This window comes from Planococcus sp. VCh962 (assembly GCF_057748275.1).
In genome coordinates, this window is sequence record NZ_JBYLHS010000003.1 from 1 (window position 1) to 57,671 (window position 57,671).

Consider the following 57,671-nt stretch of genomic DNA (forward strand, 5'->3'; position numbering starts at 1 on the left):
ACGTTGCTTCGGCCGTTTTGCGCGGCCGTCGCTAATTTGTTGACGTTTTGCTGTTCAGTTTTCAAGGTTCATGTTTTCTTTTTGTAACGCCGCACTCATTGGCGACTTGATTAATATACCATGCTGAATTATTTCCGTCAACTGTTTTACGAAAAAAACTTCTTCTTAAGCTAAATTCTTTTTCTTTCAGGAAACTTTATTGATTTTATAGACACTTCTGTTTACCCAACTTGATAAATTCTCTAGCAAATTTGCGCAAGCCGAATGGTTGAGCTGCACTAAAACTTTTCCATGGCTCTTTATAGAAGAAAGAGCCAAGAATAATAAATGCGCCGCACATTTTCTAGCTCAGAAACGATCGCATTGCCTCAGACATTTTATTGCATCTTGATCACCATTAACATAAAGACACCACAAATTAAAATAAGGCCTTGTTATAGAGGAGAATTCATTTCTTCCCAATAAAAAAACCCGCTGACAAAATCAGCGGGCCAAAATTATTCTGCGTCTTCTTCAATTTCTTCTTCTACATCATCAATCTCTTCAGTAGCAACAACTTCGTCTTCAGTATAGACATCTGCTCCAGCACTTTCTTCAATCAATGCTGCATCGACATCTCCTTCAACTTCTTCTGCCTCTTCAGGAATTTCAATATCTTTTTTCACACGTGCTACAGTCGCAACTGTTTCTTCTTCGGCCAACTTAATCAACCGAACACCTTGTGTGCTTCTGCCAGTCTGTGAAATGTGGTTAACGTCCATACGGATCAAAATACCGTTGACTGTAATCAACATGATGTCTTCTGTTCCATTGACCGTCCGCACAGCTACAAGTGGTCCGTTTTTGTCTGTAATCTGGCAAGTTTTGATTCCCATACCGCCTCTGGATTGAACGCGGTACTCGGATTCTTTCGTCTGTTTGCCATAACCTTTTTCCGTAATGACAAGAATGTTGTCTCCAGGATTCAAAACTTCCATTCCTACAACATTGTCGCCTTCACGCAATCGGATACCGCGAACACCGCTAGCTGTCCGCCCCATGCTGCGAATATCGGTTTCTGGGAAACGGATCAATGCACCATCACGGGTTCCGATAATCATTTCCTGGTTGCCGTCTGTCAGTTTAACCGAAATCAATTCATCTTCTTCACGTAGACTGATGGCTATCAAACCATTTTGGCGGATATTGGCATAACTTGATACCGGTGTCCGCTTGCTGATGCCTTCGCGCGTTGTAAAGAAGAAGAACGCATCTTCCTTAAACTCTTTAACCCGGATTACGGCCGTTACTTTTTCATCTTTGCTGATTTCCAGCAAGTTGACTAGTGGAAGGCCTTTTGCTGTTCTTCCATATTCAGGAACTTGATAGCCTTTCTTGCGATAGACTTTTCCTTTGTTTGTAAAGAACAGGATCGTGTCATGCGTAGATGTATAAAGCATGTGCTCAACGAAATCGTCTTCGTTGGTGCCCATTCCTTGTACACCACGTCCTCCGCGATTCTGGCTGCGGAACGTGTTGGCCGGCATCCGTTTGATATAACCGTTATGAGTTAATGTTAAAACAGAAGCTTCAACCGGAATCAAATCTTCATCTTCAAACATTTCCGTTCCACCTGTTGTGATTTCAGTTCTTCGCTCATCACTGAAACGTTCTTTCACTTCAGTCAATTCTTCGCGGATAATTTCCAGAATGCGGTATTCATTCGCTAAAATCTCGCGCAATTCATCGATCAATGCTACCAAACCTTGATATTCTTCTTCAATTTTGTCACGTTCCAAACCAGTCAAACGCTGAAGGCGCATATCCAAAATTGCTTGGGACTGGCGTTCTGACAAATTGAAATTGCTCATTAGGCCGTTACGGGCTTCTTCTGTTGTTTGAGAACTACGGATCAAAGCAATAATTGCATCAATGTGATCCAAGGCAATACGCAAACCTTCTAAGATATGCGCGCGGTCTTCCGCTTTCGTCAAATCAAATTGCGTACGGCGTCGAATGACTACTTTCTGGTGTTCTAAGTAATGGAAAAGCACTTCTTTTAAACCGAGGACTTTTGGATGGCCATCTACAAGCGCCAGCATATTAATCCCGAAGCTTGTTTGCATAGCCGTTTGTTTATACAAATTATTCAATAAAACACTTGCGCTCGCATCTCTGCGGACTTCAATGACAATGCGCATCCCGTTACGGTCAGATTCATCCCGCAAGTCGGTGATGCCATCAATCCGCTTATCGCGGACCAATTCTGCAATCTTCTCGATTAAGCGGGCTTTGTTCACTTGGAAAGGAAGTTCATGTACCAAAATGACTTCTTTGCCATTGGGTTTCGTCTCAATTTCAACTACGGAACGAATCATAATCGAACCTTTTCCAGTTTCATATGCCCGTCGTATACCGCTGCGGCCCAGAATGATGCCGCCTGTCGGGAAATCCGGGCCTGGAACGAATTCCATCAGCTCTTCAGTAGTAATTGCCGGATTTTCAGCTAAAGCGAGTACAGCATCTATTGTTTCACCCAAATGATGGGGTGGAATATTTGTCGCCATTCCGACTGCAATCCCGGAAGTGCCGTTTACCAATAAGTTCGGGAATCGGCTTGGCAGAACAACCGGTTCTTTTTCTTGACCGTCATAGTTTTCTTTATAGTCTATTGTATTTTTATTTAAATCACGCAATAGTTCCATAGAGATTTTTGACATTCTTGACTCGGTATAACGCATTGCCGCTGCTGCATCGCCATCGACAGATCCAAAGTTTCCGTGTCCATCCACGAGCATGTAGCGGTAACTGAAATCCTGCGCCATCCGTACCATTGTTTCATAAACAGCACTATCTCCGTGCGGATGATATTTACCAATAACGTCTCCGACGATACGTGCTGATTTTTTATAAGCTTTGTCTGCAGTAATCCCTAAATCATGCATTGCATATAGAATGCGGCGATGTACAGGCTTTAGCCCATCACGCACATCCGGTAAGGCACGCGATACGATAACACTCATGGCATAATCCAAGAATGACGTACGCATTTCCGTACTTATATTTATTTCTTCAACACCACTGCTAGGCCGTTCAGCCATATCCGCAGCCTCCTCTCAACTCTACATCGCTTAAACGTCCAGATTTTTAACATATCTAGCATTTTCTTCGATAAAATTACGGCGTGGCTCAACGTCATCTCCCATTAAAATGTGGAAAGTTTCATCTGCCACCATTGCGTCGTTTAACGTGACTTGCAGCAATGTCCGGACATCCGGATCCATCGTCGTATCCCATAATTGCTCCGCGTTCATTTCTCCTAAACCTTTATAACGCTGAATATTCGGCTTCGGTGTTGGAGATAATTTTCCAAGTGCGTCCTTCAATTGTGCATCGGTATACACATAATCCACGTGCTTGCCTTGTTTGATCTGGAACAACGGTGGCTGAGCAATATAAATATAGCCAGCTTCAAGCAAGGGACGCATATAGCGGAAGAAGAAAGTCAGCAACAGGGTTCGGATATGGGCACCGTCGACATCAGCGTCTGTCATGATAACCACTTTATGGTAACGGGCTTTTGCTAAATTAAACTCTTCACCGATTCCTGTGCCAAGTGCTGTGATGATATTTCGGATTTCAGCATTGGTAAGGATCCTGTCAAGACGTGCTTTTTCAACATTCAGGATTTTACCGCGCAACGGCAGAATCGCTTGGAAATGGCGGTCACGGCCTGATTTCGCCGAACCTCCGGCAGAGTCACCCTCAACGATGTATATTTCACTGATTTTCGGATCCCGTGAAGAGCAGTCTGCCAGTTTACCAGGCAAGCTTGATACTTCAAGAACGGATTTCCGGCGCGTGAACTCACGGGCTTTTTTGGCAGCCATACGGGCATGCGAAGCCATGATGCCTTTTTCGACAATTTTGCGTGAAACCGCTGGATTTTCCAAAAGGAATCGTTCAAAACCAGCTGAGAACAGATTATTGACGATAGTGCTGACTTCTGTATTGCCCAGCTTTGTTTTAGTTTGGCCTTCAAACTGTGGGTTCGGGTGTTTAATTGAAATAATAGCAGTTAACCCTTCCCTAACGTCATCACCAGTCAAATTGGCATCTTGTTCTTTCAGCATGCCATTTTTACGGCCATAATCGTTCACAACACGAGTCAAAGCAGTTTTAAAGCCGGATTCGTGTGATCCGCCTTCATGCGTATTGATATTATTAGCAAATGAAAAGATATTGGCAGCATAGCCAGCATTGTACTGCATGGCCACTTCTACAGAAATGCCGTCTTTTTCAGATTCCACGAAAATCGCTTCATCATGCAAAGGATCTTTGGATTTATTCAAATGCTCGACGTAAGATTTAATGCCGCCTTCAAAATGATAGACTTTCTCTTTTTCTTCACCTTCGCGTTCATCTCTTGCCACAATTCTCAAGCCGCGATTCAAATAAGCAAGTTCCCGCAAGCGATGGTCCAGAATATCAAATTCATAGACAGTCGTTTCCTTGAAAATATCAGCATCCGCTTTAAATCGGATTGTCGTCCCTGTATTTTCCGCTTCGCCGATTACGTGCAGCTCTTCCGTTACCGCTCCGCGTTCAAACTTGATATAATGCCGTTTCCCGTCACGGTTAACGTAAACTTCTGTCACTTCAGACAATGCGTTTACAACCGACGCACCTACACCGTGCAAGCCGCCGGACACTTTATAGCCTCCGCCGCCGAATTTACCGCCTGCGTGAAGAACAGTCATGATGACTTCTACTGCCGGACGTCCCATTTTTTCCTGCATACCTACAGGAATGCCGCGGCCGTTGTCTTCTACACGGATCCAGTCGCCGGGTTCGATTGTCACTTGAATTTCGTCGCAATAGCCTGCCAGCGCTTCATCGATACTATTGTCCACGATTTCCCAAACTAAATGGTGAAGTCCTCTTGAACTAGTTGAACCGATGTACATTCCGGGTCTTTTGCGAACAGCTTCCAATCCTTCTAAAACTTGTATCTGATTTGCATCATATGATGGTTGTAGATCTTTTTCTTCCATTGCCATTGCGTTCACCTACTCTTCCTTACAACATTCTGTTTCTACTGGCTAACTTATAGTCTATTTTGCTGAATCTTTTTCATGATGGCTTGGGCCCGCAAAGGCGAACCATAAGTGAAGTCATCCGTCACGATAAACGATTTCACTTTCTCTATAGGAACGAGCAGCCGCACAAAAGCAGCCGGCACGTAGTTTTCGTGAGTAATGACGGCAATTATCTCGGTTATGCGGATGGTCTGCTCTTTTCCAATATGAATGTAAATAGCCGGTCACTCCTTAACCATCCCTTGTGCCACTTCGAAAAGACGGGCGTTTTGAATCGTTTCGTGCTGGATTCCGTCTACACTGGTCGTTGTTACAAAGGTCTGGACAGAACCATGGATGGTGTTCAGCAAATGAGATTGCCGGTAATCATCCAGTTCCGATAAAACGTCGTCCAACAGAAGCACCGGTGCTTCCCCAACTTCCTGTTTAATCAATTCGATTTCCGCTAGTTTTAAGGACAGCGCGGTGGTTCTTTGCTGGCCTTGCGATCCATAGGTCTGGACATCATAGCCATTGACAAAAAACTGCAATTCATCACGGTGTGGACCGACAAGTGTCAAACCGCGCTCTATTTCCCGTTTTCGTACTTCAGCCAGTTTCTGCTCTAAAAAAGACGCCATCTCTTCAGGCGTCCATTCGGGCTTTAGACCGCTGATTGGTTGATAGCGGATTTGAAGTTGTTCCAGCCCGCGGGAAATGCCGTGATGGATAGGCTCAGCCCATTTTTGCAATAACTCCATGAACTGATAGCGTTTTCGGATAATTTTCACAGCTGCTTCGATAAACTGATCGGTATAAACGTCAAACATGACGTCATTAATGGCTTGCTTACCGTAATTTTGTTTCAATATATGATTTCGTTGCTTTAACAGTTTTTGATACATTAACAAATCGTGCAAATAAACGGGTGAAATTTGGCCGATTTCCATATCAATGAAACGTCGGCGAACTTGCGGGCTCCCTTTGACTAAATTCAAGTCTTCGGGCGCAAACATCACTACGTTTAATTGGCCGATATAATCACTCAGCCGCCGTTGTTCCAAATGATTGACTTTTGCCTTTTTCCCTTTTTTAGACAAGGTGATTTCCAAAGGCAGTTTCCCGTATTTCCGGAAAACATCAGCCTTTATTTTACCATAATCCGACTCCCAGCGTATCAATTCTTTATCATTGGTCGTCCGGTGGGACTTTGCCATGGACAAGACATATAAGGATTCCATTATATTGGTTTTGCCTTGAGCGTTCTCTCCGATAAAGACATTGATTTCGGGTGAAAAAGACAAATCTAATGTTTCGTAGTTCCGGTAATTCAAAAGTTCGAGGCGATCAATCCACATCGAAGCTCATGCCTTCGGCTACTACTATACGGAACTCCCCAGTCTCAGGAATTGTTACCGTATCGTTTGGACGCAGCTTGCGGCCTCTCCGATCTTCAGCTTCTCCATTCACAAATACTTCATGTTCACTGAGAAACCATTTTGCCATTCCTCCAGAACTGATTATATCGGTCTTCTTAAGTAATTGGCCAAGTGTGATAAATTCTGTGTCAATCGCGATTTCTTTCAAAATGCACTCATCCTTCGATTCGTAGTCTATCCCTTTACTTTACCCTATTTAGGGTAAAAAGTAAAAAGGATAGCCTGTATGGCTATCCTAGAGGGTGTTTTCTCTTTTTAATATGTCCGGACAGGAAGTATCAGCTGCAAAATGGAGTCATCAAGTGCTGATTTCAAAATGAAGGGGCGCATCGCTCCCGTAAATTGAATGAGCACGTCTTGGCCGTCGATTGCTTTTAAAGCATCCATCATAAATTTAGCACTAAAGGAAATTTTCAGTTCTTCGCCTTCAATACTTTGTGCTTGAAGCTGCTCTTCTACCTTCCCTACTTCTGGAGAATTGGAAGACACTTCTACTTCGTTGCCGGAAGTAGTAGAAAAACGCACCACGTTATTGCGTTCTTCCCGCGCTAATAAAGAAGCACGGTCGATTGCTTGAAGCAATGAACGTCCATTAACCGTCACTTCTGTTTTGTATTCAGATGGAATGAGACGGGAAGTATCTGGGTAATTGCCTTCAAGAAGACGGGAGAAAAACAAAATGTGCTTGGATTTAAACAAGACTTGCTGATTTGTCATAACGATTTCAACAGGATCAGAGTTGTCATCCAGGATTTTATTTAATTCAGTTAAACTTTTCCCAGGAATTACAACACTGTATTCCCCTTCAGGCAAAGTTTCCAATTTGGTTTTGCGGCGTGCCAAACGGTGGCTGTCTGTAGCTACACAAACCAATTCCCCTTCTTTTACTTCCCAGTGAACACCAGTTAATACAGGACGGGTTTCTGAACTTGACACCGCGAATACCGTTTCACGGTTGATCGTTTTTAATAAGTCTGCCGGAATGGTGAACAAACGGTCATCTTGGATATCAGGAAGCTGTGGATAATCAAGTGCATCCAAACCGATCAAATGGAATTCAGATTTACCGGAACGGATATGTGTCTGGAAATTCCCTGTAATTTCGATTTCTACTTCATTTGTTGGCAGTTTCCGGATGATCTCTCCAAATACTTTTGCCTGAAGCACAATACTTCCGCCTTCAGTAACTCGGATGATTTGTTCTCCATCTTCTTCAGCCGGGATAAAAGTTTGGATTGTGATATCCGAATCACTTCCTGTTAATCTCATTCCTTCTGAAGAAACGTCCATTTTAATTCCAGTTAAAATCGGAATCGTTGTTTTAGAACTTACCGCTTTCATTACATCATTTAAACCTTCGACTAAACGTTCACGCATTATCTCGAATTTCATTCTCGAACCTCGCTTATATATATATTTTATTTAAAAATCTTTAAAGTAATAATAGTAGTAGGGGCTGTGAATATGTGGATAACCCCGATAAACTGAATCAAAGCAGCTTATCCACATGTAGATAAGCTGTGCACAAACTGCTTTATAAAGTATTGGGTTATCCACAAGTGAATTACCCTTTGCCAAGCGCACTTCTTATATCTTTTACATCCTGCTGGAGCTGCTGATTGTCCTTCATCATTTTTGAAATCTTCTCATGGGCATGGATGACCGTCGTATGGTCACGCCCCCCAAATTCTTCTCCAATTTTAGGCAAAGAAAAATCCGTCAATTCCCGGGACAGATACATAGCCACTTGACGAGGATATGCAATGTCTTTCGTACGGCGTTTTGTTTTAAAATCTTCTAATTTAACATTAAATTGATCCCCGACTGCATGCTGGATGTCCAAAATCGTAACAACTTTCGGCTTGGAGTTCGGCATGATATCTTTTAGTGCCTCCGCTGCCAGTTCCGCACTCATATCACGGTTGATCAAAGAGGAATAAGCGACAACACGGATTAAAGCCCCTTCAAGTTCACGAATATTCGAGTCAATGGAATTAGCGATATACGTCATCACATCGTTCGGGATATCAAGACCGTCTGCTTTCGCTTTTTTGCGCAGAATCGCAATCCGCGTTTCCAGATCCGGCGGCGTAATATCTGTGATCAATCCCCATTCAAAACGGGATCTTAGGCGGTCCTCCAATGTCGGAATTTCTTTTGGTGGCCGATCGCTCGAGATGATAATTTGCTTCGATTCTTCATGCAGTGTATTGAAAGTATGGAAAAATTCTTCTTGCGTCTGCTCTTTACCGGCCAAAAATTGAATATCATCGATCAAAAGAATATCAACACTGCGGTATTTATTGCGGAAGTCAACGGTTTGGTTATCACGAATCGAGTTGATAAATTCGTTCGTAAATTTTTCCGAAGACAAATAAACCACTTTGGCATTCGGGTTGTGTTCAAGGACATAATGTCCAATTGCGTGCATTAAATGTGTCTTGCCAAGTCCTACTCCTCCATAGATAAACAGCGGATTATACGCTTTAGCCGGGGCTTCAGCCACTGCTAACGATGCAGCGTGAGCAAAGCGGTTGCCGGATCCAATAACAAATGTGTCAAATGTATATTTTGGATTCAGCATGCCAGGAAGAAATTCCTGATGCTCATTTTGCCCTGGTTTTATGCGGGGGGCAGGAAGTTGAAAATCGTCCATATCCTGATCTTTTGGCACAACAAATTTTATCAGCAGATCATCACCTGTTGAATCCGAAAGAATTCCAGTAATTAAATGCACGTAATGGTTTTCCAACCAATCACGTGCAAACGAATTAGGCGCTGAAATTGTCACTGTGTCATTCTGATAGGATAAAAGTTTTGTTGATTTTAACCATGTTTCAAAACTGGGTTTGGAGATTTTAGTTTCAACTTGGGCTAAGACACTCGACCAAAGTTCGTCTAAGTGTTCCAATAGCTCTTCTCCTTTATATGTAAAATATTTTTTAAGTATACCATACACAAAATCACAGGTTGTGGATAACCTTTATAAACAAGCCCGTGAATAACTATCCACATCTTACCCACAGTTTGTGGATAACTTATTTAGAGTAAAAATTATTAACAAGTGAAAACAAGTTAATGTTAACAAAAAAACCGAGACATTACAAGAAGTTCTTAAACTTATCCACATTCCCTTTATTGTGCACAACAAAGCTATCCACAGGGGCTTTGTATGTGAGGAAGTTGTAGATAAGGCTTGTGGATAAGAAATTTTAGAAAAAAATTGCTGCACAATAATAATTCTGTTTTCTGAAGCGATTGTGGATAACTTGGTTTAATGGAGGAAGAAGAAAATCGACTCTTTTTTACGTTGTTTTTCAAAGTTATGGCCGATTCTCTTTAATTATTAATGAAAGTTACTGATCTGCTTGGAGGCTGCAAAAAAATCAGCATTGTGCAGGCGAGGTAATAGAGGAATTTTTTATCTGCATATCTGGAGGCCGTCGATAAAGAAGCATCCGCCAGGAACATTCTCTTCAACGAGATTGCGTTAGAACCGCAGAATCTTATGTTGCCTTTTCAATAAGACATTGACATTTAATGCATTGCGACTATATAATAGTCAAGACTGTCTTTGAGAAAAGAGTTAACTTTTATTCAGGAGGTGTCACCATGACATTACGCACATACCAACCAAATACACGTAAACACAGCAAAGTACACGGCTTCAGAGCACGTATGAGCACTAAAAACGGACGTAGAGTAATTGCTGCACGCCGTCGCAAAGGAAGAAAAGTATTATCAGCTTAAGTCCACTGACCGCATCAGTGGTCTTTTTTTCTTTTCTGCTGATTTTCAGTGGAAATGAACCAAAATAAGCAGGTGAAAAAATGAATAAGCAACAACGAATCAAGAAAAACATCGAATTTCAACGGATCTTCAAAAAAGGGAAATCCTTTGCGAATCGCCAATTTATTGTTTATGTCATGAAAAGCGATCAGCCGGAATTCAGGCTGGGGTTGTCTGTCAGCAAAAAAGTAGGAAACGCAGTTACGAGAAACCGCATCAAGCGTTATATCCGGCAAACTTTCTTGGAATTAAAAGAAGATTTGCTGCCAAATGCGGATTACGTTATTATCGCCCGGCAACAGGCGGCCGAATTAGATTTTCACGAAAGCAAGAAAAGTTTGGAACATGTTTTAAAAATTGCACGGGCTCTGCCTAAGAAGTAGAAAGAGTTATCGTTTGAATGTTATTATAGAAGTAATTGAAAAATAGTTTGGGGGAAGAAGGTTGAATAAGCGAATAGTTCTGCTTATTTCACTAGTAGCAGCAACCTTGCTGCTTGCCGGTTGTACTGAATTTGATCAGCCGATCAGTGGAAAAAGTGAAGGATTTTGGAACGAATTTATAGTCTGGCCATTGGTAGCAACGATCACCTATTTCAAAAATTTACTTGGAACGTACGGATTAGGGATTATCGCAGTGACCATTATCATCCGATTAGCTTTATTGCCATTAATGATCAAACAAACCCGCAGCTCTAAGCGGATGCAGGAAGTGCAGCCGAAACTGAAAGAGCTGCAAGCAAAATACAAGTCGAAAGATGCTGTAACTCAGCAGAAATATCAGCAGGAAATGATGGCTCTTTTCTCAGAAAATGGCGTTAATCCGATGGCTGGCTGTCTGCCTGTATTGATCCAAATGCCGGTGCTGATCGGTTTTTATCACGCGATTAGCCGGATGAACAGCACACCGTCAATCGATTTGGGAAGCTTTTTGATTTTCCCTCTCGCTGAACCAAGCATTATCCTGGCTATTATTGCAGGTCTGATGCAATTTATCGTCTTGTGGACGGGTCCTGCCATGGACAATCCACAAATGAAAATCATGATGTACTTCATGCCGGTGATGATTATCGGATTTGGTATTGTCTTGCCATCTGCTTTAACTTTGTATTGGGTAGTCGGAAACATTATTTCTCTTATTCAGAATTTGGTTATTTACCGTCCATGGGAAAAGAAAGAGGTAGCAGTAGCGGCAACGCCAGCAGCTGCATCGAAAAAAGAAGTGAAGCAACCTGTTAAAACGAAAGCGAAAGCAGGAGGGGCTAAAAAGTGAAACAGATTACGCAAACGGGTACAACTGTTGAAAACGCGATATCTGCAGCATTAGAAAAACTCCAAGTAACACGAGACGAAGTAACCATCCATGTGATTCAAAGTGAAAAAAAAGGATTTTTGGGTTTTGGCTCAAAACCGGCTGAAGTAGAAGTTACAGTAAATGAACCGGAAGCTGATCCATTTGTAAAAGAGGAAGCAATGGCGAAAATAGCTGTCATCGAACCGGAAGAGATTTTAGAAAAATTGGTAGAAGAAGCGCCGAGCGAATCAAATGAACGTGCAATCCAGGAAACCAAAGACTATATTCAATCCATTGCAAAGGGCATGATGATTGAAGATCTGAAAATTAGCCATAAACAGAACGGCAAACAAGTCAGTTTTTATTTAGAAAGCGAAAAAGTGGCTATGCTGATTGGAAAACGAGGAAATACCTTAAATTCTCTTCAGCAACTTGCTCAATTAGTCGCCAATAAATATTCCAACCAATTTATGATGGTTGAGCTGGACGCCGAAAATTACCGGGAACGCCGTCAGGAAACACTGGAACAATTGGCGGAACGCATGGCTGACAAAGCGATTCGCACAGGAGGCCGTGTTCAATTCGAACCGATGCCATCCTATGAGCGGAAAGTGATTCATCAGGCATTGTCCCGGCGAATGGATATCGATACGTACTCGGAAGGCAAAGATCCGAATCGTTATCTTGTAATTGAACCTTTAAGATGAAGTGGTGTGAATAAAATAAAGTTGAACGGCTTGCTTCCAGGCAAGCCGTTTTTTTGCGGCTTTTTATTAAAACTTTACGAAAAATTGAGCGCTCTGCCTTTCGGATTATACCCATTTATGCTAATGTAATATGTTAGAAAGTCGTGTGCTTTTACTAGTTGTCCACATGTGGACAACTTTTTTAAAGAGAAAATTTGATTTTTTGGCTGAAAAAAGTCTGGGGATAAGTTTTATGGCCAGATTTTTTATTTTTAATCATTCAAGCGTTTGCGCTTTTTACATTAATTTATTTAATCGGTTGTTTAGGTTTTTCAGATTGTCTAGCTGCAAGAGCCAGCTTCTCGGGTCATAAGTCACTCCGGTGTCTAGTTCAGTGCCTAGCTCTTTGGGTCATAAGTCAACCCAGCTGTGTGGCAAAATTCGCCACTTCGCTGGTCCGTCTTATGCCTGTCAGAGCTAAACAGGCACTTCTACTTTTCGAGGCTGTGCGGCAAAAAGCGCCGCTTCGCCGGATCGTCTTATGCCTGTCGAAGCTGAACGGCTCTTTCTGCTTTTCAGATTGTCTAGCTGCAGCGCCTAGTCCCTCGAGGTCTTAAGGCAACCCATCTGTACGGCAAAAACCTGCCGTTTCGGTGTACTGCCTTAAGCCTGTCGGGACTAAACAGGCGCTTCCGCTTTTCAAATTGTCTAGCTCCGGTGCCCAGCCCCTCGTGGTCGCTTCAGCCTGTCCAGCAATGGCAAAAAAGCGCCATTACCGGCCAGACTTCCAGCGCTTGTCGGGGCTACATGGGCACCTACGCTTTTCTAAATAAGGAGGAATATCATGGAATTCGATACAATTGCTGCGATCTCCACGCCAAGCGGTGAAGGCGCTATTGCCATTGTCCGTTTAAGCGGGCCGGAAGCGATCGGGATTGCGGATAAGCTGTTCCGGGCACCTAGCGGCAAGAAATTGGCAACGCAGACCACACATACGATACATTATGGGCATTTGGCGGATCCGTGGACGGAGGAAGTAGTGGAAGAAGTCATGGTATCGTTCATGAAAGCTCCAAAAACGTTTACCCGCGAAGATGTGATTGAAATAAATTGCCACGGAGGCATTGTGTCCGTCAACCGTGTATTGGCATTGGTGCTTCGTGCAGGTGCACGATTGGCGGAACCCGGTGAATTTACAAAACGGGCATTTTTAAACGGCCGCATTGATTTATCACAAGCTGAAGCAGTCATGGATTTGATCCGTGCAAAAACAGACCGGGCGATGGACGTGGCCCTTAATCAGATGGAAGGGCGCTTATCGAAACTGATTGGGACGCTGCGCCAGGCTTTGCTTGAATCCATTGCACAAATGGAAGTGAATATCGATTATCCGGAATATGACGATGTGGAAGAAATGACGCGTCCGATTATGCTTGAAAAAGCACAGTGGGTGCGATCGGAAATTGAAAAATTGCTGCAGACTTCTTCTCAAGGGAAAATTTTAAGAGAAGGGCTTTCCACCGTCATTGTCGGCAGGCCGAATGTTGGAAAATCGTCTCTTTTAAACAGCCTGGTGCAGGAAAACAAAGCAATTGTAACGGAAATAGCGGGAACCACCCGTGATATAATAGAAGAATACGTCAACGTCCGCGGTGTGCCGCTGCGTTTAGTGGATACAGCCGGAATCCGTGAAACGGAAGATATCGTTGAACGGATCGGCGTTGAGCGGTCACGCAAAGTACTGAAAGAAGCGGACTTGATCCTCTATGTGTTGAATTATTCGGAAGCTTTGACAGCAGAAGATGAACTGTTGTTTGAAGCGGTGAAAGATATGGATTATATTGTAGTCATCAATAAAACCGATTTGCCGCGGAAAATAGATTTGGATCAAGTTCAGGAATTAGCGGGCGATAAAATGCTGGTCACGACTTCATTAATTGAAGAAGAAGGAATCGATCAGCTGGAAGAAGCCATCGCTGAATTGTTTTTTGAAGGCCACATTGAAGCAGGGGATATGACCTATGTTTCCAATGCGCGCCATATTGCATTGCTGCATCAAGCACATCAGACAATTTCGGATGCCATTGAAGCGGCGGATATGGACGTGCCGGTCGATATGATACAGATAGATGTTACTCGAACATGGGAAATTCTTGGGGAAATCATTGGCGATACCGCTGACGATGGCCTCTTGAACCAATTATTTTCTCAGTTCTGTCTAGGGAAATAAAACTCGAAGGGAATGAACGAACATGCCACAATACGAAGCAGGCACGTTCGATGTCATCGTAGTAGGAGCTGGGCATGCAGGGGCAGAAGCTGCTCTTGCATCAGCTCGCATGGGCGCTAAGACGCTTGTGTTGACGATGAATCTGGATATGATCGCATTTATGCCATGCAACCCGTCAATTGGCGGACCCGCAAAAGGCATTGTAGTACGTGAAATAGATGCACTTGGCGGTGCCATGGGGCGCGTTATCGATAAAACACACATTCAAATGAGAATGTTGAATACCGCAAAAGGACCGGCTGTCCGCGCACTTCGTGCACAAGCCGACAAAGTGCTTTACCAGCAGGAAATGAAACGCCTGATGGAAGAAGAGAAGAATTTGACGCTTCACCAGGGAATTGCCGAAAAATTAGTGGTGGAAGACGGCAAAGTAACCGGATTGATCACGCAAGTAGGCGGTATTTACCGGGCGAAATCCGTAGTTATCACCACCGGTACATTTCTGCGCGGTGAAATCATCATTGGGGACCTGCGCTATTCAAGCGGTCCAAACAACCAGCAGCCATCAATTAAACTGGCAGAAAACCTGGAAGAACTCGGCTTTGAAACAGTCCGCTTCAAAACAGGGACGCCGCCGCGCGTCAACAGCAACTCAATCGATTACAGCAAAACAGAAATTCAGCCCGGCGACGACGAACCGCGTGCCTTCAGTCATGAAACAACTGAATTTATCATGGACCAACTGCCTTGCTGGCTGACTTATACGAACGAAAAAACACATCAAATCATCGATGAAAATCTTCATTTATCGCCGATGTATTCTGGAATGATCAAAGGAACAGGTCCAAGATATTGCCCGTCGATCGAAGATAAAGTGGTGCGTTTCAACGATAAGCCGCGCCACCAGATCTTCCTTGAACCGGAAGGCCGCAATACGCGTGAGGTTTACGTACAAGGGCTTTCAACCAGTTTGCCTGAGCATGTGCAAAGAAAATTGCTGGAATCGATTCCGGGGCTTGAGAAAGCTGAAATGATGCGTGCTGGATATGCCATCGAGTATGATGCAATCGTTCCGACGCAATTATGGCCGACACTGGAATCAAAACAAATTGAAAATCTTTACACAGCTGGCCAGATCAACGGAACTTCCGGATACGAAGAGGCGGCAGGACAAGGCTTGATGGCCGGTATTAACGCCGCTGCCAAAGTGCTGGGCAAAGAAGAAGTGATCTTGAGCCGTTCCGACGCCTATATCGGAGTTTTGATTGATGATTTGGTGACAAAAGGAACGAATGAACCGTATCGGTTACTGACTTCCCGTGCGGAATACCGTTTATTGCTGCGCCACGACAACGCGGATATGCGATTGACGGAACTTGGCCATAAACTGGGCATGATTTCCGACGAACGTTATGCGAAATTCCAAGCGAAAAAAGAGCGCATCGAAGAAGAAATCAAACGGTTGAGAGGCATCATGATCAAACCGAATGATACGACGCAGCAATTGATCAGAGATGCAGGCGGCAGTGAATTGAAAGATGGCATTCGCGGAGCGGATCTATTAAAACGCCCGGAAATGACATACGACATGATTGCCCAGCTGACAGCTTCTGAAATCGACCTGGAAGATGAAGTGAAAGAACAAGTCGAAATTCATATTAAATATGAAGGCTACATCGAGAAATCACTTCAGCAAGTAGCTAAACTGAAAAAAATGGAAGACAAAAAAATACCAGAAAACATTGATTATCACTCGATTTCTGGCTTAGCGACTGAAGCACGGGGTAAATTGTCCGAAGTTCGCCCGCTTTCCATCGCACAGGCTTCCCGAATTTCAGGGGTGAATCCTGCTGACATTTCGATTCTTTTGGTGTATATTGAACAAGGTAGAATCGCAAAAGTATCTGTTTAAACAAGAAAAGCGCCGAAGCTAGACATAGAAAAGCGCAGAACGATAAAGCTGGACAAACAATAAATGGGCTGGCATTGACCAGTCCATTTTTACATAGAAAAACCGGATGAAGTTTTAACACATAGAAGACGGAAGAGAAGAAGAGGGAGGAAGAAACAAGTGAACGAACAACAATTCAAAGATGCCCTCAGTGAAAAAGGAATCCAGCTGACAGAACTTCAACTAGATCAATTTCAGATTTATTTTGAAGAACTGGTCGAATGGAATGAAAAAATGAATTTAACAGCGATTACAGATCAACCTTCTGTCTACTTAAAGCATTTTTTTGATTCCATTACAGCAGCTTTTTACCTGGATTTCACGCAACCATTAAAAGTCTGTGATGTGGGTGCAGGAGCAGGATTCCCGAGCATTCCATTGAAAATATGCTTCCCCCATATAGAAGTCACCATTGTGGACTCGTTAAATAAGCGTATCCAATTCCTTACGCATTTAAGTGATAAGCTGAACTTATCGAATGTTCAATTTATTCATTCGCGTGCGGAAGATTTTGGCCAATCAAAGCATCGTGAAAGCTACGACTTGGTAACGGCAAGAGCAGTGGCCAGATTGTCTGTATTAGCGGAATTATGTGTTCCCCTTGTAAAAAATGGCGGGGTATTTGCAGCCATGAAGGCTGCATCGGCTCCTGATGAATTGAAAGATGCGGAAAAAGCTTTACTTAAATTAGGGGTTAAAGAAGAAAGCATCCATTCGTTCAAATTGCCAATTGAAGAAAGTGATCGATACCTTCAAGTATTCCGGAAATTTAAAGAGACCCCTAAAAAATATCCTCGTAAACCCGGAGTTCCAAATAAATCACCGATAACTTGAAGAATGAAAAGGTTTAGCGATGTTTCACGTGGAACACTGGCATAAAAAGGTAAAGGTTCAATGAGTAGCGAATAGTAAACAAGTGAGCTTTTAAAAGGTGGTGCTTGAGGATGAAGAGTCCTTTTTCCCGTTTCTTCGGGGGCGGAGATAAAGCAGATGAACCAGAACAACCAATAGAGGCAACAAACAAGCTTTCAGAAGAAGTAGTTAAGTTGCCGATTGAGAAAATAAGCGCAAACAAATTCCAGCCTCGTACGGTGTTCGATGAAGAAAAGATTGAAGAATTGGCCCGCACGATTCACATGCATGGGGTTATTCAACCGATTGTTGTAAGAGCGTCGGATGAAGAGGGGAATTATGAAATCATTGCAGGAGAACGGCGTTTCCGGGCAATGTCTTCTTTAGGATGGGCAGAAGTTCCGGCAATCGTCCGCCAGCTAAGCGATAAAGAAACAGCATCGATTGCATTGATTGAAAATTTGCAGCGTGAAGAACTGACTTCGATTGAAGAAGCCAATGCCTATCAAAATTTGCTTGAACTCCAAGGCATTACTCAGGAAGCTCTTGCTCAGAGGCTTGGCAAAGGACAGTCGACCGTAGCCAATAAACTCAGATTGTTGAAACTGCCGGAAGAACTCCAAACAGCGCTATTAAACCGGATCATTACGGAGCGGCATGCCCGGGCACTGCTTAAAGTAAAAGACGCTGAAATACAAAAGAAGCTGTTTGATGAAACAGTAGAACAAGGCCTTAATGTAAAACAGCTGGAAATGAAAGTCGAAAAAATATTGTCTGCCGAACCGAAAAAGGCGAAACCGAGAAGAAAAGCGGTAAGCCGGGATGTCAGAATTGCGATGAATACCATTAAACAATCTTTGAGTATGGTAACAAAAAGCGGAATTGACTTGTCGACGGAAGAAGAAGACCATGACGAGTATTATCAAATTACGGTAAAAATACCAAAGAAAAAATCATAAAAAAGCTCTTTCCAATGTTGGAAAGAGCTTTTTTAATAGGAATGTAATCATAAAATATCCATAGTTTTGTTACAATAAGGAAAGAAACTATCATTATTTTTGTTTTTATAATGGAATTAGTTATACTTGAGCAGTAAAATGAGAGAAGTATGAAAGAAAGTTGGTGCAAGTGTGGGTAGAATTATTGCGATCGCCAATCAAAAAGGCGGCGTAGGAAAAACAACATCTTCAGTGAACTTGAGTGCCTGCCTTGCTTATTTAGGCCAAAAAGTTCTATTAATAGATATAGATCCTCAAGGAAACGCGACCAGCGGAGTTGGGGTCAACAAAGGCGATGTGAATCAATGCATTTACGAAGTGTTGATTGATGACGTCGATATAAAAGATACCATCAAGGAAACCAAAGTAGAGAACTTGGACGTTGTACCTGCCACCATTTCACTGGCAGGGGCAGAAATCGAACTTGTTTCGACTATTTCAAGAGAAGTACGCTTAAAGCATGCCCTTCAAGAAGTAAAAGAGATGTACGATTTTATCATCATCGATTGTCCTCCTTCACTCGGTTTGCTAACGATCAATTCCCTGACCGCCTCAGATGCTATTATTATTCCAGTACAATGTGAATACTATGCGTTGGAAGGGTTGAGCCAGTTACTAAGCACGATTCGGCTCGTACAAAAGCATTTAAACCATGACTTGATGATTGATGGTGTGTTATTGACGATGCTTGATGCTCGGACGAATCTTGGCATCCAAGTGATTGAAGAAGTGAAAAAGTATTTCCAAGACAAAGTTTACCGGACCATTATTCCACGGAATGTACGTTTAAGCGAAGCACCGAGCCATGGGGAGCCTATCATCATTTATGATCCGAAATCCCGCGGCGCAGAAGTGTATTTAGAATTGGCGAGGGAAGTGATTCGTAATGGCTAAAGGATTAGGAAAAGGAATTAACGCATTGTTTCCTGGCGAATCATTAAGCGAAGCAGAAACAATCAACCAGATCAGCATCGGTGAAATTTGCACGAACCCTTATCAACCGCGAAAAATATTTGATGAACCGGCCTTGCAAGAGTTATCGGACTCTATTAAAGAACACGGCATCCTGCAGCCGGTCGTTGTCCGAAAATCAGGAAAGCATTTTGAATTGGTAGTGGGAGAGAGACGTTTCCGCGCAGCTAAACTGGCGAAATTAAAAGAGATTCCGGCAATTGTCAAAGAGCTGACCGATCAGCAAATGATGGAACTGGCAATTTTGGAAAACCTCCAGCGCGAAGATTTAACACCTATTGAAGAAGCAGAAGCTTACCAGAAGTTGATGGAAGCATTGAATTTGACGCAAGAGCAGCTGGCATTCCGACTTGGCAAAAGCCGCCCGCATATTGCGAACCATATCCGTTTACTGGCATTGCCTGAAAATGTACGTCAAATGATTTCAGATAAAAAGCTGACGATGGGGCATGGCCGTACATTGCTCGGTTTGCGACAGAAAAAGCTGATACCGGACATAGCGGCAAAGGTCGCTAAAGAGAGTTTGAACGTCCGTCAATTGGAGAATTTGGTGCAGCGGTTAAATGAAGATGTTCCACGTGAAACAATTGAAAAAAAGAAAGATCTTTTTATTGAAGAAAAGCAATCCGAACTGAGAGACCGTTTTGGAACGAGTGTCCAAATTAAGAAAAGCAAAAACAAAGGGAAAATCGAAATTGAATTTTTCTCTGAAGAAGATTTGGAGCGCATACTCGAACTTTTAAATTAATCCGTGCCTATTCCCATAAGTCGGGGGAATAGGTTCTGTTTTGTAAAAGGAGAGCGGAAGGGGAAGTAGAAAGATGGTTCTCTTAGGTACCTTGATCAATGCTGTTTTAATTGTAGCAGGAACATTTATTGGAAGAGCGCTTCGAAACATTCCCGAAAAGATGAAAGAAACCGTCATGTACGCAATTGGGCTGGCGGTAGTGGTTCTTGGGCTGCAAATGGGCTTTGAAAGCCAAAATTTTGTGGTGGTCATTATCAGTTTGGTGCTCGGTGCAGTCATTGGGGAATGGATGAATTTAGATGACAAGTTGAATAACTTTGGCCACTGGATGGAAGACATGCTGGGTGCGAAAAAAGAAAGCAAGGGAAGTCTTGCTCAAGGTTTCGTGACAGCAACACTTATTTTTATTATGGGAGCCATGGGAATTATCGGCGCTTTGGAGAGCGGGTTGAGCAATGAACACGGCGTATTGATTTCAAAAGGGTTGATTGATGGATTTACATCCATCATTCTGGCCTCAACACTCGGCGTAGGCGTAATGCTTGCAGCGATTCCCGTGTTTGTTTATCAAGGGTTGATTGCGTTGTTCGCAACTCAAATCAGTTTGATCATTCCTGATGCGGCTTTGGATATGTTCATTACGGAAATGACAGCAACAGGAGGCGTCATGATTGTTGCTATCGGTTTGAATATGATCGGCCTCACTAAAATAAGAGTAGCGAATTTATTGCCCGGTGTAGTGGTCGTTGGATTAATTGTTACGGTTATCTATAAGATGAATTTAGGTTAACCGGAGGTAGGAAGGTGTAAAAGTGGCAGCAGGTACAGTAGCAAAGACAGAAGAAGCAGTGGAACAGGGGAAGAAGTTTCTCCTGGACCAAGAAATGTGGCTCAATATCGGTTTTGTTGGTTTGAAAGTTATGTTGATTATTGTAGTGGCCGGAATTGTCGTACGTATTGCTAAAATGCTGATTCGCAAAACATTTGCGGTGCGTATAAAAGGGCCATTGAAATACAACGAACGGCGGCAGCAGACGATGTCCAAATTGCTGGAAAACGTCGTGTCATATGCGGTTTATTTTATGGCAATTATTGCGGTATTATCAGCCTTCACGATTGATATTACCGGGTTGATTGCAGGAGCCGGGGTACTCGGCCTCGCTGTCGGTTTCGGTGCCCAGAACTTGGTGCGCGATGTAATTACCGGATTCTTCATCATTTTTGAAGATCAGTTTTCAGTAGGGGATTATGTCCGGATTGGCCAAGCGGAAGGGACAGTCGAGGAAATTGGCTTGCGCACTACTAAAGTAAAAGGGTTTACAGGGGAATTATTTATTTTTCCGAATGGCAACGTAACAGATGTTGTCAACTTCTCTATTCATAACTCGATCGCAGTAGTCGACGTTAACATTTCCTATGAATCGGACATTGCACGAGTAGAGCGATTGATTCAGGAGTTTTTGGTGGACCTTCCTGAAAAATACGAGCAGATTATCAAGCCGCCTGAATTGTTGGGAGTACAAAATATCACAACAACAGAGATTATCATGCGAATTACGGCAGAAACCTTGCCAATGCAGCATTTTGCAGTTTCCCGTGGCATCCGACGGGATCTGAAAGAATTTTTGGATCAAAAAGGTGTGGAAATTCCTTATCCGCGGATGGTCATGGTGCAGCGGTCACCTGAAGACTCAAATCCGTCGGTTATTGCTAAAAAGTAACGAAGGAGACAGAGCGATGGAAAAGAAAGAATATGGACTGAATGATATCGTGGAAATGAAAAAAGGGCATCCTTGCGGGGCAAATGCCTGGAAGATTATCCGCATGGGCGCAGATATCCGCATTAAATGCGAAGGGTGCCAACACAGTGTCATGATTCCACGCGTCGAATTCAATAAGAAAATCAAGAAGATTTTAGTGAAAGCCGAAGAAGAATAAAAGTCAATCTTATATGAGTATAAAGACAATACTTATATAACAATAGTAATGAATTTATATAAGTTTGGAAAAATGGACAGAATAGTATTTCGTTCCTATAATGGAATGGTTGCAAAAAATAATTCGTGTTAGACAGAAGAAAGGTCGTGAATCCTTTGGCATTAACTGCAGGGATTGTAGGTTTACCAAACGTGGGGAAATCCACATTATTCAATGCTATTACTAAAGCGGGGGCTGAAGCAGCCAACTATCCGTTCTGTACAATAGATCCAAACGTCGGAATTGTTGAAGTGCCGGACGAGCGCTTAGACAAACTGACTGAATTGGTCGTACCCAAGAAAACAGTGCCGACAGCTTTTGAATTCACTGATATCGCCGGCATCGTAAAAGGCGCTAGCAAAGGCGAAGGTCTTGGAAACAAATTCCTTTCACACATCCGTGAAGTAGACGCCATTGTTCAAGTCGTGCGCTGCTTTGCTGACGAAAACGTCACCCATGTATCCGGAAAAGTTGACCCGATTTCAGATATTGAAGTCATCAATCTGGAATTGATCCTTGCGGATATGGAAAGCATTGAAAAGCGCATTGCCCGAGCTGCCAAATTGGTCAAGCAAAAAGACAAAGATGCAATTGCTGAAGAACCTGTATTGATGAAACTTCGCGAGGCATTTGAAGCTGGAGATCTGGCTCATTCCATCGACTTTACAGAAGATGAATTGCGCATCGCAAAAAACTTGAATTTATTGACGCTTAAGCCGATGCTATACGTAGCAAACGTAGCGGAAGATGAAATTACCGATGCAGAAAACAATGAATATGTTCAAAAAGTCCGGGACTATGCAGCTCAGCAAAATTCAGAAGTCATCGTCGTATGTGCGAAGATTGAAGAAGAAATGGCTGAACTGGAAGACGAAGAAAAAGAAATGTTCCTTGAAGAGCTTGGCATCCAAGAATCTGGTTTGGACCAGCTGATCAAAGCATCATATAATCTGCTTGGACTTGCGACATATTTCACTGCAGGAGTGCAGGAAGTGCGTGCTTGGACATTCAAAAAAGGCATGAAAGCTCCTCAATGTGCAGGTGTGATCCACTCTGACTTTGAACGTGGATTTATCCGTGCTGAAACTGTGGCTTACGAGGACCTTATTGAAACGGGTTCAATGTCAGCTGCAAAAGAAGCCGGTAAAGTGCGCCAAGAAGGCAAAGAATACGTTGTCCAAGACGGAGACGTAATGCTATTTAGATTTAACGTCTAAAAGCGGAAATGCCCGTTTAGCCCCGACAGGCGCTGGGCACCGCGGCTAGATAAGTCTAAAAGCGAAACGGCCGTTCATTTCGATAGGCATAAAATATAGTGTAAGACTGTCTTCTGCTCAAAAAGTTTTACTGTCGGAAACGGCCAGTTAAAAAAAGTAATTACCCCTTAGCCATTGGAATAAAAAATAAAAAATGACCGGATGCTTAGCCGCATTCGGTCTTTGATATAGGAGGATTAAAATGTTGTTATTTGTATATGGAACGTTAAAGCGTGGCGGAAAATATCATGATTATTTAGGTGAAGCAGAATTGGTCGCAGAGCATGCAGTTGCAAAAGGGGAAATGTACGATACTGGACTTGGCTATCCGGCAATGACTCTATCCGAGCAAGGCGAGATTCACGGGGAAGTCTATTACATTCCTAAGGAACTTTGGCCGGCAATCGACTACCTGGAGGATTATACAGGAAGAGCAACTGATCTTTTCAATAAAGTGACGATTGATGTCCAAACTGAAGGAAAAGTATTGCAGACTGCTGTTTATATAGCGAAATCCGAAAACTTATTGAAGAGCAAAGTGGAATCGGGCAATTGGGATGTTGCAGTAACCCTTTAAAACTTCGTTAAACGCAAAAAAGCGCTGATCATTGATCGGCGCTTTTTATATTGGGGTTTTGTTGGTAAATATGAAGGCGCGGAAGTTCCGGGTCATCCAGCACCCAAACGTCGCCGCGTTCTTTTAGCAGTTCCCGGTACATATAAAAATCACCGATGGCACCGGCCGCAAGCATGGCGCCAAGAAGGACCAATACCTGGCTGCCAATCCAAAAACCAATGATGGTCGGGATGACAGCAGTTGTCCAGAAAGGCAGCAGCAAGGCTTTTTTCATGGCATTATTGCGGATAGCCGTACTGGTCGTCGCATAGGCGATCCCCATTTTTAAATTGATGCCGTATTTCAACGAAGCAAGCGTTACTTTGCCAAACAGCACAAAACCGATCAAGTGAAATAATTCGTGGAGTACAATCAGAGCCACATAGCCGAGGATAAACAGCAGAACGCCATTGAATGAAAAACCGAAAGAAAGCGGTTCGGCGAAAAAATGATAAGCCGCAGCAAAGAGAATTAGAAGCAGCACATTGATCCACAAGGCCTTCGGAGCAATTTCTTCTAACTTCAATTCAATGGTATGAGTCGGTTCCATAAAATCACTTCCTTCATCGTCTACATAAAGTATAGCGGAACAAGGTATGAAAAACAGGCTTGCTGCCCGGCGTCTTTTATGATACAATACATTGATGTGAGTAATATTTTGAATTGCTTGCTCCTTGCCCGCTGGAATCAGCAGGGCCCAAGTCCATGAGGAGGTGACAACACGATGAGAGAGTATGAATTAATGTACATTATTCAGCCTGCAATTGAAGAGGAAGCTAAAAAAGCTCTAGTTGAGCGTTTTAACGACATCCTTACTTCTAACGGTGCTGAAATCATCGAGTCGAAAGAGTGGGGTAAACGTCGTTTAGCTTATGAAATCAACGATTTACGTGAAGGTTTCTACCAAATCGTAAAAGTAAACGCTGGTTCTGAAGCTATCAACGAATACACACGTCTTGCGAACATTAACGAAGACATTATTCGTCATATCGCTGTACGCAAAGACGCGTAAGCAGCATATGCATCTGTAAAATACTATTGACTTAAAGGAGGTTGAATTCTGATGATTAACCGAGTCGTTTTAGTCGGAAGACTGACAAAAGATCCAGATCTTCGCTATACCCCAAGCGGTGCGGCAGTTGCCCGTTTTACACTGGCTGTAAACCGGACATTCTCCAATGCGCAAGGTGAGAAAGAAACGGATTTTATCAATTGTACTGTTTGGCGCAAACAAGCTGAAAACACAGCGAACTTCTTGAAAAAAGGAAGCTTGGCTGGCGTTGAAGGCCGCATTCAAACTGGAAGCTACGAAGGGCAGGATGGAAAACGCGTCTACACGACGGAAGTCGTGGCGGACAGTGTCCAATTCCTTGAGCCTAAAAACTCTGGGGCTAATGCAGACCGTTCACAAGGCCAACAGCCATCCTATCAGCAGAACCAATCGCCGAGCCCAAGTCAGCAAAACTATACCCGTGTAGACCAGGATCCATTCTCAAGCGGCAGCGGCCCGATCGAAGTATCGGATGACGATTTGCCGTTCTAAGAAGGACCGGACTCGCGAAGAACGAAAAAATCTAATTAAAAGGGAGGTAATTCGATATGGCACCACGTCGCGGAGGAAAGAAACGTAAAAAGGTTTGTTATTTCACTTCTAACAACATTACTTTCATCGACTACAAAGACACTGACTTGTTGAAGAAATTCATTTCTGAACGAGGAAAAATCTTGCCACGTCGTGTTACAGGCACAAGCGCTAAATGGCAACGTAAGTTGACAATCGCTATCAAACGCGCTCGTATCATGGCACTTCTACCGTTTGTTGCGGAAGAAAGATAATTAAAGAAAATCATATTTTCTTATATTGCGAAAAAGACCGGGAAACCGGTCTTTTTTTGTTGCCATAAAATTGACAAGTGAATTCTTTCGAATGCCCCCTTATTTTGTTCAGCGACCTTAATCATGTTACAATTATAAGGATGAAATCAACCCGAAAGAAGGGGAAAAACAACAGAATGCCAAATCAACAAACAAGACAAATTACTCATGGGGCCATGATGGCGGCGGTCTTTGCGGTACTGCTCGCCCTCTCTGTTTATGTGCCTCTTTTAAATGTTGTAACGACATTATTTTTAGCTTTGCCCATTGCCTGGTACAGTGCTAAATATCACTGGAAGGCTTCAGCGCTTTTTGCGGCAGTGTGCCTGATTTTATCAGCGCTGGTCGGGGGTCTGCTCGCCTTGCCGCTGGCATTGATCCACATTCCGCTTGGCCTGGTCATCGGGATGTCAATCTATCAGAAAAAAACAAAACTATTCATGTTTATGTGCTCAGGCATTGTCTTGCTGCTGTCGATAATGCTTCAGTATCTGGCATCCATTTGGCTGTTGGGCATCAATGTCATTGAAGAGATGATGACCGCGATGGAAGCTTCATATAAGCAAACCGGCACCTTGATGGAAAGTATCGGAGCGTCCACGGACGAATACAATGAAATGGTCAATCAGTTGATGATGACGTTTGAAACATTGCTGCCGGCTTTACTGGTGCTGGGGGTTTTCATATCAGTATGGCTTATGCTGCTGCTGTTGCTGCCGATTTTGAAGCGTCTGGGCATTGAAGTTCCAAAATTTCCGCCTTTTCGGGATATGAAATTGCCGAAAAGTGTATTATGGTATTATTTAATCGTTTTACTCATTTCGTTGCTGTCTGATTTGCAGCCCGGTACAATGGCGTATATGATTTTTATCAATGCATCCGTCGTGCTTCAATTCCTGCTTTTCCTGCAAGGTGTATCTTTCTATCATTTTTACATCAAACAAGAAGGCTGGCCGAAGTGGGTGACCGTCATTGTTACCATTCTGGCATTGCCGCTGCAGTCGTTTACCAGCATTGTCGGAATTATAGACCTCGGCTTCGATATCCGGGGATGGGTTAAACGAGCACATGATTTTAAAGGAAAATGAGGAGCTGAAAAGAAATGTCGGCTTTTTTTAGAAAAAGGAAACTTCGAGTTCCCCTTCTGTTGCTGCTGTTTTTAGGATTGGCGGCAGCGATTGTGGTCTCTTTGAGATCAGAGTGGATAGCGGGAATATTCATCATACTTTTCGGGGCGGTTTTCATTTATGCCTGGATTACTGAAAAGCGGGTGTACGAAGCAACCGAAAAGCATATTGAAACGCTTTCCTACCGGATGAAAAAAGTCGGAGAAGAAGCGCTGCTGGAAATGCCCATTGGTATTTTACTGGTCAATGAAAACTTCGATATCGAATGGGCCAACCCTTACATGACGTCGATGCTTGAGTACGACACGTTGATAGGAGAGTCTCTTTATGGCTTATCGGATGAGTTTCATACACTGGTAAAATCGGAAGAAGTACGGGATATGACCATCACGCTTGGAGAACGCAAATACCGTGTTTATTACAAAGCAGACGATCGCCTGTTTTATCTATTCGATATTACGGAACAAGTTGAAATTGAAACATTGTATTATGCGGACCGGACGGTCATCGGCATTTTGTTTATCGATAATTATGATGAATTGTCCCAGGGCATGGATGACCAGACGCGAAGCAATTTGAACAGCCTGGTGACTTCCTTGATCAACGAATGGGGTTCGCATTATGGAATCTTCGTCAAACGGATTTCCTCGGACCGCTTCATGGCGGTTTTCAATGAATCGATATTAAAAGAACTGGAACTGTCGAAATTCGCTATCCTGGATGATATCCGGGAAGTGACTTCGAAAGATAATTTGGCTTTAACTTTAAGCATCGGCGTTGGCGCTGGTTCGGCTTCCCTTGTGGAGCTTGGCGCCATGGCCCAATCCGGACTTGATCTGGTACTTGGGCGCGGCGGAGACCAGGTAGCCATTAAACACCCTAGCGGCAAAGTGAAATTTTACGGCGGCAAAACAAACCCGGTCGAAAAGCGGACGCGGGTACGGGCGCGGGTTATCTCGCACGCATTGCGTGATTTGATCCAGGAAAGCGACCATGTCTTTGTAATGGGCCATAAACTGCCGGATATGGATGCCATCGGGGCAGCGGTCGGCGTGTCCAAAATGGCGGCGATGAACAAAGTCAAAAGCAGCATCGTGCTCGACTTTAATGAATACGACCGCTCGGTTATGCGTTTGATGGAAGAAATCCGCCAGGACGACGAGCTGTTTGAACGGTTTATCACACCGGAAGAAGCGCTGTCCATGATGACGGATAATTCCTTGCTTGTTGTGGTGGATACCCATAAACCTTCAATGGTCATTGATGAGCGGGTGCTTCAGCGCATGGAACGCGTCGTATTGATCGATCATCACCGCAGAGGCGAGGAATTCATCACCAATACGATGCTTGTCTATATGGAACCTTACGCGTCCTCGACAGCGGAGCTTGTAACGGAACTGATTGAGTACCAGCCGAAACATGAAAAGCTGTCGATGCTGGAAGCGACTGCCATGCTGGCGGGAATTATCGTCGATACCAAAAGTTTCACACTGCGCACCGGTGCCAGAACATTTGAAGCGGCCTCTTATCTTCGCTCAAATGGAGCGGACACTGTGCTTGTCCAGCGTTTGCTGAAAGAAGACCTTGATACCTACTTAGAGCGGGCTAAAATCGTCCAGACGGTCGAATTTGTGGCAGACGGAATTGCAATCGCCAAAGGCGAGCCAGGACAGATTTACAGCCCGGTATTGATTGCCCAGACTGCTGACATTCTGTTAACAATGAAAGACGTCAATGCTTCTTTCGTGGTTGCAGAGCGCGCAGAAGGCGGCATTGGCATCTCGGCCCGCTCGCTCGGTGAAGTAAACGTGCAAATTGTCATGGAAAATCTGGGAGGCGGCGGCCATTTGACGAATGCTGCAACCCAGATGCCAGGCGTCACAATAGAAGAAGCAATTGAACAATTGAAACAAGTGATAACGGAACAGTATGAGGGAGGAATAATCGAATGAAAGTAATATTCTTAAAAGATGTAAAAGGAAAAGGCAAAAAAGGCGAAGTTAAGAACGTGGCAGATGGCTATGCACATAACTTCTTGCTGAAAAACAACTTGGCAAAAGAGGCAGATCAGGCTGCGATCAGCCAACTGGCCGGCCAAAAGAAAAAAGAAGAAAAAGAAGCGGCTCAAGAGCTGGAAGATGCGAAAAAACTGAAAGAAAAACTTGAAGACTTAACGATTGAATTAAAAGCGAAATCCGGTGAAGGCGGCCGTTTATTCGGTTCCATTACAACTAAGCAAGTAGCAACAGCACTTGAAAAAAACCATGGCATTAAGCTGGATAAACGCAAAATGGAATTGGATGATGCCATCCGTGCTCTTGGCTACACGAACATTCCGGTTAAATTGCACCAGGATGTCACTGCTACACTTAAAGTCCATGTAACAGAAGAAGCGTAAGCCCATGAACCAAATGAACGAAACCATAGATCGTGTCCCTCCGCATAACCATGAAGCCGAGCAATCGGTAATTGGGGCCATCTTTTTAGAACCGCAATCACTGATTTCCGTGGCTGAAATTGTCATGCCGGAAGATTTTTACCGCATTGCCCATCAGAAAATCTTTCAGACCATGCTCACGTTATCGGATCACGGCAAAGCGATTGATGTTGTTACTGTAACAGAAGAATTATCTGCTAAAAAAGAATTGGAAGACGTCGGCGGCTTATCGTACTTGACGGAAATTGCCAATGCGGTTCCGACAGCTGCCAACGTGGCGCATTATGCCCATATCGTTGAAGAAAAATCACTTCTTCGGCGGCTCATCCGTGTAGCGACTTCTATTGTGGAAGACGGCTTTACACGCGAAGATGAAGTGCAGGCGCTGCTTGCAGAAGCAGAAAAGAAAATGATGGAAGTGTCGAGCAGAAAAAATGCCGGCGACTTTATCCATATCAAAGATGTCTTGGTGAAGACCTATGACAATATCGAATTGCTGCATACCCGCAAAGGAGACGTTACCGGCATTCCTACGGGTTTCCGTGACCTGGATAAGATAACAGCAGGGTTCCAGCGAAACGACTTGATTATCGTAGCTGCACGGCCTTCTGTCGGTAAGACGGCTTTTGCATTGAACGTTGCTCAGAACGTGGCAACGAAAACCGAAGAAAACGTCGCGATTTTTAGTCTGGAAATGGGTGCGGAACAACTGGTTATGCGTATGCTTTGTGCAGAAGGAAATATTGATGCGCAAGTGATGCGGACTGGAGCACTTCAAAACGAAGATTGGCGCAAATTGACGATGGCTATGGGAAGCTTGTCGAACGCCGGGATTTTCATCGACGACACTCCCGGCATCCGGGTCAATGACATCCGGGCGAAATGCCGTCGCCTCAAGCAGGAATACGGCCTTGGCATGATCATGATCGATTATCTTCAGCTGATTCAAGGGCCAGGACGCTCCGGCGAAAACCGCCAGCAGGAAGTATCAGATATTTCCCGTTCCTTGAAAGGGCTGGCACGTGAACTTGAAGTGCCGGTCATTGCCTTGTCCCAGCTGTCCCGTGGAGTGGAGCAGCGCCAGGACAAGCGGCCGATGATGTCGGATTTACGGGAATCAGGAAGTATCGAGCAAGATGCCGATATCGTTTCCTTCTTATACCGGGAAGATTATTACGATAAAGAAACCGAAGATCAGAACATGATTGAAATCATTATCGCTAAGCAGCGGAACGGCCCGACCGGTACCGTTAAACTGGCATTTGTGAAAGAATACAATAAATTCGTCACCATTGACTGGAGCCAGCACGAATCTGGTGGAGATTTCTAAACACGAACATTGAATGCTTATATGCATTCTTACGTTCGTGTTTTTTCGTGTTTTATATTGACGAAAAGCGTTTTCGCTGATACAATGAAGACTGTTTGAGATAGGGCATAAGCCTAACGGAGGTGCGGATGATGACATCAGTCGTAGTAGTAGGAACGCAATGGGGAGACGAAGGAAAAGGAAAGATTACGGATTTTCTATCCGAACACGCAGAAGTAATTGCGCGTTACCAAGGCGGGAACAATGCCGGCCATACCATTATTTTCGGCGGCGAAACGTATAAATTGCATTTGATTCCATCAGGGATTTTCTATAAAGACAAGATTTCAGTAATCGGAAACGGCATGGTTGTCGATCCGAAAGCGCTCGTTACAGAACTTAAAGCGCTGCATGCACGAGGAGTTACTACAGAGAACTTGCGCATTTCAAACCGGGCGCATGTTATTTTGCCATACCACATCAAGCAGGATGAAGTGGAAGAAGCAAGACGTGGAGCGAACAAAATCGGAACAACTGGCAAAGGCATCGGGCCGGCTTATATGGACAAAGCAGCACGTGTCGGCATTCGCATGGCCGATCTTTTAGACCATGTCGTGTTCGAAGAAAAACTTCGCATGAATTTAAATGAGAAAAACCGGATGTTCGAGAAGTTTTATGAAACAGACGGCTTTACTGTCGAAGAAATCATGGAAGAATATTTCGCATACGGGCAGGAAATCGCGAAATATGTAACGGATACATCCAAAGTATTGAACGATGCGATTGACCACGGCCGCCGCGTTCTATTTGAAGGTGCACAGGGCGTCATGCTGGACATCGACCAAGGTACATATCCATTTGTAACATCATCAAACCCGGTAGCGGGCGGAGTGACGATCGGTGCCGGAGTCGGCCCGACCACAATCCAGCACGTAATCGGTGTCTGCAAAGCCTATACGTCGCGTGTTGGAGACGGCCCGTTCCCAACTGAGTTATTTGATGAAGTGGGCAACCAGATCCGTGAAGTTGGCAAAGAATACGGCACAACTACAGGACGCCCACGCCGAATCGGCTGGTTCGACAGTGTTGTTGTCCGCCATGCAAGACGCGTCAGTGGTTTGACTGATTTGACCGTCAACTCAATTGACGTATTGACAGGCCTTGAGACTGTGAAAATCTGTACGGCTTACCGCCACAATGGTGAACTGATCACAGAATACCCAGCAAACCTGCGTATGCTAGCTGAATGTGAGCCGGTATACGAGGAGCTTCCAGGCTGGTCAGAAGACGTAACAGGCTGCAAATCACTGGATGAACTTCCTGAAAACGCGCGCCATTATTTAGAGCGCATTGCACAGCTGACAGGTGTCCAGATCTCCATCTTCTCTGTCGGTCCTGACCGCAACCAGACGAATATCGTCACAAGCGTTTGGCGATAAGGGAAACTTCAATCAGTGGGAGTTCTTGCCACTGACCGTTAAGGCGGAATAAGAGAAACTGAATAATTAAATGCAAAGAGCTGAAACGTAATCTGTTTCGGCTCTTTTAGCTTTCCATCGATATTCCGCAAGCGCAGCACTGCAGGAGCAGTACGGGCGTCTCCGCTGTTTTGCTCCATATCTAAGTAAGCGATATATACAGAGAGGCACAACTAATCCTCTCTTTTCTAGAAAGCTTATCCAGCGAAGGCGCGTCCAAGGGCTAGGCGAAGCAAGAAGACAGGTGGTCTTCCTGGCTTCTTGCGAGAGCCATGCCCAAAGCGGCCGAAGCAGTGTATAAAAGCTAGCTTTTCTAATTCAAGCCATTAAATAATAGATTAAAAAGAGCTGAAACGAGTCGATTTCAGCTCTTTTTTTATCGTATTTCTTCATTTTTAACAAAAAAGACACATATTTGTTTCTTTTTTAAGGAGTTTTATGACAAATATTACGCTTCTATGATGAAAATAACCGATTATTTCGGTTTCCAGAAATAACAGTTATTACTTTCAGCATGCCATAATCGCTGGAATTTGCACGCGGTTCTCGACTTTATAGAAGGATTTGGCAAGAATGAGTCAGTTGGATTACAGACGCTAAAATCGGCTAAAATGACCAGCGGATTATGCTAGAGTGAGAAAGGTTCAATCATACATACGAAAGCTGCAGGGCTTTACATAAAGATAAAAGGAGTTACAGATGAAATTATGAAGAACATTCAACAGCCAGCGACGGGCATGGCTTTTTTAAAAGCAGGTGCTGCATCGGCGCTGCTGCTGACAGGACTCAGCTTTACCCCCGTATTCGCTACATCGGAGGATGACCGCAATCTTCAGCCGATTTATCATTTATATAATGAAGGACAGTATGTAAGCACTGTCTCTGACAGCCAGGCAGTGAAAAGCATGGTGGCGGAGAAAATCAGCCAGCTTCAGCCACAGTTTGCAGACCTGAAATTAGAAGTGGACAAAGATTTCAGCATCGTTGAAGAACAAGTATTCGAACGGAATATTCCTCAAGAAGAGCAAGCGATGGCAGAAGCAGCGGCAGAAGTAGAGATTAAGGCTTCCGCTTTCGCGTTATCGATCAACGGCCGTGAAACGCTGCAAGTAAAAGATCAAGCTGCTTATGACGAGATGATTCGCCAGGTGAAACTGGCATACGCAACACCAGAAGAGCTGGCAGAGTGGGAACAGCGAAAAGGCACCAATGCGGCATTGCCGGAGCTGCAGCCGGGACAGGCGAGCATCCTTAGCCTGACGGTTGCGGAAAACCTGTCAGGAGCCACCAGCCAAGCAAACCCGTCGCTTGTCATGCAGCCGGAACAAGCTGCGAAATACCTGCTTACCGGCGAACGTTTTTATACAGTTTTTGAAAGCGACAAGGCAGATGAGCTGGCTGGCGCTTTCGGCATGGAGCTGGAAGAGTTGGCAGCGCTGAATCCAGGCATTGACCTCAGCCAACTCTCTCCGGGCACGCAATTAAATGTTTCTGAAGCCGGTCCGTTGGTGACAGTGCAAGTGAAAAAACAACAGAAACAGATTGCATTGATTCCCCATAAATCACTGCAAACGGATGACCCTACATTATTGAAGGGTGAAACGAAACTCAAGCAGCAAGGGAAAAACGGCAGAAAGCATGTCACGGCTGAAGTCGAAACCGTAAACGGTGAGCAAGTGTCGCACACAGTCTTAAACGAACAAGCTACACTGCAGCCAATCGACCATATCGTGCTGAATGGCACGATGGAGCCTCCTTCAGTCGGCACAGGAACATTTATGTGGCCGGCAGAAGACGGCCGCATTACGAGTAAAAGAGGCCCGCGCTGGGGCAGGCTGCACAACGGCATCGATATTGCCCATCCAAGCGGCCCTGCTATCAAGTCTGCCGACCATGGCGTAGTAAAAGCCGCAGGAGCTGCCGGAACTTTTGGGAACCGGGTCATCGTGGATCATCAGAATGGCTATGAGACCATCTATGCCCATCTTTCTTCTATTGATGTTAAAGTCGGGGAAGTGGTGCCTCAAGGGACGAAACTGGGGAACATGGGGAACACAGGTCGTTCTACTGGCATCCATCTGCATTTTGAAGTATCTTTAAATGGTGTAACACAAGACCCCTTGAAATATATAAATTAAATGTCTAAAAGATCGGCCTCAACTATAGGCCGGTCTTTTTCAATTCCCTGCGCATTATTTCCCGGGAAATAATGCGCAGGAAGTGAGAGATGCGAAACCTTCAAAACAGTGATAAAGTAATGATAGATAAGAATGTACTTCGGAGGAAATTCCACCAAAAAATGATGGAATATGAGGGGGAAAAAGAATGAGTAAAACAATCTTAGTTGTTGATGATGAAAAACCGATTGCAGACATTCTGCAATTCAATTTAAAAAAGGAAGGCTTTAACGTCGTGTGTGCCTATGACGGAGATGATGCCATCAAAATCGCTGAAGAAATTCAGCCCGATTTAATGCTTCTTGATATTATGCTGCCAAACCGTGATGGCATGGAAGTATGCCGTGAAATCCGCAAGAAGTTTGATTTCCCGATAATCATGCTGACGGCAAAAGACTCAGAAATTGATAAAGTTCTAGGCTTGGAGCTTGGAGCGGATGACTATGTGACAAAACCATTTTCCACGCGTGAATTGATCGCTCGTGTGAAAGCGAATTTGCGCCGCCAGAACGTGGTGCCGCTTGAAGAGGATGGACCGAACTCAAATGATATCCAGGTAGGTTCACTGACGATCCAGCCGGATGCTTATTTGGTGCAGAAGCGCGATGAAACCATTGAGCTGACTCACCGTGAATTTGAATTGCTCCATTATCTTGGCAAACACATCGGACAAGTGATGACCCGTGAGCATTTGCTTCAAACAGTGTGGGGCTATGATTATTTCGGGGACGTGCGCACCGTCGATGTAACGATTCGCCGCCTCCGTGAAAAAATTGAAGACAATCCGAGCCATCCGGCATGGATCGTAACCCGCAGAGGCGTAGGGTATTACTTGCGGAATCCTGAACAGGAGTAGGTCGAATGCAAAAAGTAAGTTTCTTCAAATCAATTCATGTGAAATTTGTGTTGATTTATATTTTGTTGATATTGCTAGCGATGCAGATTATCGGCCTTTATTTTGCCCAGCAGCTGGAAGAGACGCTCATCGACAATTTTAAAAGTTCGATTACAGAGCGCATGAACATCGTGGAATTTAGTGTAAGAGAAGAAATGATAAAGACGCGGACCGACGAGGATTTGACACTTGAGCAAAGCCTGCGATCGGTCCTTTACGGGTTTAAATCCGAAGATATTGACGAAATTCGTGTTATCGACTCCCGCCATCGGATTTTGGCTTCTTCGGCAGTCGACAACCAGTCGCTTGTCGGCCAACGATCGACCGATGAATTGGTGATGCAATCAATGGTAGGAGAAACGGTTGAAGACAGAACGAAAGTCAATTCCCAGAAAAACCGGGTATGGGTTCGGACGCAGCCGATTATGGCGGAAGGCGGCGAAGTGCTCGGTACCTTGTATATGGAAGCGGACATCGAAAATGTCTACGACCAGATGGATGACATCAATTCGATTCTTGCAGTTGGGACCGCCATCGCTTTGGCGGTAACCGCAGTGCTTGGGGTCTTGGTGGCACAGACGATTTCCAAACCGATTTCCGATATGCGGCGACAGGCTCAGGCAATGGCAAGAGGGAATTTCTCAAGGAAGGTCCGAGTCTACGGAGATGATGAAATCGGCCAGCTGGCGAAATCCTTTAACAACCTGACAAACCGCTTGCAGGAATCTCAGCAGTCCACGGAAAGCGAACGCCGGAAATTGGCTTCAGTCCTTGCCAATATGACGGACGGGGTGTTGTCGACTGATAGAAGAGGGCGCGTCATCCTGATCAACGATCCGGGACTCCGGTTATTGAATGTTTCACGTGAAACGGTTATAAACCGGCCTATTACATCTGTACTGGGATTGGACACGGAATATACTTTTGAGGACTTGATCCATTTGAAAGAAGCCATCACGCTTGATTTAAGCACTTATGAAGAAAGTGCACTTCTTCGTGTAAGCTTTTCCGTCATCCAAAAAGAAACCGGCTTTGTCAATGGCGTCATCGCCGTTTTGCATGACAATACCGAACAGGAAAAAATCGATATGGAACGCCGGGAGTTCGTGGCGAACGTATCGCATGAATTACGGACGCCGCTGACGACAATGAGAAGTTATCTAGAGGCGCTTGCGGATGGAGCTTGGCAAGACCAGGAGCTCGCACCGACGTTTTTAAATGTCACCCAAACCGAAACGGAACGCATGATCCGGCTGGTCAATGACTTGCTGAAACTATCGAAAATGGATTCAAGCGAGACTGAGATCAATAAAGAAATGATTGAGTTCAATGTATTTTTCAACCGCATTATCGACCGATTTGAGATGTCGAAATCCCAGAATGTCTATTTCGAACGGGAGCTTCCAAAAGAACAATATTTTGTTGAAATAGACCCGGATAAATTGACGCAGGTAATCGATAATATCATTTCCAATGCACTCAAGTATTCGCCGGAAGGCGGCAAAATCCAGTTTGCCATGACAGTTGAAGATGGCTTTATTCTCATCCGCATCATCGACCAGGGAATGGGAATCCCGAAAGAGAACGTCGACAAGATTTTCGACCGCTTCTACCGGGTCGACCGTGCGCGTTCACGTGCCATGGGCGGCACCGGCCTTGGGCTAGCCATTTCAAAAGAAATGATCAATGCGCATGGCGGCCATATCTGGGCTGAAAGCCAGTACGGCAAAGGGACCACCATTTTCTTCACGCTGCCATTTGAAGAAGACGATGGAGGTGAATGGGAATGAAGTACGTTGAGCATATCAAATCAATTGCCTTGTTTTTGCTGATTGTTCTCAGTCTTGTTCTCACTTTTATCATTTGGACATTCACTCCAAGTTTTGAACGGATTGAAACGACCCCGGCTATTGAAGTGGCCCTGGGGGAAACGAAAACGGTGGACCAAGTCGTTCAGCCAAGCAAAGCGCTGTATCATTTCAACGACGTGGTCACCGGGACTACGCAAAAGGAGCAAGTCAACCTTCTCTTGGATGTGATGAAGCAATGGCAAATCCATGGCATCGTAGAGGTTGCTAAAGAAGCGCCGGCAGAAGTTTTGAAATCGTATATGCATGACCCCAACCGTGCTGTGTTATATTATCCGGGCCAAGTTCCGTTTCCGGTATTCGACAGCATGATGGAAATCGTGGATGACAGCATCCCGGAAGCTTCATTTGACCGGCTGGTCATTGAGTGGGGCCAAGCGGAAAATACCGATTTCACTCTTTACTTTATTAATACAAGATCAGGGCGTGTCCATCAGGCCAATGTTTCGGCTTCTGAGCTAGAGCAATTCCAATCACAGATTGTTGAAACTGCGTTTAATTACGAAACCTTTATCACTGATGAAAAAATCGGGGTTTTGCCGATCTATGTGCCGGAAAATCCCCTCGAGGTGGCGACCTATAGATACCTGCAGGAGGACATTGACAGCCAGAAGTTCGTTGATGGGCTGTTCGAAAATCCAGGCAGTGTCGAGTCGACCGGTGATTTGATGAATGAGGAGTACAGCGATGAATCGGATGCCTTGATGAGTGTGGACAGAAGCCACAAGAGCATCAGTTATGTCCAGCCGAAAGCGGAGACCCAAGACCCTGCCATACCGTCTGAACTGATATTTGATACGGTTGACTTTATCAATGGGCATAGCGGTTGGACCAATGATTACCGTTATTTTGGAATGGAACCGCTCAATCAGAAAATCGATTACCGTCTTTATTTGGACAGCTTGCCGGTATTCAGCTCGACGTTTTCAACCGATCTGGAACTGGTATGGGGAATCGATGAGGAAACAGAGCAAGTATTCCGCTATAAACGCCCGTATTATGTTCTCGAATCATGGGGAGAAACAGGAACGATGACGCTTCCTTCAGGTGCCGCTGCGCTCCACGCCATCACTCATCTGAAAAAACAGGATTTGTCCAAAATTACGGACATCGTACATGGCTACGAATTGACACGCGATGAAAAAGATCCGGAGCGGCTATTGAACTTACAGCCAGCCTGGTACTTCAAAGCCGACGAAACCTGGACCCGCTTAACGGAAAAAGAGTTAGGAGGTGGAAAAGTTGGATTGGAATAAAACCAAATCCATTTTCATCATTGTCTTTGCCATACTGAATGTATTTTTGTATTCCCTTTATTTAAACCGCTACAAAGAAGCGGAAAGCGTGGATTTCCTCTCCGAGTCTTCCAACGAGGAAAAGCTGGAAGCTGAATCCATCACCTATTCGGGTTTGCCGGTTGAAGTAGAAGCTTTGCCTTACGTGACTGGAACGATGAAAACATTTGTCGCAACGGATGTTCCGGGTGTAGACTTGAAAAAGAACAATAGAAATGATAAATTTTTGTCAGCTACTTTTACTGAACCGATACCGTTGAGTGGCAAAGTAAGCTCAGAAACACTTCAGGAATTTGTGGAAGAAACCATCTACGAAGGAGAGCAGTACGGCCTTTGGGAAATTTCGGAGCAAGACAGAAAAGCCGTGTTCACTCAGGAAATCAACGGCAAGCCATTGTTCTACAGCGATAACGGGAGTTTGACCCTCTACTGGAACGAAGACGGAGAAGTTACGAAATATGAACAGACCATCTATGAAAATGTGGTGGAAGGCGAACAGCAGAAATCGTTGATTTCGCCCGTTCAGGCGATTCATAACCTTTACCAAAAAAGATTGCTTCCATCCGGCACAAATGTTGATTCAGCAGAGCTCGGTTATTCGGAATATGTGACCGTTTCGGAAAATACTCAGATGTTCCTCCCAACTTGGCACATTAAGGCGACATTTGAAGACGGGACAAAAGAAGAGTTTTTTGTGAATGCGGTTAAAGGAGATATTATCGAAATCAAGGAACAAACAGAAGTTACACAATAAGGAGATTTTAGTATGCGGTTTAGTGTATTAGCAAGCGGCTCAAGCGGCAATGCTATTTATATAGAAAATGACCAGCATTCATTTTTGGTCGATGCGGGCCTCAGCGGCCGCAAAATGGAGGAATTGTTCGCATCCATTGGCAAAAAAATGAATGATCTGGACGGCATTCTGGTGACGCATGAGCATAGTGACCATATCAAAGGCCTGGGGATTGTAGCGCGCAAACACAAAGTCCCGATCTATGCCAATGCGAAAACCTGGCTGGCTATGGACGGGCTTGTCGGAGCTATTCCGGTGGAACAGCGTTTTCATTTTGACATGGATACCGTGAAAACATTTGGATCGCTTAATATTGAATCTTTTGCGGTGTCGCATGATGCAGCTGATCCTATGTTTTATGTATTCCATGAGAACGGCCGGAAGCTTGCGCTCATCACCGATACAGGCTATGTCAGCGATCGGATGAAAGGCGTTATACAGGCAGCTGATGCTTATGTGTTTGAAAGCAACCACGATGTCGGCATGCTGCAGATGGGCCGCTATCCTTGGTCAGTGAAACGGCGAATCCTGAGCGATGTCGGGCACGTTTCCAACGAGGATGCAGCAGTGGCAATGAGTGAAGTCATGGCGGAAAAGCCGACACGCATTTACTTGTCGCATCTCAGCAAAGACAATAACATGAAAGACCTGGCGCGCATGAGTGTTGAGCAAACGCTGCAGACCAAAGGAATCATTGTCGGAGAATATGTCGATTTATTGGACACTGATGCCAATGTTCCAACTGAATTGGTGATCGTTTAATTGATGAAAAGCCGGGAGCGGCAAAGCTTCCGGCTTTTTTTATGGCTTCATTTGCCGCCGGTTTTCACTTGAATTGTCTGTTTCGTATTCTTAAACTAAGGCTATATAAGAGTTATAGAAAGAAAACGGAGAGGATGATGAAATGCAATGGGATATTATAATGACCAAGCGCCGAATGGCCGGCGAAAGCCGAGCCGTGCAGGCACTTTTTTAGCAGGGCTGGCAGGTGTCGCTATTGGGGCCCTTTTAGTTTGGCTGCTGCTTTATTCCATACCGGGGCTGACTCCTGGAAATAGTTCAGCAACGGGAACAGAAGTGGTGGAAACGGACCGTCAGTCAGCCACCGCCTCCGTAGATATCACGACGGATGTAACGCAAGCGGTTGAAGAAGTAGCAGACGCAGTGGTCGGAGTGACGAATCTGCAAGAGACGAACGATTTCTGGTCACAGACTCCCGCACAGGAACAGGCTGTCGGAACCGGCTCCGGTGTTATTTATAAAAATGAAGGCGGGACCGCGTACGTCGTGACGAACCACCACGTAATTGAAGGAGCCAATGGCATCGAATTGACGCTTGCGGACGGTTCAAAAGCGGAAGCGACGCTTGTCGGCAGTGATATCTGGACAGATCTTGCTGTACTGGAGATGGACAGTTCCCTCGTGCCGGATGTTGCGGAAATCGGGGATTCAGATGCGTTAAAACGGGGAGAAACGGTGATTGCCATCGGAAACCCGCTCGGCCTTGATTTTTCCGGATCTGTAACCACTGGTGTGGTATCCGGGACTGACCGTGCTGTACCGGTGGATTTGGATGGCAATGGCCAGCCGGATTGGCAAGCTGAAGTTCTTCAGACGGACGCTGCGATCAACCCAGGAAACAGCGGCGGTGCGCTTGTTAACTTGGCTGGACAGCTGATCGGCATCAACTCGATGAAAATCGCGACCGATGCGGTAGAAGGAATCGGTTTTGCGATTCCGATCAATTCCGCGCTGCCGGTCATCAAGTCGATTGAAGAAAATGGTGAAATGATCCGTCCTGCGATGGGCATTACATTACTTGATCTCGTTCAAGTGCCACAGGCGCAGCGCCAGGAGACCTTGAACCTTCCGGAAGATGTTAAGGAAGGTGTTGTCGTCAACTCGGTTGTAGAGGGCTCTGCAGCAGCAAAAGCAGGCATGCAGCAGTTTGACGTCATTGTCGAGATGGACGGCGAACCTGTAGCCGACATTATTGAATTGCGCCAGCATTTATACAACGAGAAAAAAATCGGTGATACCTTAGCCGTCAAAGCTTACCGTAATGGCAAGTTGATGGATTTTGAGTTAGAGCTTGTTGATAACTCAGCGCTGTAAAAAACGAAACGGATTCAGGGGCGAAAGCTTCCGGGTCCGTTTTTTTATGCAGGAAAAACGGCTCTTTTCACGAATTAGGTAAATGCAATGAAAGACAGGAGGGATAGTATGTTCATTAATTTGGATGATTTTTTGAAGGAATGGCAGCATGAAGCGGAATCGACCCAGAAAATACTTGAAGCCTTGACAGATGAATCGCTCCAACAGCAAGTAGCGGATGGTTTCCGGACGCTTGGCCGCTTAGGCTGGCATCTGGTGACGACGTTAGATGAGATGATGAGCCATACTGGCCTGGCATTTTCAGCAGCTAAATTCGGCACCCCTGCTCCGGATACAGCTGAAGAAATTGCGGAAGCTTACCGTTTTTCGAATCAATCGATGGTGACGGCGATGAAGGAAAACTGGACGGATGAAACCTTGAAAGAAGAGCATGATATGTACGGGGAGATGTGGAGCGTTGAAACGATCCTGAAGGTATTGTTTACGCACCAGATCCATCATCGCGGCCAGATGACGGTGCTGATGCGCCAGGCAGGATTGAAGGTTCCAGGGTTATATGGGCCAGCGAAAGAGGAATGGGCAGCTATGGGAGCGCCTCCTCCGGAAGTTTAAGAAGAACAATAGAGACCACAAGACGCGTGTAGGCGTTTTGTGGTTTTTGTGTTGAAGAAATCGCTCCTGACGGACGCTTTTCGCGGGGTACGGCCCTAAGCCTCCTCGTCGCAAGCTCCTGAAGGGTCTCACCTGGACCCGCTTTCCCGCAGGAAGCGAAATGTGCAAAAGTGCTTTTGCACATTTCGCTTGCGACGAAGCTAGCGTAGCGATGCAGGAGCAGAATGTTCGCTCTCGCCGTCATCCGCTCTTTCTTTTAAAAGTGAATTGGGAATAGAAGAAGAAAGGTTCTCTTCGATATTTCCTAAATGGCGTACCATTAGCTTTCCCAGAAGCTCTAAAATTTTAAGTAAACTCAAGCGAAAACTAGTAATTTTTCATGTAACACTATTGTAATATTTGTGAAGCTGAACTTAATAAATGACAGCCATTGTTCGTGAAAGCAGAAAAATAGTATGTGGATAACTTTTTGAATTTATTGAAGTTACCAACTATCCACAGGCCTCTAGAAGCTTCGCTATCCGGAACGTTTTACTTCTGTTAAAATAGGTTGTGGATAAAAGTGAATAAATTGTGCATAACTGTGTGGAATATTCGGAAATCGAAAGGAGTGGAAAAAATGAAGATAAAATCCTGTAAAACCCACGTGGAGCATGGGCTTGACATGTTTGTGGCCGCGACGAAAAGTTATCCTATTCTTACTGAATTATCAGAACAAGAAAAGTTATCCACAAAATGCGATTACTGTGAAGAAGCTGCGTTGTATCTTGTGGCGAACGAATGAGCGGGCACAAGATGTAGAAAAACCTGTGGATATGTGTATAACATTTGTGGGTAACTTGTTTGTAAATATTGTGTAAAGGGGGATAAGTTGTGAATATCTCAATTATCAGTGTTGGGAAACTAAAAGAGAAATATTTGAAATCCGGGATAGAAGAGTACACAAAGCGGTTGGGAAGCTACGCAAAAATCAATGAGATTGAAGTGGCGGATGAAAAAGCGCCGGAGCAATTAAGCGATGCGGATATGGAGATTGTGAAGAAGAAAGAAGGAGACCGGATCCTGGCGAAAGTTTCTCCGGATGCTTACGTTATCGCCCTGGCAATTGACGGGAAGATGAAAACCTCCGAACAGCTGGCGAAAGACATTGAATCATTGATGACTTATGGCCGCAGCAAAATTGTCTTTGTCATCGGCGGGTCGCTTGGCCTCCATGAAGAGGTATTAAAGCGGGCGGATGAGAAATTGTCGTTTTCCAAGATGACGTTTCCCCATCAGCTGATGAAGCTGATTTTGGTGGAGCAGGTTTACCGGGCGTTCCGGATTATGAAGGGCGAGCCTTATCATAAGTGAATGAGGTTTATACTATTAAATAAACTTTAACTTATACATGTTTGTCCAAATACTAAAGATAATATAGTTATTAAACCGAATTCTAATGTTTTCTTTACACCGATAAATCATATTAATTCAGTTATTAAAACCTATCCAAGAGAAACAAGGTTTTTGTCGTTTGGATTTGCTAAACGTTGGTTTAATTCCATTATTTTAGTTGAATACATCCATGGTAAGGCCACTGCGCTTATTAGGATAACTCTATCAATGAAGCAATTGGACCGATTTACTTTTTTTTTCAAAAATTTATAATGATAAAGGATGGATTTTAGTTGGTAGTTTCTCTTAAGGCGTTTTATCGATCGGGTTAAGAGAGCTTGAAGTATAGAAGACGGGACGGGAATTGAATGAAAAAAATTGGATTTGATTCGGAGAAATATTTGCAAGAACAATCAGCCTACATCCTAGAACGGGTGCAGCAGTATGATAAACTGTACTTGGAATTTGGCGGAAAATTGATAGGCGACAAACATGCAAAGCGTGTCTTGCCTGGATTTGATGAAGATGCCAAAATCAAATTATTGCATACGCTGAAAGAAAACGCGGAAATCATTATCTGTGTGTACGCTGGAGACATCGAACGGAACAAAGTCCGTGAAGATTACGGCATCACTTATGACCAAGATGTCTTGCGCTTAATCGATGAATATCGGGCATATGGCATTTCTGTCAACAGTGTCTTGATCACTCGTTATCAAGGACAACCAACAGCCAAAGTATTTATGACAAAGCTTGAGAGAAGCGGAATCAGCGTCTGTATCCACCGCGAAATCAAAGGTTACCCTACAAATGTGGACGCGGTCCTTGGGGAAGAGGGATTTGCGACGAATCCCTATATTAAAACGACAAAGCCAATCGTGGTAGTAACGGCACCCGGCCCAGCCAGTGGAAAGCTTGCCACCTGCCTTAACCAAATGTACCATGAGAATAAATTGGGGAATAAAGTCGGTTATGCCAAGTTTGAGACTTTTCCCGTTTGGAACTTGCCGCTAAAGCACCCGGTAAACATCGCTTATGAAGCGGCTACCGTCGATTTGAAAGACGTAAATATGATTGACAATTATCACTATGAAGCATACGGGAAAGTAGCGATCAATTACAATCGGGATATGGAGACGTTTCCTGTCATCAAACGGATTATTGAAAGGATTACTGGTAAAGAGTCTGTTTACAGCTCACCGACTGATATGGGTGTTAATCGTCTGAAATCGGGCATCACCGACGATATGGTCGTGCAGGAAGCTGCCAAGCAGGAAATCATTCGGCGCAGTTTCGTCGTAGAGAACGACTATAAAAAAGGGCTTGCTGATGAAGATAGTGTACGCCACATGCAAGTGATTCTGGAAGAGACTGACTTAAAGAAAGAGGATCGGGCACCTGTATTGCCGGCCCGTAATTATGCCAAAGCGATTCAAGAGAGCATGGACAGCACGAATTTACAAGCCGTAATTGCGATAGAACTGCCAAATGGTGAGATGATCACCGGTCGAACGACAACTTTGATGGATGCTTCGGCAGCCGCGATTCTGAATGGGTTGAAGAAATTGACCAATATTTCCGATGAAATTGATTTGTTGTCACCGATGATTCTGCAGACGATTCAACGGTTGAAAACCGATGATTTGAACAGCCGAGTCCCGACATTAAGCGCCAATGAAGTGCTGATTGCACTGGCAATCAGCGCGGTCACCAACCCTACTTCTGAGCTGGCTTATAAGCAACTGCCAAATTTAAGAGATACACAAGCGCATTCCACGGTTATATTGAATAGGGAAAACGAACAGACCTTTAAGAAGCTTGGAATCGACATTACCAATGATCCGGTATATCCAACTGAGAACCTGTATTACAATTAGTTTTTGGTAAACGCCTGCCTTTTTCTTCTTACATAGAAGCCTAAGGCAGATGTTTTTTCGTTTATAGAGTTTACTAAAAAGGTGTAGTCTTCTAATGAGAAGACTACACCTTTTTGGATTAATGGATTATCTGCCGGAATATCTGTGCAAACATCAATCTTATGGATCATGACATAAAACAAGCAATATTGACGGGGTTTGATCTTTGGAAATCCTCTAATCAAGACCTCAAGGAAACTTTAGCACAGCTTTTCAAGTTGGCTGAGCAATTTGATATTCGGCCAACAATTAATTCGACGCTCCCACTTGGAGAATATGAAGATACTTTTGAAAGACTATACAAAAATGATTTTACTCCACCTAACAGAAAAATAAAACTGCCTATAAAGTGGCTGCAGTGAACCTTATCATAAACAGATGAAAATTTAAATTTTTGCATCAGAATGGCTGGTTTCAAAAAATTTAAGTATGCAAAGAAGAGGCATTAAAGAAGTTTAATGCCTCTTCTTTTTATTGAAGTCCGGTTACTAAGTATGAATAGATATATTCCATCGAAATGTAAATTTTTGTTATAATGAAAGAGAATTAATAATAAAAAGAAACTGGACAACACATAGTTAATCCATAAATGAGGAAGGCGTGGTTTAAATGAATCAACTGCTTCAAATGGGCGCAAACACCGCTTTGAATTCTCCAAAAGGCACTGTTACGGTGAGCTACGAAATTTCTGATGCAATCGATATTTCCTTAACGGCTTTCCTGTTAACTGATCTAGAAAAGGTACAGGGAGACAGCGGAATTATATTTTATAATCAGCCAGAGAGCTCTTCCGGAGCAGCCACTCTTAGGCCATTTGCGAAAATGGGAAATACAAAAGTACATAAAATTGATTTTGATCTGAGTAAAGTCCCTCCAGGTATTACTAAGATAGCTGTTACGCTTACAGAGGATAACAACACGGGTTTTTCAAATGTAAAAAACCTGAAGGCAGAGATACGCAGCGGTAATAACAGTATCCAATTAACCCCCGCTGACTTCTCAAAGGAAAATGGAATAGTGGTATTGGAATTATACTTAAGGAATGGCCAAACAAAGGCCAAATCAATCTGGCGTGGATTTGATTCCGGCCTTGAAGGGCTATGTAAGAATTACGGTGTGGAAGTTGATCCTGAGGAGTCAATAAAGCCTGCCAAGCCTAAAGAACCTGAGAAACTCTCCAAAGAACTTAAAGATAAAAGCAGCCAGAATGCATTTTCATCGATAAACCTTGAAAAAGTAAAAGGTAAGATAAATCTCGATAAAGGTCAAAAGCCGATTATAATTGATAAAACGCCAGAGATTACAGCTACAGTATCCTGGAAGACGGGAACAGACTACGATATATATGCCTTGGTCTACACGAAGAATGGCAAGCAGGTGGATGTCGCTATGTTCGGGGCGACGGGAACCCCTCCTCTCAGCCGGTTTGGCAACGGCGCAGTGGAACATATGGGGGATGTGGGGCGAAACAGTGGCTCAATTAAGAAAGAGATCATTAAATTAAGATTGACGAATGATATTCTCGCAGTGGTTCCTGTGGTTTATTCTGCTCAGTCAAATGGAACAGGCTCATTCTACAGATACAAGGTATCCATGAGTATAGATAATCACAGCGGGACTTCCGTTACCATCTCCTCCAAAAATGCAAACAATAATGACAGAATTTATACTTGTGTGCCCGGAATTCTTCAAAATACAGAAGACGGTGTGATTATCAGTCCAATAGAGCTGTACAGTAAGCCAAACTCAGAATATAGACCTAAACTTAAGATGGGGTCTTCAAATATGGTTGAGGTTATGATGGATCAGGGACCAAAAAATAACTATAAGTAAACAGGGCTATGATTTTAATGAGTTTACAAATCATGTAATAGAATTGATGAAATGTAGCTAAGAATAGAATCCACTGTAATTGAGGAAAACATTGTTTAAAGTAGAATAATTGAATAAAACCTCATTTAGATTTACTACGGAGAACCGTACCATAAGTAAATGAGATTTATAAAACAAGCCGTTCAGTTTAATAACTGAACGGCTTGTTTAAGAGATTATTTAAAAGAACCTTCAAATAAAATTTCATCTAATGGGCGGCGGCCTGACGGTGTTTCGCGTTCTTGTAATTCGGGAGAAAGCAGTTCTTTTTCACCTTTGTAACCGATCGCGATTGCTAATTGTACATCGAAGTTTTCAGGAATATTTAATGCTTCCTTGGCCACATCTTTGTAAATACCGCTCATTGGGTGAGTGATTAAGCCTTCTTTAGCTGCTTGTAATGACAGGAATCCCCAAGATGTGCCGGCATCAAATTCATTTGAACCTTTTGTGTTATCAGAAACTAATATTGCTAATACTGGTGCGTTTTTAGCCCATGCCAAGTTTCCTTCCATCAAGATTGGATAGAATTTTTCAAGGTCAGCTTCTGTTTTAGCAACGATGAAGCGCCAAGGTTGGTTGTTACCTGAAGAAGGTGCCCAACGAGCTGCTTCGAATAGTCTATTTAGTACGTCGTCAGCTACTGGTTTGTCAGCGTAAGAACGTGGAGACCAACGATTTAAAAATAAGTCTGCAATTTTGTGTTCAGGTGTTCGGTAATCTTTTGCTTCGAATGTCATGATAAAATCCTCCTAAGGGTATCAAACTCCCTTGTTTATTTTAAATTAGTTAAGCAAGTTTGCAAGTAATATGACTTACGAAAAGTAAGCTTGTAATTTTTTCGTAAGATAGGTTAAGGAATTTACTCAAATTCAAGCTGAAAATAATCCACTTTCGTACAATCGAAACTAATTACTTTATTGTTCAGCATTTATACTAATGCATCAGCTACTATACTCTTTACTAAAGTAGATTGATCGTTTTGGAGAATATACGCTGTAAGTGACACCGTCTATTTTAATAGGACTTACTATAGAAGCCAGCTCCAGAAAAATTAAACTAACGTAGAATTTCCAAAAGATAGTGAACCGTGTATGGTAAGACTATAAAACTTTAAGGAGAGAATAAAATGAACAACAATGAATTAAAAGAAACACCGCATATTAAGCCGAACGGAGTAGAAATAGCAGAAACGATCCTTTTGCCAGGAGATCCTTATCGTGCAAGGTTTATAGCTGAAACCTTTTTAGACAACCCTGTTCTTTTTAATGATGTCAGAGGAATGCTGGGGTATACGGGTGAATATAAAGGAAAGAAAGTTTCTGTTATGGGTACCGGCATGGGAGCGCCAAGCATGGCCATCTATTCGTGGGAATTGATTAATGTTTTTGGGGTTAAAAATTTAATTCGTATCGGTTCGTGTGGAGCGATGCAAGAGGATATTAAATTATATGATCTTATCTTTGCTATGGGAGCAGCAACGAATTCAAATTATGCGCATCAATGGAATCTTCCAGGCCAATTTCCGATTACAGCGTCTTTCGAACTATTGGAGAAAGCTAAAAAAGCAGCTGACGAAAAGAATTATAAGGTTCATATAGGGAATGTACTATCAAGCGATGTTTTCTATAATGCGGATGAAACGGCAACAGAAAAGTGGGCGAAGATGGGCATATTGGCGGAAGAAATGGAAACGACAAGTTTATATATGAACGCTGCCAGTGCCGGAGTTAACGCATTAACCATTTTAACAGTAAGTGACCATATGATTACTCATGAACAAACCACACAAGAGGAAAGACAAACTTCATTTACGCAGATGGTTGAAATCGCTTTGGATATGGTTTGAAAGTAGTTTGATTGAAGGTTTTTCGAGCATTTAGCCGGAAAACAGGTTGGCCAGGCAGTTAGCTGGGATTTAGAGCAGGTGGCCAGAGAATCGACGGGGAAGTCATTTATAAACTGGCGTATTAAGAAGAGAAAAACATAAGAGCCCCCGGTAATTTTCCGTCAGGAGAATGCCGGGGCTGTTTTTTGAGCCTAAGGTGAAAAGTCTGCATAAAATTTATAACTTTGTTATGTTTAAGCTGGATTGACAAACATTTATTAAGAGGAGGAAACAGCATGAAAGGTTGGCAATTTACTAAAACGCATGAACCACTTAAGCTCGTAGAACAGGAAGTTCCGAAAGCGGCTCCAGGACGTGTAGTGATTGATACGGCGGCAGTAGGTTTATGCCATTCTGATGTTGGGACTCTGGAGGATGAGGGCTGGATGGCATTGATGCATCCGCCAGTTATTATGGGTCATGAGAATGCGGGAACAATTTCTGAAGTAGGGGAAGGCGTCACGGATTTTAAAGTAGGAGACCGGGTCGCTATCTGCCCAACCGGACCATCCGGCACGAATCCAGGATATCATTATGATGGTGGTTTCGGAACGAAAATTCATGCGCCGGCAGAAGATTTGGTTCGTGTTCCTGATGGGCTTTCAATGGAAATGGCTGCTGCAGCGACGGACGCAGGAATGACTTCCTATTCAGCCTTGTTTAATATAGGGCAAGCAACTCCTGATATGAAAGTTGGTTTAATTGGGATTGGCGGACTGGGTCAATTTGCATTGCAAGCGGCTATTGCAAAAGGATTTAAAAATGTGTATGCAGCAGATGTTAGCGAGAAAGCGCGTGAATTGGCTAAAGAAATCGGAGCAGTGGAAGTGGTATCTGATATTAAAGATTTAGCAGATAAAGAATTAGACTTGATTGTGGATTATGCCGGGTTTGGAAACACCACTTCAGATGCATTGGAGGTCGTTAAACGAGGTGGAACTGTCGTATTGGTAGGTATGGGGAAACTGGAGACCACTATTAATACGGTTTCATTTATCACAGGCGCTAAGAGATTATTAGCAAACGTGGGCGGGACGCCGCAGGATATTGCTGAAATTTATGAATTGATGGCAGCAGGCAAACTGAGTCCAAAATTGACGAAGATTAAATTTGAAGACATTCCTGAAGGCATTGAAAAGCTGAAAGCCGGAGAAGTACAAGGCCGTTTAGTAGCTGTGTATGAGGGAAATGAATAAATATTAATAGTGAATCATATTAAAAGTCTCCTGGTATTTCTTCCACGAGGCTTTTAATTTTATGAAAAAAGTTTAAAAAATTCCTATTTAAGCGGAGTTGAAGTTGTCAACGTTTTTTATTCGAGCAAGAAGCCGAATTGGGGCATGGATATCCATTCATCATGAATACGCCACAGGCTGAGAATACATAGGAGCAGCTGGTCGAATTTTTGAATGACCCAAGCAAGAAATGACGAATTGATTGACTAGGCATAGTTTCGCGTTCTATAAAGGCTGAATTCAAGAATCCGACAAGTATGCCGCTTCTAGATATGGAGCAAAGCAGCGAAGACAACATCCCTGTAATAGCGTAGCTTTGAGAACCATGCTCCTTCAGTGCTGCGCACTTCGTTGCAAAGACATTTTCCTCGCAAGAGTCGGCTGACATCTTCGGAACTGTTTTGCGGAACATCGGCTATTATAGGTTTATTAGCTCACAATATACAAAAAGAAAAAATCGGCTTTCTTCCCTTAATAATTTCCGGGAAGGAAGCCGATTTTTTGGCTGCATCCATTTTTATATTTTAAGACAGCAAGTATTGCTTCAAGGAAGCTTCATCCAGCACCACGATGTTCTTGTAGGCTAAGGAAACCCATCCTTTTTGTTCGAATGATTTCAATGCTTTGGTTGTCGTCGTTCTGGCAGTTCCTATTAATCGTGAAATCTCTTCATGCGTATAGTCGATTGAATAATGGTCAGCCGTTTCTTTTTTGAAATAAGTGCCAAGTTGAACCAATATATGGGCCACTTTTTTGTCTGCTGAAAAAAACCCCATGCTGTAAACCTGCACTGAGAGCGAATGGATTCTCTTGCCCATAAGATCGAGCATCTCCACCATTAAATTAGGATTGTCAGTAAAAGAAGCCATTAGCATATTTAAATCGACTGAGAATAGCTCAACGTCCGTTATTGCACTTACCGACGTTAAGCGAGGCAAATGACCAAAATAAGAAGATTCCCCAAACACGGTATTTTCTCCTAGTATAGCCAGTGATAATTCATTTCCTTCAATTGAAGTGAGGAAAAGGCGAACTCTCCCTGAATTTGATAAGGAAGAATTTAGCGGCGATATCCCCTTCGAAATAAATGATTTCATCTTTTTGATAATATGTCTCCGTTCCAATTGTTTTAATAACGGCATATAAATTGGATTGTGTTGAAATAGTTGAAGTAAGTAAATTTGTTGTTTTCTTCATTTTCTCACCCAGGAGAATTGTAACCTAAATAACAATCTGAGGGAAATGAAAATTACTGATGCATGCAGCAAACTGAACGAAAAAAAGGGATGTCCGCCGGAGCTCTGTCAAGAGAACTCTTTGGTCATCCCTTTTAAAAGAAATGGTGTTTTATTTCAGTTTTTTTCTGAGTTTCAGCAATTCCAGGAAGTGGTTGTCACGACGGGCAATTGCTTCTTCCGCCGTGTTTCCTGGGTATTCATAAAATCCGGCTTTGGAACGGATGCCCAGACGGCCTTCTTCGACCCATTTGTTCAGGAATTCCGGTGTTTCTTTTGTATCGTTTAAGACAGGGAATAGGCTTTGTGCAACAAAGTGAGTTGTATTCAACCCGCTCAAGTCCTGGCCTTCTAAAGGTCCCAAGAATGCATAACGGAAACCTAAGCTTTCTTTCATAACTTCATCGATGTCAGCAGCAGTCGCGACGCCGTTTTCCAGCAGCCAGAATGCTTCGCGCAGAATCGCCAATTGAATGCGGTTGGCGATAAAGCCCGGTACTTCTTTTTTCAGGATAACAGGCGAGCTGCCGATTTCTTTCATCAGATTGTACGCTTCATCAATGACCCGTTGATCTGTCTTTTCGTCTTTGACAAGTTCCACTAACGGCACAAGCACTGGCGGGTTAAAGAAATGCGTGATGATGAAACGGTTCGGGTGTTTCGCTTTTTTCGTAAGTTCAGACAGCGTGATGGCAGAAGTGTTGGAAGCGATGATTGTATCTTCTGAAACGAGCGCTTCAACTTTTGCATAAGTGTCCCATTTGATCTCCAATACTTCCGGAACGACTTCGATGACCATTTCCGTATCTTTTACCGCTTCTTCCAAATCGGTTGTATAAGATAACGCGGCTTCAGCCTTTGCCATTTCCTCTGAAGTGAAGATTCCTTTTTCCACCATGATCGCTAAACTATTGTGAATCATCTCTTTTGCTCTTTCTAATGATGCCTCTTGTGTATCATAAACACGGACGTCTTTTTCTACTTGTGCACATAATTGCGCAATGCCGTGACCCATAATGCCAGCGCCTAATACTGTAATTCTTTCCATGATAAGATCCCTCTTTCTTCTTTTTAAATTTTGCCAACTGCGGAATGATTAATCGCAGTGTATATAAACTCTGGATAATGATGATGGATGAGTATTGGAGAAGAAGTCTCATCTTCTCCAATCCCATCAATAGAATGAAATGCCGATGATTAATGCTGCAATTAATGCCAAGAGGTTTGGCACGGTCATAATAATGAATGCATATTTGAATCCATTTTTATGCGTTAAACCGGTCAAGGCAAATAGAGATAAAACGGCCCCGGAATGCGGTAACCCTGTAAATACGGAGGATGCGATCGCTGAAATCCGATGCATCGCATCCGGGTTTACGCCCATTGCTAAATAGCTTTGCGAGAATGCTTCCATGGCGATGCCGAGACCGCCGGAAGCAGAACCGGTAATGGCACCAAGTGCTGAAGCAGCAATGGTTAAACTGATTAATGGATCGCCCGGAATACCGAGAATCAAATCAGAAATTACTTGGAAGCCTGGAGCTAATGTAATCACCACACCAAATGCGACAGAGGCTGATGTAAAGAAGATTGGCATAACTGATCCGTTCGCACCTAAGCTCACTGCTTCTTTGTGTGAAGGGATATAGCTATGGAATAGGATGGCTGAGAGGATGATGGCTGCACCTAAACCGATCAGCACAATATTCCCTATTTCCATGGCACTGCCGGCAAAGATAATGACGATTAACACTAAAATAGGCAAGATACTCAAAAAGAAAGAAGGTATTTTTTCTTTTAACTCCACTTGTTTACTCGGAGCCTTCTCATCTAACTTGAAAACTTCTTTATTTTTGATACTTTTATTTAATGCTCTGCGCATATACCACATACCCGAAACGATCGCGACGATCGTTGCGACAATCCCGATTAACGGGGCAGCCGTCAATTGCGTGCCCAAGTAAGTCGTCGGTACAACGTTTTGGATGGACGGCGTCCCTGGCAGCATGGTCATCGTAAAGGTCCCGATGCCCAAAAATACGGGCAGGACGATCAAGTTCCAGGCAATGTTCAGTTCTTTGAACAATGGTTTTGCCAGTGGAACCACAACAAACAGGACGACGAACAAACTGATTCCGCCGTAAGTTAGGATGGCACTGATCAGAAACACAGCGACCAATACCGGAAACGGCTTTTCTGTACCTGTAATTGTCAGCACTTTTTCTGCGATGGCTTGTGCTGCGCCACTCTTTTCAATATACTGTGCTAAAATCGACCCTAATAAAAAGACTGCAAAGAAATTGACGATAAATCCTGTAAGCCCTGTCATAAATGAAGCTTCTGTTCCAATTAAAGATGGAAAGAACTCCATGCCATTTGTAATGATGACAATTATTGAAGCTACAGGAGCAATAAATACAATACTGAATCCTTTCATCGCCATAAAGACAATGACAAAGATTGCAATAATAATTCCCAAAGTTCCCATATCACTTATCCTCCTGATTCTCTATTCCAAAATGCTAATTTTTTGTGCCGGCTATTTTTGAACAACGCTATTATAGCTTGAGCCGCAAAATAACATTGTGACCTGGAAGACAATCTTGAGAGGGAATTATAATATTTTTAACCAAGAGGAGCTGATTTTGAAGTTAAGAAAATAAAACAACAAAAAAATAACTGGTCTTTTTTAAATCCTAAGAAGTGACTAAAAACGTTTCTAACCGTCTCTTCTTTAAAATAGAATGCCATTAAAAAGACGGAAAAATAACAGGAAAGAAAGGTGGATTCCATGAAAATCATTATATTCGGCGCAACCGGCGGTGTCGGTAAATCCGTCGTGAAGCAGGCAGTAGAAAATGGTTTTGAAGTCACGGCGTTTGTCCGGCCGCCATCCAAGCTGAAAGTTGTACATGAGAATCTGAACGTTATACAAGGAGATGCCTTCAATCCAGCGCAAGTTTCCGCTGCAATCGCAGGCCATGATGCGGTCGTGTCTTGCCTCGGCTCCAGCCAAGGGATCAAAAAATCATCGGAGCTCGAAGAAATGGTGAAAAACATTGTAGCGGGCATGCAGGAGCACGGCGTGAAACGGATCGTCTATACCGCTTCTGCGGGAATCTATCAGGAGCTTCCAGGGGTAAGCGGGAAACTGATGATGGGTATGTTGAAGAATGCCCTGACAGACCACAGGGCCGCTGTTGATTGGATTGAAGCACATGGCTTAACGTATACCATTGTCCGGCCGATGGGCTTAACAAATGGGCCCTTTACAGGCAATTACAGAGAAGCTGCGACGGGTGTCCCTGAGAAATCCAAGTCGATTGCCCGTGCGGACGTTGCTCATTTCATTTTGAAGGCATTAAACGATGCACAATATGAAAATTCTTCGATTGGCATTGCCAATTAAATCGTATAGAAAAAGATTTTTCACGGCTCTTATTGGATCGGCTAAATCCTGAATGGACCGTATGCCGTCTTCCATCTTAAAAGTTGTTATAATAAAAGAGTGTCAAAAGCTGAACCATAGCTTTGTACACTCTTTTTTTTGCGCACAACACGGATTTTACTAGCCAGGGAGTTGGAAACAGAAATGAACAATAAAGATATAGCAGATATCCGCAAACGATTTAAGCTCGACACCGATTTATTGAAGATCGCCGACATTTACAATGTATACATCCAGCAGGAAAGCAGTGAAATTTTTCACGAAGAAAGCCGCTCGTTTTCTTTATTGGACCGGGAGCAGCAGGAGCTGTTTCTTGCCAATTTCAAGAAGGTATTGGGCGGGAAGCTCGATGTGAAGCTGTTTGAAGTGAAGTTCCAGCCGCAGGAAGAGGGCCAGGAAGACCATACGCAGCGGCTCCTGTATGAAGGCCTCGAGGCAGAGGATGTAGCGGAATGGCAAGCGAATATGCAGCGCATTGCCTTGAAGATGGTGGAAGAAAAACCGTATGAAAAAGATATGGTCATCACGTTTATTCGTGGAACGTATTTTAAAACGACGAAGCGGCAGGCAGATGAAACGGAAATTGATATGCGGGATGAAGTGTATACCACGCCGTTTATCCTTGGCAGTATGAACCAGACCGAACTGCCGAAAAGTTCACTGGTGTTTGATTTTGTGGAAAAAGAGTTCAAGTCGAATGTGCTGATGGATCCGGTCATTAAACTGGCTTCCCCGGTCGGCGGCTTTTTGTTCCCGAGCTTTACGGACAATGCCGCAGACATCCATCACATCGTTTATGCTTCAGGCAAAGCGAATAAGCCCGATTTCCAGTTTATCGAGAACGTCTTGAACGGCAATGAAATCATGACCGCCGAGGAAGACAAAGCGGTGTTTGAAGAAATCGTCAAAGCCGTGATCGGGGAAGAAGTGAATTCGAGAACCCTGGCCGGCCTTTATGATGAAATCAACCTCATGCTGGAAGTGGAAAAAGAAGCGGAGAAGGAAGATGTGGAAACGCCGGTTTTGGATACGGTGGAAGTGACGCGCGTGCTGAAGGCGAGCGGCGTCAAAGACATCAGTCCGGAAAAAGTGGAAAGAGCCTTTCAGCAAGTAGTGGAAGATAAAAGCTATGAAATGAAAGCAAGCCATGTTGTTCCAAGCTATGCATCCAAGTCCATCAAGATCAGCACAAAAGTCGCCGATATCAAAATCAGCCCGCAAGACTTACGATACGTCAAAGGTGTCAATTATAACGGCAAACGCTGCATTTTGATCGAAGTGGAAGAAGACACGATGATTGAAGGGTTTAAACTGCTTGAGGAAGAAGAGTTGGAGTAGGATAGCTATCCTACAGCCAACTATCTAAAAAGGGAATTAAAGCTAATTTCTAGGTGTCGAAAGGAAAAATCATCTTAAGAGTATCGGACATTATGAGTTTGCTGATCCTGGCGGCTGCTATCCGGTTAGGAAACTTCTGCAAGGCTTTTAGAGTTTTTACAACGAAAAGCCAAAAGAAGTTTTTAAGAAAGCAACTTGCCCCATCTTGTTTATTCAACAGGTGAAAATGGCCTTATTCTCCGTCATTATAAAAAGAATAATATAGCAAAATACAAAGACATAAATGGTCAAGTATCGAAATTTATAAAAAAGTTGTTGAAATTTAAGGTTGCTTGTGCAAATAATTAGTTAATCGAATATGCAATGTCTATCGGATGGCTGTAAGAGAACAACCTTCTCTTCCAATCCCCATCCGACTGTTGACTACACTAATCCACTGTATGCGATTTTTCGCATGCGTGAGTTGGTGTAGTCTTTTTTATTTTCACTCACGGCAAGGAGGCGGTTTTGTAAGTCAGAAGGATTGAAGCATTTAAAAAAAGCATCAAATATTGTTCCAAGTTGGCTGCAAAAATACATAAGCATTAAATAATTAACATCAGGCTTTATAGCTCTTTTGAATTTATTTTTTCTAAATAACGTTTTTGTGCAGATTTTAATGCAACAGTTACCGCACCTGTTGAAGGTGCAAAATAATGGCTATCGATTCTTTCCAGTAACTCATCAAGATTCGATGTCATATCGAATCCAATCAGCATCCGCTTGAAATAGTTTTGGGCTAGCTCTGTGATAAAAGTAAATTCAGCGTCAATGATTTGATGTGTTGCTTTATTGATTTCCAGTACGATTCCTGCATGTTTGTAAATCTCATACATGGCCGTTCCTTGAGGGGCTTTGGCGTAGGCAGTGACAATAACTGTAGATAATTTTTGCATGAATATAACCTCCGTCTTATAAAATATACGTTAATTTTATCACCATTATTCTAAAGATTATAAAAGCTGTTAATTCTGAAAATCATGTAAGCGTTTTAATGGAGGCGGAAAGAGGTTTTATATCGCTCATCAGTAAGGAATAAAAGAACACGACTCAGGGGGAGAAAAGGTATGGAAAGAACAACAAATTTCTTTACAGAATTAATGAGAAAGTATTTACCAGATCCATTCGTATTTGCAATTGGTTTAACCTTGCTAACATTTATGCTCGCGCTTTTAATCGAGGGTACTGGCTTTATCGAGTTAACCTCCGCATGGGGCAGCGGATTTTGGGATTTACTGGCGTTTACGACACAAATGGCGGTCATACTGGCTATGGGGTATGTACTTGCTACAGCTCCGATTACAGACAGATTTTTAAATAAGATCACTAGCATGGTACAGACACCTAAGGCAGCAATCATTGTGGCCACTCTAGTGGGGGGAATTGGAAGTTACTTGAACTGGGGCTTTGGTTTAGTCATCGGGGGGATCATTGCGAAAAAATTAGCGTTAAAAGTAAAAGGGGTTCATTATCCTTTAATT

52 protein-coding genes (1 of these 52 running past the window's edge) are annotated in these 57,671 nt (G+C 43.6%); 40 read left to right on the top strand and 12 right to left on the bottom strand.

All coding sequences use genetic code 11. The features are described 5' to 3' along the window. Positions 1-497: 497 nt before the first annotated feature. The 6 genes from gyrA to dnaA form a co-directional block, all read right to left on the bottom strand. A complete protein-coding gene (gyrA, locus tag AC3AQ9_RS11260) occupies positions 498-3,080 on the bottom strand; it encodes a DNA gyrase subunit A (RefSeq protein WP_488307589.1) in 2,583 nt (860 codons plus the stop codon). A 30-nt stretch (positions 3,081-3,110) separates the two neighbouring features. Further along, the gene (gene gyrB, locus AC3AQ9_RS11265) at positions 3,111-5,039 is read right to left on the bottom strand and encodes a DNA topoisomerase (ATP-hydrolyzing) subunit B (protein ID WP_488307857.1); all 1,929 of its coding nucleotides are present in this window, start codon (positions 5,037-5,039) and stop codon (positions 3,111-3,113) included. A 263-nt stretch (positions 5,040-5,302) separates the two neighbouring features. Continuing rightward, positions 5,303-6,415, bottom strand: coding sequence for a DNA replication/repair protein RecF (gene recF, locus AC3AQ9_RS11270; protein ID WP_488307590.1), 1,113 nt, complete (start codon positions 6,413-6,415; stop codon positions 5,303-5,305). Next, positions 6,405-6,644 (bottom strand): S4 domain-containing protein YaaA, encoded by a 240-nt coding sequence (gene yaaA / locus AC3AQ9_RS11275; protein WP_488307591.1) that lies wholly within the window; start codon positions 6,642-6,644, stop codon positions 6,405-6,407. The genes recF and yaaA overlap by 11 nt, the downstream gene beginning before the upstream one ends. A gap of 107 nt (positions 6,645-6,751) precedes the next feature. Then, positions 6,752-7,888, bottom strand: a complete 1,137-nt coding sequence (gene dnaN / locus AC3AQ9_RS11280) for a DNA polymerase III subunit beta (protein WP_437149134.1) — start codon at positions 7,886-7,888, stop codon at positions 6,752-6,754. A gap of 172 nt (positions 7,889-8,060) precedes the next feature. After that, positions 8,061-9,407 carry a chromosomal replication initiator protein DnaA gene (dnaA, locus tag AC3AQ9_RS11285; RefSeq protein ID WP_488307592.1) on the bottom strand — a complete coding sequence of 449 codons (1,347 nt, stop codon included), beginning with the start codon at positions 9,405-9,407 and terminating at the stop codon, positions 8,061-8,063. Positions 9,408-10,108: 701 nt separating this feature from the next. Between dnaA and rpmH the strand changes: the two genes are divergently transcribed. The 15 genes from rpmH (at position 10,109) to AC3AQ9_RS11360 (ending at position 23,825) form a co-directional block, all read left to right on the top strand. Continuing rightward, on the top strand, positions 10,109-10,246 hold the full coding sequence (rpmH, locus tag AC3AQ9_RS11290) for a 50S ribosomal protein L34 (RefSeq protein WP_006830546.1): 138 nt from the start codon (positions 10,109-10,111) through the stop codon (positions 10,244-10,246). An 80-nt stretch (positions 10,247-10,326) separates the two neighbouring features. Next, the gene (gene rnpA, locus AC3AQ9_RS11295; protein ID WP_488307593.1) at positions 10,327-10,668 is read left to right on the top strand and encodes a ribonuclease P protein component; all 342 of its coding nucleotides are present in this window, start codon (positions 10,327-10,329) and stop codon (positions 10,666-10,668) included. A gap of 61 nt (positions 10,669-10,729) precedes the next feature. After that, a complete protein-coding gene (yidC, locus tag AC3AQ9_RS11300; protein ID WP_488307594.1) occupies positions 10,730-11,557 on the top strand; it encodes a membrane protein insertase YidC in 828 nt (275 codons plus the stop codon). Beyond that, positions 11,554-12,285, top strand: coding sequence for an RNA-binding cell elongation regulator Jag/EloR (gene jag / locus AC3AQ9_RS11305; protein ID WP_488307595.1), 732 nt, complete (start codon positions 11,554-11,556; stop codon positions 12,283-12,285). The genes yidC and jag overlap by 4 nt, the downstream gene beginning before the upstream one ends. Before the next feature lie 823 nt (positions 12,286-13,108). Further along, on the top strand, positions 13,109-14,494 hold the full coding sequence (mnmE, locus tag AC3AQ9_RS11310) for a tRNA uridine-5-carboxymethylaminomethyl(34) synthesis GTPase MnmE (protein WP_488307596.1): 1,386 nt from the start codon (positions 13,109-13,111) through the stop codon (positions 14,492-14,494). A 22-nt stretch (positions 14,495-14,516) separates the two neighbouring features. Next, positions 14,517-16,406: a tRNA uridine-5-carboxymethylaminomethyl(34) synthesis enzyme MnmG gene (mnmG, locus tag AC3AQ9_RS11315; protein WP_488307597.1), complete on the top strand. Its 1,890-nt coding sequence runs from the start codon at positions 14,517-14,519 to the stop codon at positions 16,404-16,406. A gap of 159 nt (positions 16,407-16,565) precedes the next feature. After that, positions 16,566-17,279, top strand: coding sequence for a 16S rRNA (guanine(527)-N(7))-methyltransferase RsmG (gene rsmG, locus AC3AQ9_RS11320; RefSeq protein WP_488307598.1), 714 nt, complete (start codon positions 16,566-16,568; stop codon positions 17,277-17,279). A 110-nt stretch (positions 17,280-17,389) separates the two neighbouring features. After that, positions 17,390-18,256 (top strand): nucleoid occlusion protein, encoded by an 867-nt coding sequence (gene noc, locus AC3AQ9_RS11325; RefSeq protein ID WP_488307599.1) that lies wholly within the window; start codon positions 17,390-17,392, stop codon positions 18,254-18,256. Between the two features lie 171 nt (positions 18,257-18,427). Continuing rightward, positions 18,428-19,189, top strand: coding sequence for a ParA family protein (locus tag AC3AQ9_RS11330; RefSeq protein ID WP_488307600.1), 762 nt, complete (start codon positions 18,428-18,430; stop codon positions 19,187-19,189). Beyond that, positions 19,182-20,015: a ParB/RepB/Spo0J family partition protein gene (locus AC3AQ9_RS11335; protein WP_488307601.1), complete on the top strand. Its 834-nt coding sequence runs from the start codon at positions 19,182-19,184 to the stop codon at positions 20,013-20,015. The genes AC3AQ9_RS11330 and AC3AQ9_RS11335 overlap by 8 nt, the downstream gene beginning before the upstream one ends. Before the next feature lie 73 nt (positions 20,016-20,088). Continuing rightward, on the top strand, positions 20,089-20,805 hold the full coding sequence (locus AC3AQ9_RS11340) for a DUF554 domain-containing protein (RefSeq protein WP_488307602.1): 717 nt from the start codon (positions 20,089-20,091) through the stop codon (positions 20,803-20,805). A 94-nt stretch (positions 20,806-20,899) separates the two neighbouring features. Next, the gene (locus AC3AQ9_RS11345; protein ID WP_488307858.1) at positions 20,900-21,736 is read left to right on the top strand and encodes a mechanosensitive ion channel family protein; all 837 of its coding nucleotides are present in this window, start codon (positions 20,900-20,902) and stop codon (positions 21,734-21,736) included. 16 nt (positions 21,737-21,752) lie between these two features. Next, positions 21,753-21,953: a DUF951 domain-containing protein gene (locus tag AC3AQ9_RS11350; RefSeq protein WP_488307603.1), complete on the top strand. Its 201-nt coding sequence runs from the start codon at positions 21,753-21,755 to the stop codon at positions 21,951-21,953. A 155-nt stretch (positions 21,954-22,108) separates the two neighbouring features. Further along, a complete protein-coding gene (ychF, locus tag AC3AQ9_RS11355) occupies positions 22,109-23,209 on the top strand; it encodes a redox-regulated ATPase YchF (protein WP_488307859.1) in 1,101 nt (366 codons plus the stop codon). A gap of 241 nt (positions 23,210-23,450) precedes the next feature. Then, positions 23,451-23,825 carry a gamma-glutamylcyclotransferase family protein gene (locus tag AC3AQ9_RS11360; RefSeq protein ID WP_488307604.1) on the top strand — a complete coding sequence of 125 codons (375 nt, stop codon included), beginning with the start codon at positions 23,451-23,453 and terminating at the stop codon, positions 23,823-23,825. Between the two features lie 28 nt (positions 23,826-23,853). Here the strand turns inward: AC3AQ9_RS11360 and AC3AQ9_RS11365 are convergent, their stop codons facing one another. Further along, entirely contained in the window at positions 23,854-24,414 is a 561-nt protein-coding gene (locus AC3AQ9_RS11365) for a DUF3267 domain-containing protein (protein ID WP_488307605.1), read from the bottom strand. Positions 24,415-24,588: 174 nt separating this feature from the next. Between AC3AQ9_RS11365 and rpsF the strand changes: the two genes are divergently transcribed. The 20 genes from rpsF to AC3AQ9_RS11465 all read left to right on the top strand — a co-directional run bounded on the left by rpsF (position 24,589) and on the right by AC3AQ9_RS11465 (position 46,968). Then, entirely contained in the window at positions 24,589-24,876 is a 288-nt protein-coding gene (rpsF, locus tag AC3AQ9_RS11370) for a 30S ribosomal protein S6 (protein WP_106533339.1), read from the top strand. Between the two features lie 51 nt (positions 24,877-24,927). Next, positions 24,928-25,407 carry a single-stranded DNA-binding protein gene (ssb, locus tag AC3AQ9_RS11375; protein ID WP_036810886.1) on the top strand — a complete coding sequence of 160 codons (480 nt, stop codon included), beginning with the start codon at positions 24,928-24,930 and terminating at the stop codon, positions 25,405-25,407. 56 nt (positions 25,408-25,463) lie between these two features. Next, a complete protein-coding gene (gene rpsR, locus AC3AQ9_RS11380; protein ID WP_036810891.1) occupies positions 25,464-25,700 on the top strand; it encodes a 30S ribosomal protein S18 in 237 nt (78 codons plus the stop codon). A 176-nt stretch (positions 25,701-25,876) separates the two neighbouring features. Further along, complete coding sequence (locus AC3AQ9_RS11385; protein ID WP_488307606.1) at positions 25,877-26,827, top strand: YybS family protein; 951 nt, start codon at positions 25,877-25,879, stop codon at positions 26,825-26,827. Positions 26,828-26,841: 14 nt separating this feature from the next. Then, complete coding sequence (locus AC3AQ9_RS11390; protein WP_488307607.1) at positions 26,842-28,818, top strand: DHH family phosphoesterase; 1,977 nt, start codon at positions 26,842-26,844, stop codon at positions 28,816-28,818. Further along, positions 28,815-29,264, top strand: coding sequence for a 50S ribosomal protein L9 (gene rplI, locus AC3AQ9_RS11395; RefSeq protein ID WP_488307608.1), 450 nt, complete (start codon positions 28,815-28,817; stop codon positions 29,262-29,264). Before AC3AQ9_RS11390 ends, rplI begins: the two co-directional genes overlap by 4 nt. Positions 29,265-29,277: 13 nt before the next feature. Next, positions 29,278-30,633: a replicative DNA helicase gene (gene dnaB / locus AC3AQ9_RS11400; protein ID WP_488307860.1), complete on the top strand. Its 1,356-nt coding sequence runs from the start codon at positions 29,278-29,280 to the stop codon at positions 30,631-30,633. Between the two features lie 131 nt (positions 30,634-30,764). Further along, a complete protein-coding gene (locus AC3AQ9_RS11405; RefSeq protein WP_488307609.1) occupies positions 30,765-32,051 on the top strand; it encodes an adenylosuccinate synthase in 1,287 nt (428 codons plus the stop codon). A gap of 746 nt (positions 32,052-32,797) precedes the next feature. Continuing rightward, a complete protein-coding gene (locus AC3AQ9_RS11410) occupies positions 32,798-34,228 on the top strand; it encodes a LysM peptidoglycan-binding domain-containing M23 family metallopeptidase (RefSeq protein WP_488307610.1) in 1,431 nt (476 codons plus the stop codon). A 187-nt stretch (positions 34,229-34,415) separates the two neighbouring features. Further along, a complete protein-coding gene (gene yycF / locus AC3AQ9_RS11415; RefSeq protein ID WP_488307611.1) occupies positions 34,416-35,123 on the top strand; it encodes a response regulator YycF in 708 nt (235 codons plus the stop codon). A 5-nt stretch (positions 35,124-35,128) separates the two neighbouring features. Continuing rightward, complete coding sequence (walK, locus tag AC3AQ9_RS11420; RefSeq protein WP_488307612.1) at positions 35,129-36,952, top strand: cell wall metabolism sensor histidine kinase WalK; 1,824 nt, start codon at positions 35,129-35,131, stop codon at positions 36,950-36,952. Next, a complete protein-coding gene (locus tag AC3AQ9_RS11425; RefSeq protein WP_488307613.1) occupies positions 36,949-38,286 on the top strand; it encodes a YycH family regulatory protein in 1,338 nt (445 codons plus the stop codon). Before walK ends, AC3AQ9_RS11425 begins: the two co-directional genes overlap by 4 nt. Beyond that, positions 38,273-39,079, top strand: a complete 807-nt coding sequence (locus AC3AQ9_RS11430; protein WP_488307614.1) for a two-component system regulatory protein YycI — start codon at positions 38,273-38,275, stop codon at positions 39,077-39,079. Before AC3AQ9_RS11425 ends, AC3AQ9_RS11430 begins: the two co-directional genes overlap by 14 nt. Positions 39,080-39,091: 12 nt before the next feature. Beyond that, positions 39,092-39,880, top strand: coding sequence for an MBL fold metallo-hydrolase (locus tag AC3AQ9_RS11435; protein WP_488307615.1), 789 nt, complete (start codon positions 39,092-39,094; stop codon positions 39,878-39,880). A gap of 147 nt (positions 39,881-40,027) precedes the next feature. After that, positions 40,028-41,233 (top strand): S1C family serine protease, encoded by a 1,206-nt coding sequence (locus AC3AQ9_RS11440; RefSeq protein WP_488307616.1) that lies wholly within the window; start codon positions 40,028-40,030, stop codon positions 41,231-41,233. Between the two features lie 108 nt (positions 41,234-41,341). Then, the gene (locus AC3AQ9_RS11445) at positions 41,342-41,845 is read left to right on the top strand and encodes a DinB family protein (RefSeq protein WP_488307617.1); all 504 of its coding nucleotides are present in this window, start codon (positions 41,342-41,344) and stop codon (positions 41,843-41,845) included. A 619-nt stretch (positions 41,846-42,464) separates the two neighbouring features. Further along, complete coding sequence (locus AC3AQ9_RS11450; RefSeq protein WP_488307618.1) at positions 42,465-42,629, top strand: CxxH/CxxC protein; 165 nt, start codon at positions 42,465-42,467, stop codon at positions 42,627-42,629. A gap of 89 nt (positions 42,630-42,718) precedes the next feature. Next, positions 42,719-43,198, top strand: coding sequence for a 23S rRNA (pseudouridine(1915)-N(3))-methyltransferase RlmH (gene rlmH / locus AC3AQ9_RS11455; RefSeq protein WP_488307619.1), 480 nt, complete (start codon positions 42,719-42,721; stop codon positions 43,196-43,198). A 389-nt stretch (positions 43,199-43,587) separates the two neighbouring features. Beyond that, positions 43,588-45,096 carry a DUF1846 domain-containing protein gene (locus AC3AQ9_RS11460; RefSeq protein WP_488307620.1) on the top strand — a complete coding sequence of 503 codons (1,509 nt, stop codon included), beginning with the start codon at positions 43,588-43,590 and terminating at the stop codon, positions 45,094-45,096. 648 nt (positions 45,097-45,744) lie between these two features. Continuing rightward, a complete protein-coding gene (locus AC3AQ9_RS11465; RefSeq protein WP_488307621.1) occupies positions 45,745-46,968 on the top strand; it encodes a TerD family protein in 1,224 nt (407 codons plus the stop codon). A gap of 215 nt (positions 46,969-47,183) precedes the next feature. Here AC3AQ9_RS11465 and AC3AQ9_RS11470 read toward each other — a convergent pair whose 3' ends face one another. Beyond that, complete coding sequence (locus tag AC3AQ9_RS11470; protein WP_488307622.1) at positions 47,184-47,747, bottom strand: nitroreductase family protein; 564 nt, start codon at positions 47,745-47,747, stop codon at positions 47,184-47,186. Between the two features lie 389 nt (positions 47,748-48,136). Between AC3AQ9_RS11470 and deoD the strand changes: the two genes are divergently transcribed. Both deoD and AC3AQ9_RS11480 read left to right on the top strand, forming a co-directional pair. Next, complete coding sequence (gene deoD, locus AC3AQ9_RS11475) at positions 48,137-48,856, top strand: purine-nucleoside phosphorylase (protein WP_488307623.1); 720 nt, start codon at positions 48,137-48,139, stop codon at positions 48,854-48,856. A gap of 275 nt (positions 48,857-49,131) precedes the next feature. Beyond that, entirely contained in the window at positions 49,132-50,091 is a 960-nt protein-coding gene (locus AC3AQ9_RS11480; RefSeq protein ID WP_488307624.1) for a zinc-binding dehydrogenase, read from the top strand. 563 nt (positions 50,092-50,654) lie between these two features. Here the strand turns inward: AC3AQ9_RS11480 and AC3AQ9_RS11485 are convergent. The 3 genes from AC3AQ9_RS11485 to AC3AQ9_RS11495 form a co-directional block, all read right to left on the bottom strand. Then, positions 50,655-51,272, bottom strand: coding sequence for a Crp/Fnr family transcriptional regulator (locus tag AC3AQ9_RS11485; RefSeq protein ID WP_488307625.1), 618 nt, complete (start codon positions 51,270-51,272; stop codon positions 50,655-50,657). 205 nt (positions 51,273-51,477) lie between these two features. Then, positions 51,478-52,413 carry a 3-hydroxyacyl-CoA dehydrogenase family protein gene (locus AC3AQ9_RS11490; protein ID WP_488307626.1) on the bottom strand — a complete coding sequence of 312 codons (936 nt, stop codon included), beginning with the start codon at positions 52,411-52,413 and terminating at the stop codon, positions 51,478-51,480. Between the two features lie 126 nt (positions 52,414-52,539). After that, the gene (locus tag AC3AQ9_RS11495; RefSeq protein WP_488307627.1) at positions 52,540-53,853 is read right to left on the bottom strand and encodes a GntP family permease; all 1,314 of its coding nucleotides are present in this window, start codon (positions 53,851-53,853) and stop codon (positions 52,540-52,542) included. A 303-nt stretch (positions 53,854-54,156) separates the two neighbouring features. Between AC3AQ9_RS11495 and AC3AQ9_RS11500 the strand changes: the two genes are divergently transcribed. After that, positions 54,157-54,774: an NAD(P)-dependent oxidoreductase gene (locus AC3AQ9_RS11500; protein WP_488307628.1), complete on the top strand. Its 618-nt coding sequence runs from the start codon at positions 54,157-54,159 to the stop codon at positions 54,772-54,774. A gap of 183 nt (positions 54,775-54,957) precedes the next feature. Continuing rightward, positions 54,958-56,151: a DUF4317 domain-containing protein gene (locus tag AC3AQ9_RS11505; RefSeq protein WP_488307629.1), complete on the top strand. Its 1,194-nt coding sequence runs from the start codon at positions 54,958-54,960 to the stop codon at positions 56,149-56,151. Between the two features lie 605 nt (positions 56,152-56,756). Here AC3AQ9_RS11505 and AC3AQ9_RS11510 read toward each other — a convergent pair. After that, complete coding sequence (locus tag AC3AQ9_RS11510; RefSeq protein ID WP_488307630.1) at positions 56,757-57,086, bottom strand: DUF3870 domain-containing protein; 330 nt, start codon at positions 57,084-57,086, stop codon at positions 56,757-56,759. 171 nt (positions 57,087-57,257) lie between these two features. Here AC3AQ9_RS11510 and AC3AQ9_RS11515 point away from each other — a divergent pair, with 171 nt between their 5' ends. Continuing rightward, positions 57,258-57,671: the 5' end (the start) of a short-chain fatty acid transporter gene (locus tag AC3AQ9_RS11515; RefSeq protein WP_488307631.1), read on the top strand. It continues 918 nt past the right edge of the window; only the first 414 of its 1,332 coding nucleotides appear in the window; it begins with the start codon at positions 57,258-57,260; its stop codon lies off the right edge, out of view.

Excerpts from the sequence above, each read along its gene's own strand:
- gyrA (WP_488307589.1), bottom strand. The coding sequence starts at position 3,080 with ATGGCTGAACGGCCTAGCAGTGGTGTTGAAGAAATAAATATAAGTACG.
- gyrB (WP_488307857.1), bottom strand. The coding sequence starts at position 5,039 with ATGGCAATGGAAGAAAAAGATCTACAACCATCATATGATGCAAATCAG.
- recF (WP_488307590.1), bottom strand. The coding sequence starts at position 6,415 with ATGTGGATTGATCGCCTCGAACTTTTGAATTACCGGAACTACGAAACA.
- dnaN (WP_437149134.1), bottom strand. The coding sequence starts at position 7,888 with ATGAAATTCGAGATAATGCGTGAACGTTTAGTCGAAGGTTTAAATGAT.
- rpmH (WP_006830546.1), top strand. The coding sequence starts at position 10,109 with ATGACATTACGCACATACCAACCAAATACACGTAAACACAGCAAAGTA.
- rnpA (WP_488307593.1), top strand. The coding sequence starts at position 10,327 with ATGAATAAGCAACAACGAATCAAGAAAAACATCGAATTTCAACGGATC.
- mnmE (WP_488307596.1), top strand. The coding sequence starts at position 13,109 with ATGGAATTCGATACAATTGCTGCGATCTCCACGCCAAGCGGTGAAGGC.
- mnmG (WP_488307597.1), top strand. The coding sequence starts at position 14,517 with ATGCCACAATACGAAGCAGGCACGTTCGATGTCATCGTAGTAGGAGCT.
- noc (WP_488307599.1), top strand. The coding sequence starts at position 17,390 with ATGAAGAGTCCTTTTTCCCGTTTCTTCGGGGGCGGAGATAAAGCAGAT.
- AC3AQ9_RS11335 (WP_488307601.1), top strand. The coding sequence starts at position 19,182 with ATGGCTAAAGGATTAGGAAAAGGAATTAACGCATTGTTTCCTGGCGAA.
- AC3AQ9_RS11340 (WP_488307602.1), top strand. The coding sequence starts at position 20,089 with ATGGTTCTCTTAGGTACCTTGATCAATGCTGTTTTAATTGTAGCAGGA.
- AC3AQ9_RS11345 (WP_488307858.1), top strand. The coding sequence starts at position 20,900 with ATGTGGCTCAATATCGGTTTTGTTGGTTTGAAAGTTATGTTGATTATT.
- AC3AQ9_RS11350 (WP_488307603.1), top strand. The coding sequence starts at position 21,753 with ATGGAAAAGAAAGAATATGGACTGAATGATATCGTGGAAATGAAAAAA.
- AC3AQ9_RS11360 (WP_488307604.1), top strand. The coding sequence starts at position 23,451 with ATGTTGTTATTTGTATATGGAACGTTAAAGCGTGGCGGAAAATATCAT.
- AC3AQ9_RS11365 (WP_488307605.1), bottom strand. The coding sequence starts at position 24,414 with ATGGAACCGACTCATACCATTGAATTGAAGTTAGAAGAAATTGCTCCG.
- rpsF (WP_106533339.1), top strand. The coding sequence starts at position 24,589 with ATGAGAGAGTATGAATTAATGTACATTATTCAGCCTGCAATTGAAGAG.
- ssb (WP_036810886.1), top strand. The coding sequence starts at position 24,928 with ATGATTAACCGAGTCGTTTTAGTCGGAAGACTGACAAAAGATCCAGAT.
- rpsR (WP_036810891.1), top strand. The coding sequence starts at position 25,464 with ATGGCACCACGTCGCGGAGGAAAGAAACGTAAAAAGGTTTGTTATTTC.
- AC3AQ9_RS11385 (WP_488307606.1), top strand. The coding sequence starts at position 25,877 with ATGCCAAATCAACAAACAAGACAAATTACTCATGGGGCCATGATGGCG.
- AC3AQ9_RS11390 (WP_488307607.1), top strand. The coding sequence starts at position 26,842 with ATGTCGGCTTTTTTTAGAAAAAGGAAACTTCGAGTTCCCCTTCTGTTG.
- rplI (WP_488307608.1), top strand. The coding sequence starts at position 28,815 with ATGAAAGTAATATTCTTAAAAGATGTAAAAGGAAAAGGCAAAAAAGGC.
- dnaB (WP_488307860.1), top strand. The coding sequence starts at position 29,278 with ATGAACGAAACCATAGATCGTGTCCCTCCGCATAACCATGAAGCCGAG.
- AC3AQ9_RS11405 (WP_488307609.1), top strand. The coding sequence starts at position 30,765 with ATGACATCAGTCGTAGTAGTAGGAACGCAATGGGGAGACGAAGGAAAA.
- AC3AQ9_RS11410 (WP_488307610.1), top strand. The coding sequence starts at position 32,798 with ATGAAGAACATTCAACAGCCAGCGACGGGCATGGCTTTTTTAAAAGCA.
- yycF (WP_488307611.1), top strand. The coding sequence starts at position 34,416 with ATGAGTAAAACAATCTTAGTTGTTGATGATGAAAAACCGATTGCAGAC.
- walK (WP_488307612.1), top strand. The coding sequence starts at position 35,129 with ATGCAAAAAGTAAGTTTCTTCAAATCAATTCATGTGAAATTTGTGTTG.
- AC3AQ9_RS11425 (WP_488307613.1), top strand. The coding sequence starts at position 36,949 with ATGAAGTACGTTGAGCATATCAAATCAATTGCCTTGTTTTTGCTGATT.
- AC3AQ9_RS11435 (WP_488307615.1), top strand. The coding sequence starts at position 39,092 with ATGCGGTTTAGTGTATTAGCAAGCGGCTCAAGCGGCAATGCTATTTAT.
- AC3AQ9_RS11440 (WP_488307616.1), top strand. The coding sequence starts at position 40,028 with ATGGGATATTATAATGACCAAGCGCCGAATGGCCGGCGAAAGCCGAGC.
- AC3AQ9_RS11445 (WP_488307617.1), top strand. The coding sequence starts at position 41,342 with ATGTTCATTAATTTGGATGATTTTTTGAAGGAATGGCAGCATGAAGCG.
- AC3AQ9_RS11450 (WP_488307618.1), top strand. The coding sequence starts at position 42,465 with ATGAAGATAAAATCCTGTAAAACCCACGTGGAGCATGGGCTTGACATG.
- AC3AQ9_RS11460 (WP_488307620.1), top strand. The coding sequence starts at position 43,588 with ATGAAAAAAATTGGATTTGATTCGGAGAAATATTTGCAAGAACAATCA.
- AC3AQ9_RS11465 (WP_488307621.1), top strand. The coding sequence starts at position 45,745 with ATGAATCAACTGCTTCAAATGGGCGCAAACACCGCTTTGAATTCTCCA.
- AC3AQ9_RS11470 (WP_488307622.1), bottom strand. The coding sequence starts at position 47,747 with ATGACATTCGAAGCAAAAGATTACCGAACACCTGAACACAAAATTGCA.
- deoD (WP_488307623.1), top strand. The coding sequence starts at position 48,137 with ATGAACAACAATGAATTAAAAGAAACACCGCATATTAAGCCGAACGGA.
- AC3AQ9_RS11480 (WP_488307624.1), top strand. The coding sequence starts at position 49,132 with ATGAAAGGTTGGCAATTTACTAAAACGCATGAACCACTTAAGCTCGTA.
- AC3AQ9_RS11485 (WP_488307625.1), bottom strand. The coding sequence starts at position 51,272 with ATGCCGTTATTAAAACAATTGGAACGGAGACATATTATCAAAAAGATG.
- AC3AQ9_RS11490 (WP_488307626.1), bottom strand. The coding sequence starts at position 52,413 with ATGGAAAGAATTACAGTATTAGGCGCTGGCATTATGGGTCACGGCATT.
- AC3AQ9_RS11495 (WP_488307627.1), bottom strand. The coding sequence starts at position 53,853 with ATGGGAACTTTGGGAATTATTATTGCAATCTTTGTCATTGTCTTTATG.
- AC3AQ9_RS11500 (WP_488307628.1), top strand. The coding sequence starts at position 54,157 with ATGAAAATCATTATATTCGGCGCAACCGGCGGTGTCGGTAAATCCGTC.
- AC3AQ9_RS11505 (WP_488307629.1), top strand. The coding sequence starts at position 54,958 with ATGAACAATAAAGATATAGCAGATATCCGCAAACGATTTAAGCTCGAC.
- AC3AQ9_RS11510 (WP_488307630.1), bottom strand. The coding sequence starts at position 57,086 with ATGCAAAAATTATCTACAGTTATTGTCACTGCCTACGCCAAAGCCCCT.